Genomic DNA, 40,956 nt, shown 5'->3' on the forward strand with positions numbered 1-40,956 from the left:
GAGCGCGGCACGGACCTTGTACTCGAGGCGCAAGTCGGCAGCGAGCATGTCAGGTACCGTGGTCCCCACATCCAGATCATCGGGACGCATACGTGGCGTGCCTTCGAGCATGAGGATACGGCGCATCAGTGCGTCGGCGTGCTGTGCCTCTTCTTCCATCTCGTGGTTGATACGCTCGTAGAGCTCGGTAAAGCCCCAGTCTTCGTACATGCGCGAATGGATGAAATATTGGTCACGAGCAGCCAGTTCGCCCGTCAGCAACGTGTTGAGGTAATCGATTACGTCGGGGTGACCTTGCATCGCCCTACATCTCCCTGCTTGAAAGTCTGTAGTTTGAACCATGATGACCCGGAGGTCACGGGATCAACGGCAGAAAAGTGAAGATTTTCAGAGAAAAGTGGCTGAAATAACGCAAAAACCGCCCAAATGAGGGCGGTTCTGCTTATCGTTTAGAGTTAGCTAAGCGAGACACCCAGTGCCTTTGCGATTGCTTCTCCATAAGCAGGATCTGCTTTGTAGAAATGCTGCAATTGGCGCTGAACCACATCACTGGAAACGCCACCCATTGCACCGGCGATGTTGTTGGTGAGCAACGCTTTCTGCTCATCGTTCATCAGGCGGAACAGTGCACCTGCGTGGCTGTAGTAATCGGTGTCTTCCCGGTGATCATAACGGTCAGCAGCACCGCTCAATGCCAACGCAGGCTCCGCGTATTGTGGTGCTTGCTTCGGCGCATCTGCGTAGCTGTTCGGCTCGTAGTTGGGCCCCGCGCCACCGTTGCTGCCAAATGCCATCGAACCATCACGCTGGTAGCTGTTCACCTGGTTACGTGGGGCATTCACCGGCAGTTGCTGGTGATTGGTGCCGACGCGGTAACGGTGAGCATCTGCGTATGCGAACACACGACCTTGCAGCATACGGTCTGGCGACAGGCCTACACCCGGCACCATGTTGCTCGGGCCGAACGCAGCCTGCTCCACTTCAGCGAAGTAGTTCTGCGGATTGCGGTTGAGTTCGAGCTCGCCAACTTCGATTAACGGGAACTCCTTCTGCGACCAGGTCTTGGTCACGTCAAAGGGGTTCTCGTAGTGAGCATTAGCCTGGGCCTCGGTCATGATCTGGATGCAGACCCGCCATTTCGGGAAATCACCGCGCTCAATCGCGCCGAACAGATCGCGCTGGGCGTAATCCGGATCGGTACCGGCCAGGCGCGCGGCCTCAGCCGGCGCCAAGTTCTTGATGCCTTGCTTAGTCTTGTAGTGCCACTTCACCCAGTGGCGCTCGCCATTGGCGTTAATCAGGCTGTAGGTGTGACTGCCGAAGCCGTGCATGTGGCGATAGCCATCAGGGATGCCACGGTCCGAAAACAGAATGGTGACCTGGTGCAGTGCCTCCGGAGAGTGCGACCAGAAGTCCCACATCATCTGAGCGCTTTTGAGATTGCTTTGCGGCAGGCGCTTCTGGGTGTGGATGAAGTCCGGAAACTTTAAAGGATCGCGAATGAAGAACACTGGGGTGTTGTTCCCGACGATGTCCCAGTTGCCTTCTTCGGTGTAGAACTTCAAGGCGAAGCCGCGTGGGTCGCGTTCGGTATCAGCCGAACCACGCTCACCACCAACGGTGGAAAAGCGCAAGAAGGTCGGGGTTTGCTTGCCAACAGACTCAAACAACTTGGCGCTGGTGTATTGGGTAATGTCTTGAGTAACCGTGAAGGTACCAAAGGCACCCGAACCTTTCGCGTGCACGCGACGTTCCGGAATGTTTTCACGGTTGAAGTGCGCGAGCTTCTCGATCAGGTGGAAATCGTCGAGCAGCAAGGGACCACGTGGACCGGCGGAACGGGAATTCTGATTGTCCGCAACGGGCGCGCCGCTGGCGGTAGTAAGGATTTTATTCTGGCTCATGCAATCTTCCTCAGGTCGGACTTGGAACTGCCGGCTAGTCGGCTTGGAGGGAGTATTGATCATCGACATGACACCTACAAATTCATTAAATTGTCGGCATCGATAGAAAATAACTACCAACCTCCCCAGAGGCATATTGCCAAGCACAACCCGTGGACGCTTGTACAAATCACGCTTTTATTACGCGCACAAAAAACCGGGCACTAGGCCCGGTTCTTCGTTACAGCTTGTCGTCTTACTCGGCGCTTACAGCTTCGCCGGCAGTAGCACGATCAACCAACTCGACGTACGCCATTGGCGCGTTGTCGCCAGTGCGGAAGCCGCACTTGAGGATGCGCAGGTAGCCACCCTCACGGGTAGCGTAACGCTTGCCCAGGTCGTTGAAGAGCTTACCAACGATAGCTTTCGAACGAGTACGGTCGAAAACCAAACGGCGGTTAGCCAGGCTGTCTGTCTTAGCCAAAGTGATCAGCGGCTCAGCAACGCGACGCAGTTCTTTAGCTTTTGGCAGTGTAGTTTTGATCAGCTCGTGCTCGAACAGCGACACCGCCATGTTTTGAAACATGGCCTTGCGGTGCGAGCTGGTACGGCTCAGGTGACGACCACTTTTACGATGACGCATGGTTCATTCCTTACCAAACTCACGTTCGGTGATTACGACGATCAGGCAGTCGCCTTGTCGTCCTTCTTAAGACTTGCAGGCGGCCAGTTGTCGAGGCGCATGCCGAGGGACAGACCGCGGGAGGCCAGAACGTCCTTGATTTCAGTCAAGGATTTCTTGCCCAGGTTCGGAGTCTTCAACAGTTCTACTTCGGTGCGCTGAATCAGGTCACCGATGTAGTAAATGTTTTCCGCCTTAAGGCAGTTAGCCGAACGTACAGTCAGTTCCAGATCGTCAACCGGGCGAAGCAGGATCGGATCGATCTCGTCTTCCTGCTCGATTACCACTGGTTCGCTGTCACCTTTGAGGTCGACGAACGCAGCCAACTGCTGTTGCAGAATGGTTGCAGCGCGGCGGATAGCCTCTTCAGGATCCAGAGTACCATTGGTTTCCAGATCAATAACCAGCTTGTCCAGGTTAGTACGCTGCTCGACACGGGCGTTTTCCACCACGTATGCGATACGGCGAACCGGGCTGAACGAAGAGTCAAGCTGCAAGCGACCAATGCTGCGGCTTTCATCTTCATCGCTCTGACGCGAGTCGGCCGGTTCATAACCACGACCACGAGCTACAGTGAGCTTCATGTTCAGGGCGCCGTTAGACGCCAGGTTAGCGATTACGTGATCGGGATTAACGATCTCGACATCATGATCCAGCTGAATATCGGCAGCGGTAACCACCCCCGAACCCTTCTTCGACAAGGTCAGCGTAACTTCGTCACGGCCGTGCAGCTTGATAGCCAGACCTTTAAGGTTCAACAGGATTTCAATTACGTCTTCCTGTACACCTTCGATGGCGCTGTACTCGTGGAGCACACCGTCAATCTCGGCCTCGACTACTGCACAGCCGGGCATTGAGGACAACAGGATGCGGCGCAGCGCGTTGCCCAGGGTGTGGCCAAAACCACGCTCGAGAGGCTCGAGCGTGATCTTGGCGCGGGTTGGACTGACAACCTGCACATCAATGTGGCGGGGTGTCAGGAACTCATTTACCGAAATCTGCATGGATGCACCTATTTTCTAGCCCTTACTTGGAGTAGAGCTCGACAATCAGGCTTTCGTTGATGTCGGCGGACAGATCACTGCGAGCAGGAACGTTCTTGAAAACGCCCGACTTCTTCTCAGTGTCTACTTCTACCCATTCTACGCGGCCACGTTGGGCACACAGATCGAGAGCTTGGACAATGCGAAGTTGGTTTTTTGCTTTCTCGCGAATCGCGACCACGTCACCAGCACGAACCTGGTAGGACGGGACGTTAACGGTTTGGCCGTTTACGCTGACGGATTTGTGCGATACCAGCTGACGGGATTCGGCGCGAGTCGAACCAAAGCCCATACGGTATACAACGTTGTCCAGACGGCATTCGAGCAGTTGCAGCAGGTTTTCACCGGTTGCACCTTTCTTGCCAGCAGCTTCTTTGTAGTAGCCGCTGAATTGACGCTCGAGAACGCCGTAGATACGACGGACCTTCTGCTTTTCACGCAGTTGGGTGCCGTAATCGGACTGGCGACCGCGGCGTTGGCCGTGGATACCAGGTGCTGCTTCAATGTTGCACTTCGATTCGATCGCACGCACGCCGCTCTTCAAGAAGAGATCGGTGCCTTCACGACGAGCGAGTTTGCATTTTGGACCAATGTAACGAGCCATTCTTTACAATCTCCTGGATTACACGCGGCGCTTCTTCGGCGGACGGCACCCGTTGTGCGGGATTGGCGTCACGTCGGTGATGCTGGCGATCTTATAGCCACAGCCGTTCAAAGCACGGACAGCAGACTCACGACCTGGACCTGGACCTTTGACGTTAACGTCAAGGTTTTTCAGGCCGTATTCCAGCGCAGCTTGACCAGCACGTTCAGCAGCTACTTGAGCAGCAAACGGGGTGGACTTGCGGGAACCGCGGAAACCCGAACCACCGGAGGTAGCCCAAGAAAGCGCGTTACCTTGACGGTCGGTGATGGTCACGATTGTGTTGTTAAAAGAAGCATGGATGTGGGCGATGCCATCAACCACTGTCTTTTTAACTTTTTTACGAGGACGAGCAGCAGGTTTAGCCATGATAATTTTCCTGTCGATTCGCGTGGGCGATTACTTGCGGATCGGCTTACGCGGACCTTTACGGGTACGCGCGTTAGTCTTGGTACGCTGACCGCGTACTGGAAGACCACGACGATGACGCAGACCACGGTAGCAACCGAGGTCCATCAAACGCTTGATTTTCATGTTGATTTCGCGACGCAGGTCACCTTCAGTGGTGAACTTCGCCACTTCGCCACGCAACAGCTCAATCTGCTCGTCGCTCAGATCTTTGATCTTTGCGGCTGGGTTTACCCCAGTGTCTGCGCAAATTTTCTGCGCAGTAGTGCGACCAACACCATAGATGTAGGTCAGCGAGATAACAGTGTGCTTGTTATCTGGAATGTTAACGCCTGCAATACGGGCCATTCAGTGGGACTCCAATTGACAGCTACCTACGCCCCGGAAGCCAAGAAATAGGGCGCGAGATAATATCGCTGTAATAACAAATAATCAACCCGGCAGCGCACTAGCTGCCGGGCTTCAAGCGGATCACACTCAGCCTTGGCGCTGTTTGTGACGCGGTTCCGCGCTGCAAATTACTCGAACAACACCTTCGCGGCGAATAATCTTGCAGTTACGGCACAGCTTTTTCACCGATGCACGAACTTTCATCACCAACTCCTCGAACCTTATGGGGTACTCAGCGCAACATGCCGCTGCCGTAGCCCTTCAGGTTGGCTTTCTTCATCAGGGATTCGTACTGGTGCGAAACGAGGTGCGATTGTACTTGGGACATGAAGTCCATCACAACCACGACCACGATCAGCAACGAGGTCCCGCCAAGGTAGAACGGAACGTTTGCTGCAACCACCAGAAACTGGGGAAGCAAGCACACGGCCGTCATATATAGAGCACCGAACAGGGTCAAACGGGTCAGAACGCCATCAATGTAGCGTGCAGACTGCTCACCTGGACGGATGCCCGGAATAAAGGCACCGGACTTCTTCAGGTTTTCCGCTACGTCTTTCGGATTGAACATCAACGCCGTATAGAAGAAGCAGAAGAAAATAATCCCTGCACTAAACAGCAGAATATTCAACGGCTGACCAGGAGCGATCGACTGAGAGAGGTCCTGCAGCCAGCCCATATTTTCAGACTGACCAAACCAGGTACCCAACGAAGCCGGAAACAGCAAAATGCTGCTCGCGAAAATTGCCGGAATAACACCGGCCATATTCACTTTCAGCGGCAAGTGGCTGGTCTGCGCAGCAAAAACCTTACGGCCCTGCTGACGCTTGGCGTAGTGAACAGCAATACGACGCTGGCCACGCTCAATGAACACCACAAAACCGATAATCGCTACTGCCAGCAAACCGATGGCAACCAAAGCGAAAATGTTGATATCACCCTGACGTGCAGACTCGAAAGACTGCCCAATTGCTCTCGGAAGACCGGCGACGATACCTGCGAAAATCAACATCGAGATACCGTTACCAACACCACGCTCAGTAATCTGCTCACCCAGCCACATCATGAACATCGCACCAGCCACAAACGTGGATACCGCGACGAAATGGAAGCCAAAGTCACCAGTGAACGCAACACCCTGCCCGGCCAGGCCAACGGACATGCCGATAGCTTGAACCAAGGCGAGGATGACAGTGCCGTAGCGGGTGTACTGGCTAATCTTGCGACGGCCAGCTTCACCTTCCTTCTTCAACTGCTCCAGCTGCGGGCTGACGGCGGTCATCAGTTGCATGATGATCGATGCCGAAATATACGGCATGATCCCCAGTGCAAAGATGCTCATCCGTTCCAGCGCGCCGCCGGAAAACATGTTGAACAAGCTAAGAATGGTCCCCTCATTCTGTCGAAACAGGTCTGCGAGTCGGTCCGGGTTGATACCTGGAACCGGGATGTGTGCGCCTATTCGGTAGACGATAATCGCCAGGAACAGAAAACGCAGACGAGCCCAGAGTTCAGACATACCGCCTTTGCCGAGCGCTGAGAGAGCACCTTGCTTAGCCATTTATTCCTCGAACTTGCCGCCAGCTGCTTCGATAGCCGAACGCGCACCTTTGGTGGCGCCGATTCCCTTGCCGATAGTGACAGCGCGAGTCACTTCACCGGACAGCATGATTTTCACACGCTGTACGTTGACGTTGATCACGTTGGCATCTTTCAGGGTCTGCACAGTAACGATGTCGCCTTCCACTTTGGCCAGCTCGGACAAACGCACTTCTGCGCGGTCCATGGCTTTCAGGGATACGAAACCGAACTTAGGCAGGCGACGATGCAGCGGCTGTTGACCGCCTTCAAAGCCTGGAGCGATGGTGCCACCGGAGCGGGAGGTTTGACCTTTGTGGCCACGGCCACCAGTCTTACCCAAACCGCTACCGATACCACGGCCCGGACGATGCTTTTCGCGACGGGAACCCGGCGCTGGACTCAGATCATTGAGTTTCATCGATTAACCCTCTACACGCAGCATGTAGTAAGCCTTGTTGATCATCCCGCGATTCTCGGGAGTATCCTGGACTTCTACAGTGTGACCGATGCGACGCAGACCCAAACCTTTAACGCACAGTTTGTGGTTAGGGATGCGGCCGGTCATGCTTTTGATCAGCGTTACTTTAACGGTAGCCATGATCAGAAGATCTCCTTGACAGTCAGACCACGCTTCGCAGCGATGGACTCAGGAGATTGCATAGCTTTCAAACCTTTGAAAGTGGCGTGAACCACGTTTACCGGGTTAGTCGAGCCGTAGCACTTGGCCAGAACGTTCTGAACGCCAGCAACTTCGAGGACAGCACGCATAGCGCCGCCAGCGATGATACCGGTACCTTCAGAGGCAGGCTGCATGTACACCTTCGAAGCGCCATGAGCGGACTTCATTGCGTACTGCAGAGTGGTGCCGTTCAGATCAACTTGGATCATGTTGCGACGAGCAGCTTCCATTGCCTTCTGGATCGCGGCAGGCACTTCACGTGACTTGCCACGGCCGAAGCCAACACGCCCTTTACCATCACCAACCACGGTCAACGCGGTGAAAGTGAAGATACGGCCGCCTTTAACGGTTTTGGCTACGCGGTTAACTTGAACCAGCTTCTCAATGTAGCCTTCGTCGCGCTTTTGGTCGTTATTTGACATAACTTAGAACTCCAGCCCAGCTTCACGAGCAGCATCAGCCAGCGCTTTCACGCGACCGTGGTACTTGAAGCCAGAGCGGTCGAAAGCCACTTGCGAGACGCCAGCGGCCTTAGCACGCGTAGCGACCAGCTGGCCAACCTTAGTGGCCGCGTCGATGTTGCCAGTGGCACCATCACGCAGTTCTTTATCCAAAGTCGAGGCGCTTGCCAGGACCTGGTTGCCGTCGGCCGAGATGACCTGGGCGTAGATGTGCTGCGACGAGCGATACACGCAGAGACGCACGACTTCGAGTTCGTGCATTTTCAGGCGTGCTTTGCGAGCGCGACGCAGTCGAGTAACTTTTTTGTCGGTCATTTGCTATGCCCTACTTCTTCTTGGCTTCTTTACGACGGACGACTTCGTCCGCGTAGCGCACACCTTTGCCTTTGTACGGCTCTGGTGGACGGAAGTCGCGGATCTCAGCGGCCACCTGACCTACCAGCTGCTTATCGATGCCCTTGATCAGGATATCGGTTTGGCTAGGGGTCTCAGCGGTGATGCCTTCCGGCAGTTCGTAATCCACTGGGTGCGAGAAGCCAAGGGCCAGGTTCAAAACCGTGCCTTTTGCTTGCGCTTTGTAACCAACACCGACCAGCTGGAGCTTACGCTCGAAGCCTTGGCTTACGCCTTGGACCATGTTGTTTACCAACGCACGCGTGGTACCGGCCATTGCGCGAGTTTGTTGATCGCCATTGCGAGCAGCGAAACGCAGCTCACCAGCTTCTTCAACGATCTCAACGGACGAATGGATGTTCAGTTCAAGAGTACCCTTGGCACCCTTCACCGAAAGCTGTTGGCCTGCGAATTTTACTTCGACACCGGCTGGCAGCTTAACGGGGTTCTTAGCGACGCGTGACATGCTTATCCCCCCTTAGAACACAGTGCAAAGAACTTCGCCGCCGACACCGGCAGCGCGCGCAGCACGATCCGTCATCACACCTTTGTTGGTGGAGACGATAGACACACCCAGACCGCCACGAACTTTCGGCAGATCTTCGGCGGACTTGTACTGACGCAGGCCTGGACGGCTAACGCGCTTCACTTCCTCGATGACCGAACGGCCTTCGAAGTACTTCAGCTCGATGGACAGCAGTGGCTTGGTTTCGCTGCTGATCTGATAACCCGCAATGTAGCCTTCGTCTTTCAGGACTTTGGCAACAGCTACCTTCAACTTGGAAGATGGCATGCTTACGACGGACTTTTCAGCCATCTGGGCATTACGGATACGAGTTAGCATGTCCGCTAACGGGTCCTGCATACTCATGGGCTAGACGCTCCTAATACAAAAAAATTAGCCTTGCGGCTACATATGTCGCCGAGAATCTCCGAGCATAAAAAACACGGGCTCAGGCGAGCCGCGTATTTTAAACACACTCCAGAAATGAAACAAGCCCCAAAAGGGGCTTGTTCCAGATTCAAGGTCACCGGCGGTCAGTATCTTGCGATACCGACCACCTGGACGCTGAAAGTACTTACCAGCTGGCTTTAACCAGACCTGGTACGTCACCACGCATTGCCGCTTCACGCAGTTTGTTACGGCCGAGGCCGAACTTGCGGTAAACGCCGTGTGGACGACCGGTCAGGCGGCAGCGGTTACGCATGCGCGAAGCGCTTGCGTCACGTGGCTGCTTCTGCAGAGCAACTGTAGCTTCCCAACGCGCTTCTGGACTTGCGTTCAGATCAACGATGATTGCTTTCAGTGCTGCACGCTTCTTGGCGTACTTGGCAACCGTGAGCTGACGCTTCAGCTCGCGGTTTTTCATGCTCATCTTGGCCATGGTCCTACTCCAATCAGTTGCGGAACGGGAATTTGAAAGCACGCAACAGGGCGCGACCTTCATCATCGTTCTTGGCAGTGGTGGTCAGGGTGATGTCCAGACCGCGGAGAGCATCGATCTTGTCGTAGTCGATTTCCGGGAAGATGATCTGCTCTTTCACGCCCATGCTGTAGTTACCACGACCATCGAAGGACTTGGCATTCAGGCCGCGGAAGTCGCGAACCCGAGGCAGGGAGATCGACAGCAGACGATCCAGGAATTCGTACATACGCTCACGGCGCAGAGTCACTTTGACGCCGATCGGCCAACCTTCACGGACTTTAAAGCCAGCGATGGATTTCCGAGCGTAAGTCACAACGACTTTTTGACCGGTGATCTTTTCTAGGTCAGCAACGGCGTGTTCGATGACTTTTTTGTCGCCGACCGCTTCGCCCAGACCCATGTTCAGGGTAATTTTGGTAACGCGTGGAACTTCCATCACGTTCGAAAGCTTAAGTTCTTCCTTAAGTTTCGGTGCGATTTCTTTCCAGTAAATCTCTTTTAGTCGTGCCATGGTCTTCTACCTAGCAGTGTTCAAGCATCAACCGCTTTTTGGGTCGACTTGAAGACACGAATTTTCTTGCCATCTTCTACTTTGAAACCAACGCGGTCAGCCTTGTTGGTTTCGCCGTTGAAAATGGCGACGTTAGAAGCGTCCAGTGGAGCTTCTTTTTCGACGATACCGCCTTGTACGCCCGACATCGGGTTAGGCTTGGTATGACGCTTAACCAGGTTCAGACCACCGATAACCAGACGGTTATTAGCGAGAACCTTAAGCACCTTACCGCGCTTACCTTTGTCTTTGCCGGCGATCACGATGATCTCGTCGTCACGACGAATCTTTTGCATGTCGGATCTCCTTACAGCACTTCTGGGGCGAGCGAGACGATCTTCATGAACTTCTCAGTACGAAGTTCACGGGTCACTGGCCCAAAGATACGGGTGCCGATCGGCTCTTGCTTGTTGTTCAGAAGAACAGCAGCGTTGCCATCAAAGCGGATAATGGAGCCATCAGCACGACGTACGCCGTGACGAGTGCGGACTACAACAGCAGTCATCACTTGGCCTTTCTTCACCTTACCGCGAGGAATTGCTTCCTTCACGGTAACTTTGATGATGTCACCGATACCAGCGTAACGACGATGGGAGCCACCCAGCACCTTGATGCACATAACACGGCGAGCGCCGCTGTTATCGGCCACATCGAGCATGGATTGAGTCTGAATCATATAATTTCTCCGACCCCTAGTCCTTAGACTTCCACAGCGCGTTCGAGAACATCAACCAATGCCCAAGACTTGGTCTTGGCCAGCGGACGAGTTTCACGAATAGTGACTTTGTCGCCGATGTGGCACTGGTTGGTTTCGTCGTGCGCGTGCAGCTTAGTCGAACGCTTAACATATTTACCGTAGATCGGGTGCTTAACGCGACGCTCGATCAGTACGGTGATGGTTTTGTCCATCTTGTCGCTGACAACACGGCCAGTCAGCGTACGGACAGTCTTTTCGGCTTCAGCCATGATCACTTACCTGCCTGCTGGTTGAGCACAGTCTTCACGCGAGCGATGTCACGCTTAACTTGCGAGAGCAGATGAGACTGCCCCAACTGGCCAGTTGCTTTCTGCATACGCAGATTGAACTGGTCGCGCAGCAAGCCGAGCAATTGCTCGTTCAGCTGCTGTGCGGATTTTTCACGAAGTTCATTCGCTTTCATCACATCACCGTCCGTTTAACAAAGGCGGTGGCGAGCGGCAGCTTTGCAGCAGCCAGGGCAAAAGCCTCACGCGCCAGCTCTTCAGTAACACCCTCGATTTCATACAGGACTTTGCCTGGCTGAATCTGGGCAACCCAGTACTCCACGTTACCCTTACCTTTACCCATACGAACTTCGAGGGGCTTTTTGGAGATAGGCTTGTCCGGGAATACACGGATCCAGATCTTGCCGCCACGTTTAACGTGACGGGTCAGAGCACGACGCGCTGACTCGATCTGACGAGCGGTGAGACGACCACGAGCTACAGACTTCAGCGCGAACTCGCCGAAGCTGACTTTGCTACCGCGCTGAGCCAGACCACGGTTGTGGCCTGTCATCTGCTTGCGGAACTTCGTACGCTTAGGTTGCAACATTTGGCGTACCCCTTACTTAGCAGCTTTTTTACGAGGCGCTGGTGCTTGTGGTTTCAGTTCTTCTTGGCGACCACCAATTACTTCGCCTTTGAAGATCCAAACCTTTACACCGATCACACCGTAAGTGGTGTGAGCTTCGTAGTTGGCATAGTCGATGTCGGCACGCAGGGTGTGCAGTGGCACACGACCTTCGCGATACCATTCAGTACGTGCGATTTCAGCACCGCCGAGACGACCGCTCACTTGGATTTTGATGCCTTTGGCACCAATGCGCATGGCGTTCTGTACAGCGCGCTTCATAGCGCGACGGAACATTACGCGACGCTCCAGCTGCTGAGCTACGCTCTGCGCAACCAGCATACCGTCGAGCTCCGGCTTGCGGATCTCTTCGATATTGATGTGCACAGGCACACCCATTTGCTTGGTCAGGTCCTGACGCAGTTTCTCAACATCTTCACCTTTCTTCCCGATAACGATACCTGGACGAGCGGTGTGGATGGTGATACGTGCAGTTTGCGCCGGACGATGGATATCGATACGGCTTACGGACGCGCTTTTTAGTTTGTCTTGGAGATACTCACGCACCTTCAGATCAGCGAACAAATAGTCCGCATAAGTCCGACCGTCTGCGTACCAGACGGAGGTGTGCTCCTTGACGATTCCCAGGCGAATGCCAATGGGATGTACTTTCTGACCCATCTCTTCGACTCCGTTACTTGTCAGCAACCTTGACAGTGATATGGCAAGACCGCTTGACGATGCGATCAGCACGGCCTTTGGCACGTGGCATGATGCGCTTCAGCGAACGCCCTTCGTTGACGAAAACGGTGCTGACCTTCAGGTCATCAACGTCTGCGCCTTCGTTATGCTCGGCGTTGGCTACGGCCGACTCCAGCACTTTCTTCATGATCTCGGCGGCTTTCTTACTGCTGAAAGCCAACAGGTTGAGCGCTTCGCCCACCTTCTTCCCGCGGATCTGGTCGGCGACCAAGCGGGCTTTCTGGGCGGAGATTCGAGCGCCCGACAACTTAGCGGCTACTTCCATTTCCTAACCCCTTAACGCTTGGCTTTCTTGTCTGCCACGTGCCCACGATAAGTGCGGGTACCGGCAAACTCGCCTAGTTTGTGGCCGACCATGTCTTCGTTCACGAGAACTGGGACGTGCAAGCGACCGTTGTGTACAGCGATGGTCAAACCGACCATTTGTGGCAGGATCATCGAACGACGCGACCAGGTCTTAACTGGTTTGCGATCGTTCTTTTCCGCCGCCACTTCGATCTTCTTCAGTAGGTGAAGATCAATAAAAGGACCTTTTTTCAGAGAACGTGGCACTGTCGTATCCCTCTATTTACTTGCGACGACGGACGATCATTTTGTCGGTACGCTTATTACCACGAGTCTTCGCGCCCTTAGTCGGGAAGCCCCATGGCGATACCGGATGACGACCACCAGAGGTACGACCTTCACCACCACCGTGTGGGTGGTCAACCGGGTTCATGGCAACACCACGAACGGTTGGGCGAACGCCACGCCAGCGTTTGGCACCAGCTTTACCCAGCGAACGAAGGCTGTGCTCGGAGTTCGAGACTTCACCCAAGGTCGCGCGGCATTCAGCCAGCACTTTACGCATCTCACCAGAACGCAGACGCAGGGTCACGTAGACACCTTCACGAGCGATCAGCTGAGCCGAAGCACCAGCGGAACGAGCGATTTGCGCGCCTTTACCTGGCTTCAATTCGATGCCGTGTACGGTGCTACCAACTGGAATGTTGCGCAGTTGCAGAGCGTTGCCCGGCTTGATCGGCGCCAAGGCACCTGCGATCAGCTGGTCGCCAGCGCTCACGCCTTTAGGGGCGATGATGTAGCGACGCTCGCCATCTGCGTACAGCAGCAGAGCGATGTGAGCAGTACGGTTTGGATCGTATTCAATACGCTCGACAGTGGCGGAGATGCCATCTTTGTCGTTGCGACGGAAATCGACCAGACGATAATGCTGCTTATGGCCACCACCGATGTGACGGGTGGTAATACGACCATTGTTGTTACGACCACCAGTCTTCGATTTTTTCTCGAGCAGCGGTGCGTGAGGAGCGCCTTTATGCAGCTCCTGGTTGACCACCTTGACCACAAAACGGCGGCCAGGGGAAGTCGGTTTGCATTTAACGATTGCCATGATGCACCCCTTCCTTACTCAGCACTGCTGCTGAAATCGAGATCTTGGCCTGGCTGAAGGGAGATAACTGCCTTCTTCCAGTCATTACGCTTGCCCAGACCGCGAGCAGTGCGCTTGCTCTTACCCAGAACATTCAGGGTAGTAACACGCTCTACTTTCACGCTGAACAGGCTTTCGACGGCCTTCTTGATTTCCAGCTTGGTTGCGTCAGTTGCAACCTTGAAAACGAACTGGCCTTTCTTGTCAGCCAGAACCGTAGCCTTTTCGGAAACGTGCGGGCCAAGCAGAACTTTAAATACGCGTTCCTGGTTCATCCCAGCAGCTCCTCGAATTTCTTCACGGCCGACACGGTGATCAACACCTTGTCGTATGCGATCAGACTAACTGGATCGGAACCTTGCACGTCACGTACATCAACGTGTGGCAGGTTGCGAGCAGCCAGGTACAGGTTCTGATCAACAGCTTCAGACACGATCAAAACGTCGGTCAGGCTCATGTCGTTCAGTTTGCCCAGCAGGTCTTTAGTTTTTGGACTTTCAACAGCGAAGTCCTGAACCACAACCAGACGATCGGTACGCACGAGTTCAGCAAGGATGGAGCGCAGTGCTGCGCGATACATCTTCTTGTTGAGCTTCTGCGAGTGATCCTGTGGACGAGCTGCGAAAGTGGTACCACCGCCACGCCAGATTGGGCTACGGATAGTACCGGCACGAGCACGGCCAGTACCTTTCTGACGCCAAGGGCGCTTACCGCCACCACGAACGTCGGAACGGGTCTTTTGCTGCTTGCTACCTTGACGGCCGCCGGCCATGTAGGCCACGACTGCTTGGTGAACGAGCGTCTCGTTGAATTCGCCGCCAAATGTCAGTTCGGAAACTTCGATCGCTTGAGCGTCATTTACATTTAATTGCATGTCAGCTTCCCCTTAACCGCGAGCCTTGGCCGCTGGACGTACAACCAGGTTGCCGCCAGTAGCGCCAGGAACAGCACCCTTGACCAACAACAGATTGCGTTCAGCGTCGACGCGCACTACTTCGAGGGACTGCACGGTCACGCGCTCAGCGCCCATATGACCGGACATTTTTTTGCCCTTGAATACACGACCAGGAGTCTGGCACTGGCCAATAGAGCCCGGGACGCGGTGGGAGACGGAGTTACCGTGAGTGTTGTCTTGGCCACGGAAATTCCAACGCTTGATCGTACCCTGGAAGCCTTTACCTTTGGACTGACCGGTTACATCAACCAGTTGACCAGCGGCGAAGATTTCAGCGTTGATCAGATCGCCAGCCTGGTAGTCGCCGTCTTCAAGACGGAACTCCATAACAGTGCGACCAGCTGCAACGTTTGCTTTAGCGAAGTGACCTGCTTGAGCAGCAGTCACACGCGAAGCACGACGCTCGCCGACAGTGACTTGCACTGCACGATAGCCATCGGTCTCTTCAGTTTTGAACTGGGTGACGCGATTCGGCTCGATCTCAATGACCGTAACCGGAATGGAGACACCTTCTTCGGTGAAAATACGGGTCATACCGCATTTACGACCGACTACACCAATAGTCATGTTGTAAACCTCATGAGTGTACGGGGCTTTCACCCGCTATGGCCGCCCATTTCAGAGCGTTACACGACTAAGACCCAAGTCTTAGCCGAGGCTGATCTGTACTTCCACACCGGCCGCCAGATCGAGCTTCATAAGTGCATCAACGGTTTTATCCGTTGGCTGGACGATGTCCAGTACGCGCTTATGAGTACGGATCTCGTACTGGTCACGCGCGTCTTTGTTGACGTGCGGGGAGACCAGAACGGTGAACCGCTCTTTACGGGTAGGCAGTGGAATTGGACCACGCACTTGAGCACCAGTACGTTTCGCGGTTTCCACGATTTCCTGGGTGGATTGGTCGATCAGGCGATGGTCAAAAGCCTTCAACCTGATACGGATTTGCTGATTTTGCATTGGATTTCAGACTCCGGCTGCTATTCCCAGCGAGCGCAATACGCCCGTTAAAAGGAGGCGCAATTCTATAGACGCTCCAGATGGGTGTCAACCCAATAAAAAAGGCCCCCGCTAAGCGGGGGCCTTCTCAAAACATCGAAGCTATCTCAGAAGAGATAATTACTCGATGATTTTAGCTACAACGCCAGCACCAACGGTACGGCCGCCTTCGCGAATAGCGAAACGCAGACCGTCTTCCATTGCGATGGTTTTGATCAGGGTAACAACCATTTTGATGTTGTCGCCCGGCATTACCATCTCAACGCCTTCCGGCAGTTCGCAGTTACCAGTCACGTCAGTAGTACGGAAGTAGAACTGTGGACGGTAGCCTTTGAAGAACGGAGTGTGACGACCGCCTTCTTCTTTGCTCAGCACGTACACTTCAGCTTCGAACTTGGTGTGCGGCTTAACCGAACCTGGCTTAACCAGAACCTGGCCACGCTCAACGTCGTCACGCTTGGTACCACGCAGCAGAACGCCGCAGTTCTCGCCAGCACGACCTTCGTCGAGCAGTTTACGGAACATTTCAACACCGGTGCAGGTGGTGACGGTAGTGTCACGCAGACCAACGATTTCCAGTGGATCTTGAACCTTAACGATACCGCGCTCGATACGACCAGTCACAACAGTACCGCGACCGGAGATCGAGAATACGTCTTCGATTGGCATCAGGAACGGCTTGTCGATAACACGGACTGGATCTGGGATGTAGCTGTCCAGAGTCTCAACCAGTTTACGAACGGACGTGGTGCCCATTTCGTTATCGTCTTTGCCTTCCAGAGCCATACGAGCAGAACCGATGATGATCGGAGTGTCGTCACCTGGGAAGTCGTAAGTGCTCAGCAGGTCGCGCACTTCCATCTCAACCAGTTCCAGCAGTTCAGCGTCGTCTACCAGGTCAGCCTTGTTCAGGTAAACCACGATGTACGGAACGCCTACCTGGCGGGACAGCAGGATGTGCTCACGGGTCTGTGGCATCGGACCATCAGCGGCCGAGCAAACCAGGATAGCGCCGTCCATTTGAGCAGCACCGGTGATCATGTTCTTCACATAGTCAGCGTGACCTGGGCAGTCAACGTGAGCGTAGTGACGGATCAGCGAGTTGTATTCAACGTGCGCGGTGTTGATGGTGATACCACGAGCTTTCTCTTCTGGTGCGCTGTCGATTTTATCGAAATCAACGATTGCAGAACCGAAAACTTCGGAGCAAACGCGAGTCAGAGCAGCAGTCAGAGTGGTTTTACCGTGGTCAACGTGACCGATGGTGCCAACGTTGACGTGCGGTAGGGAACGATCAAATTTTTCTTTAGCCACGACAATTAACTCCTTGCCTAAAGGACTGAATCAGCCTTGTTTTTTGGATACAGTTTCAGCGATGTGCGCCGGAGCTGTGTTGTATTTTTTGAATTCCATAGAGTAGCTTGCGCGACCCTGAGACATGGAGCGAACGTCGGTCGCATAACCGAACATCTCACCCAACGGAACCTCGGCGCGAATCACTTTGCCGGAAACCGTCTCTTCCATACCCAAGATCATGCCGCGACGACGGTTAAGGTCGCCCATGACATCACCCATATAGTCTTCAGGTGTAACAACTTCTACCGCCATGATTGGCTCAAGCAACTCACCACCGCCCTTCTGGGCCAGTTGCTTGGTTGCCATGGAAGCAGCCACCTTAAACGCCATCTCGTTGGAGTCGACGTCGTGGTAAGAACCGTCAAAAACGGTTGCTTTCAGGCCGATCAGCGGATAGCCGGCAACAACACCGTTCTTCATCTGCTCTTCGATACCCTTCTGGATAGCAGGGATGTATTCCTTAGGAACAACACCACCTACTACTTCGTTCACGAATTGCAGACCTTCCTGACCTTCGTCAGCAGGAGCAAAACGGATCCAGCAGTGACCGAACTGACCACGACCGCCGGACTGACGAACGAACTTGCCTTCGATTTCACAGTTCTTCGTGATGCGCTCACGATAGGAAACCTGAGGCTTACCGATGTTGGCTTCGACGTTGAACTCACGGCGCATCCGGTCAACCAGGATGTCCAGGTGAAGCTCGCCCATGCCGGAGATGATCGTTTGACCAGTCTCTTCATCAGTCTTGACGCGGAAAGATGGATCTTCCTGAGCAAGCTTGCCCAGAGCGATACCCATTTTTTCCTGGTCATCCTTGGTCTTAGGCTCTACGGCTACCGAAATAACCGGCTCCGGGAAGTCCATGCGAACCAGGATGATTGGCTTGTCAGCGTTGCACAAGGTTTCACCGGTGGTGACGTCCTTCATGCCGATCAAGGCCGCGATGTCACCAGCGCGTACTTCCTTGATCTCTTCGCGGGCGTTTGCGTGCATTTGCACCATACGACCCACGCGCTCTTTCTTGCCTTTAACCGAGTTGATCACGCCGTCGCCGGAGTTCAACACGCCCGAGTAAACGCGGACGAAGGTCAAGGTACCCACGAATGGGTCAGTGGCAATTTTAAATGCCAGAGCGGAGAACGGTTCTGCGTCGTCTGCATGACGCTCCAGCTCGATAGTCTCGTCATCCGGGTCAGTACCCTTGATGGCAGGAATATCAACTGGTGCCGGCAGGTAGTCGATCACAGCATCGAGAACCAGGGGAACACCCTTGTTCTTGAACGAGGAACCGCAAACAGCCAAGACGATCTCACCAGCGATAGTACGCTGACGCAGAGCGGCCTTGATTTCCACGTTGGTGAGTTCTTCACCTTCGAGGTACTTGTTCATCAGCTCTTCGTTGGCTTCGGCCGCAGCTTCAACCATGTTGTTGCGCCATTCGTCAGCCAGTTCCTGCAGTTCAGCAGGGATAGGCTTGCGAACAGGAACCATACCTTTGTCAGCGTCGTTCCAGTAAACAGCTTCCATGGTCAGCAGATCGATCTGGCCTTGGAAATTGTCTTCGGAACCGATAGCCAACTGGATTGGCACCGGGGTGTGACCCAGACGCTGCTTGATCTGACCGATCACGCGCAGGAAGTTCGCACCAGCACGGTCCATCTTGTTTACGTAAACAAGACGTGGAACGCCGTATTTGTTGGCTTGACGCCATACGGTTTCCGACTGAGGCTCAACGCCCGAGGTACCGCAGAACACAACGACAGCGCCGTCGAGTACGCGCAGGGAACGTTCAACTTCAATGGTGAAGTCTACGTGGCCCGGGGTATCGATTACGTTGAAGCGGTGCTCATCTTTGTACTGCTTCTCGGAACCTTTCCAGAAGGCGGTAATAGCAGCAGAAGTAATGGTAATACCACGCTCCTGCTCCTGAACCATCCAGTCTGTGGTCGCGGCGCCGTCATGCACCTCGCCCATCTTGTGACTTTTGCCGGTGTAAAACAGTACGCGCTCGGTGGTGGTGGTTTTACCAGCATCCACGTGAGCAACGATACCGATGTTACGGTAACGGCTAATCGGAGTAGTACGAGCCATAAAGCCCTCGCAAAATTAGTGAAGCTAAGATTAGAAGCGGTAGTGCGAGAAAGCTTTGTTAGCTTCAGCCATACGGTGCACGTCTTCACGCTTCTTAACAGCAGCACCTTTACCTTCAGCAGCGTCCAACAGTTCGCCAGCCAAACGCAGGGCCATAGACTTCTCGCCGCGCTTACGGGCGAAGTCTACCAACCAGCGCATTGCCAGAGCGTTACGACGGGACGGACGAACTTCAACCGGAACCTGGTAAGTAGCACCGCCTACACGGCGCGACTTCACTTCGACCAGCGGAGCGATGGCGTCGAGAGCTTTCTCGAAGATTTCCAGGGGGTCGCTGTTCTTGCGTTCTTTAACCTTTTCCAGCGCGCCATAAACGATACGCTCGGCAACGGCTTTCTTGCCGCTTTCCATCACGTGGTTCATGAACTTGGCCAGAATTTGGCTTCCGTATTTTGGATCGTCAAGCACTTCGCGCTTGGCTGCTACGCGTCTTCTTGGCATGGATAAGCCCTCAAACGGTCTTCAGGTTCGCTCGGAATTAGCGCCCTTTCGGGACGGCTCCGACCTTACTCTTATCGACTCAGAAAATAAGATGATTCAGTTTTACAAAAAGCCGCTACTACTTAGGCTTCTTGGTACCGTACTTCGAACGACCCTGGTTACGACCTTTAACGCCGGAAGTATCCAAGGAGCCGCGTACGGTGTGGTAACGAACACCTGGCAAGTCTTTTACACGACCGCCGCGGATCAGTACCACGCTGTGCTCTTGCAGGTTGTGACCTTCACCACCGATGTACGAGGAAACCTCGAAACCGTTGGTCAGGCGCACACGGCATACTTTACGCAGTGCCGAGTTAGGTTTTTTCGGCGTAGTGGTATACACGCGAGTGCATACGCCACGACGTTGCGGGCAGTTCTGCAGCGCAGGCACGTCGGATTTCTCGACGATACGCTTACGCGGCTGACGTACCAGCTGGTTGATAGTTGCCATCTACTAGCTCCACTGTTGTCTTGCGACGCTATTGTCTTGCAAGAAAAGCAAAATGGCAGGAACGAATTCCCGCCAAATTTAGGGGTACAAGAGTCTAAAGAGGATCTTGTCCCCAGTCAAGGCAAGGCCCCGACATCCCCGCTCATCGAACCGGGGCAAAACTGCCTCGATCCGACGAATGGGGGCTGCCAGGGCCCAGACTTATTAATCGCAGAACTCAGTTACCGCTAGAGTTCAGCGCTTCGGTCAGTGCAGCTTCCACTTCACTGGCGCTCACGCGCAGCGGCTTGTCAGCATCACGGCGGCGCTTGCGCTCGCTGTGGTAAGCCAAACCGGTACCGGCCGGGATCAAACGACCCACAACCACGTTTTCTTTCAGGCCGCGCAGGTAATCGCGCTTGCCGGTTACCGCTGCTTCGGTCAGTACGCGAGTGGTCTCCTGGAAGGAGGCCGCCGAGATGAACGACTCAGTGGACAACGACGCCTTGGTGATACCCAGCAACACACGAGTGAACTTGGAAACGAATTTCTCGTCGCCAGCCAGACGCTCGTTCTCTACCAGTACGTGAGTCAGTTCCATCTGGTCGCCCTTGATGAAACTGGAATCGCCGGATTCAGCGATTTCAACTTTACGCAGCATCTGACGCAGGATGGTCTCGATGTGCTTATCGTTGATCTTCACGCCTTGCAGGCGATAAACGTCCTGGATCTCGTTAACGATGTACTTGGCCAGCGCACTCACACCCAGCAGACGCAGGATGTCGTGTGGATCGCTCGGGCCGTCGGAGATAACTTCGCCGCGGTTTACCTGTTCGCCTTCGAAGACGTTCAGGTGACGCCACTTCGGAATCAGCTCTTCATACGGATCGCTACCGTCGTTCGGGGTAATAACCAGACGGCGCTTGCCTTTGGTTTCTTTACCGAACGCGATGGTGCCGCTGACTTCAGCCAGAATCGACGCTTCTTTCGGACGACGAGCTTCGAACAAGTCGGCAACACGCGGCAGACCACCGGTGATGTCACGGGTTTTCGAAGTTTCTTGCGGGATACGCGCGATAACATCACCGATCGCGATCTTCGCACCATCCGCTACACCGACCAGGGCGTTGGCTGGCAGGAAGTACTGAGCGATTACGTCAGTGCCTGGCAGCAACAGATCCTTGCCGTTGTCATCGACCATCTTAACGGCAGGACGGATGTCTTTACCGGCAGCTGGACGATCTTTCGCGTCGAGTACTTCAATGTTGGTCATACCGGTCAATTCGTCAGTCTGACGCTTGATCGTGATGCCTTCTTCCATGCCCACGTAGGTCACGGTACCTTTCATTTCGGTAACGATTGGGTGAGTGTGCGGATCCCACTTGGCCACGATTGCGCCAGCGTCGACCTTGTCACCTTCTTTAACCGAAATCACAGCACCGTACGGCAGCTTGTAACGCTCACGCTCACGACCGTAGTCATCAGCGATTGCCAGCTCACCGGAACGGGACACAGCAACCAGGCAGCCATCCACTCGCTCAACGTGTTTCAGGTTGTGCAGACGGACAGTACCGCCATTCTTCACCTGAACGCTGTCAGCTGCGGAGGTCCGGCTTGCCGCACCACCGATGTGGAACGTACGCATGGTCAGCTGGGTACCCGGCTCACCGATGGACTGGGCAGCGATAACGCCGACCGCTTCACCGATATTCACCTGGTGACCACGAGCCAAGTCACGGCCGTAGCACTTGGCGCAGATGCCGTAGCGGGTTTCGCAGCTGATCGGCGAGCGAACGATCACTTCGTCGATGCTGTTGAGTTCGATGAACTCGACCCACTTTTCATCCACCAGGGTACCAGCAGGAACGATAACTTCCTCGGTACCCGGCTTGAATACGTCACGGGCAATGACTCGGCCCAATACGCGCTCACCCAACGGTTCTACAACGTCGCCGCCTTCGATGTGCGGAGTCATCAGCAGACCGTGTTCGGTACCGCAGTCAACTTCAGTCACAACCAAGTCTTGCGCAACGTCTACCAGACGACGAGTCAGGTAACCGGAGTTAGCGGTTTTCAACGCGGTATCCGCCAGACCTTTACGAGCACCGTGAGTCGAGATGAAGTACTGAAGTACGCTCAAACCTTCACGGAAGTTCGCAGTAATCGGCGTTTCAATGATGGAACCGTCCGGCTTGGCCATCAGGCCACGCATACCGGCGAGCTGACGGATCTGCGCAGCAGAACCCCGTGCGCCCGAGTCGGCCATCATGTACATCGAGTTGAACGACTCTTGATCGACTTCTACGCCATGACGGTCGATAACCTTCTCTTTCGAGAGGTTAGCCATCATCGCCTTCGACACTTCGTCGTTGGCCTTGGACCAAAGGTCGATCACTTTGTTGTACTTCTCGCCCTGTGTTACCAGGCCCGAGGCGTACTGGCTTTCGATCTCTTTCACTTCATCGGTTGCAGCCGCGATGATGCGAGCTTTTTCATCAGGGATAACGAAGTCGTTAACACCGATGGAAACGCCGGAGATGGTCGAATACGCAAAACCGGTGTACATCAACTGGTCAGCGAAGATCACGGTCTCTTTCAAACCAACCACGCGGTAGCACTGGTTGATCAGCTTGGAGATCGCCTTTTTCTTCATCGGCAGGTTGACGACGTCGTACGACAGACCTTTTGGCACAACTTGATACAACAGCGCACGGCCGACAGTGGTGTCGACGATACGAGTGCCGCTCACGCTGCCACCGTCACGGTCGTTTACGGTTTCGTTGATCCGCACTTTAACCTTGGCATGCAGTGCGGCTTCGCCGGCACGGAACACACGGTCAACTTCTTGCAGGTCAGCGAACACACGACCTTCGCCTTTGGCGTTGATCGCTTCACGGGTCATGTAGTACAGACCCAATACAACGTCCTGCGACGGAACGATGATTGGCTCACCGTTGGCTGGCGACAGAATGTTGTTGGTCGACATCATCAACGCACGCGCTTCCAACTGGGCTTCCAGTGTCAGCGGTACGTGCACGGCCATTTGGTCGCCGTCGAAGTCGGCGTTGTACGCAGCACAGACCAGAGGGTGCAGCTGGATAGCCTTACCTTCGATCAATACCGGTTCAAACGCCTGGATACCCAGACGGTGAAGGGTCGGTGCACGGTTGAGGAGAACCGGGTGTTCGCGAATCACTTCTGCGAGAACGTCCCAAACCTCTGGCAGTTCGCGCTCGACCATTTTCTTGGCCGCTTTGATGGTGGTCGCGAGACCGCGCATTTCCAGCTTGCCGAAGATGAATGGTTTGAACAGCTCAAGTGCCATCTTCTTAGGCAGACCGCACTGGTGCAGACGCAGAGTCGGGCCTACGGTAATTACCGAACGACCGGAGTAGTCAACGCGCTTACCGAGCAAGTTCTGACGGAAACGACCTTGCTTACCCTTGATCATGTCAGCCAGGGATTTCAGAGGACGCTTGTTGGAACCGGTAATGGCGCGGCCACGACGACCGTTATCGAGCAAGGCATCGACAGCTTCTTGCAACATACGCTTTTCGTTGCGCACGATGATGTCCGGAGCGGACAGATCGAGCAGGCGCTTCAAGCGGTTGTTACGGTTGATCACGCGGCGGTACAGGTCGTTAAGGTCGGACGTCGCGAAACGACCACCGTCCAACGGTACCAGCGGACGCAGGTCTGGCGGCAGAACCGGCAGAACGGTCAGCACCATCCACTCTGGCAAGTTGCCGGAACCCTGGAAGGCTTCCATCAACTTCAGACGCTTGGACAGCTTCTTGATCTTGGTTTCGGAGTTGGTTTGCGGAATCTCTTCACGCAGACGGCCAATCTCGTGTTCCAGGTCGATAGCGTGCAGCAGCTCACGGACAGCTTCGGCACCCATGCGGGCATCGAAATCGTCGCCGAACTCTTCCAGCGCTTCGAAGTACTGTTCGTCGTTCAGCAGCTGACCTTTTTCAAGGGTGGTCATGCCTGGATCGATAACGACATAGCTCTCGAAGTAGAGAACGCGTTCGATATCACGCAGGGTCATGTCCATCAGCAAGCCGATACGGGACGGCAGCGATTTCAGGAACCAGATGTGGGCAACCGGCGAAGCCAATTCGATGTGAGCCATGCGCTCACGACGAACCTTGGCCAGTGCGACTTCAACGCCGCACTTCTCGCAGATCACACCACGGTGCTTCAAGCGCTTGTACTTACCGCACAGGCACTCGTAATCCTTAACCGGGCCAAAGATCTTGGCGCAGAACAGGCCGTCACGTTCAGGTTTGAACGTACGGTAGTTAATGGTTTCCGGTTTTTTAACTTCACCGAACGACCACGAACGGATCATCTCAGGCGATGCCAATCCAATACGGATGGCGTCGAACTCTTCGACTTGACCCTGGTTTTTCAGCAAATTCAGTAGGTCTTTCAAGGCCTTTCCTCCTGGCGGAGCAGAGAGCGGGCTAAACAGCCCCGCTCTCGATTCGCGTCACGTGTTATTCGGTTTCCAGATCGATATCGATGCCGAGGGAACGAATTTCTTTGATCAACACGTTGAAAGACTCGGGCATGCCCGGCTCCATACGGTGATCGCCGTCCACGATGTTTTTGTACATCTTGGTCCGACCGTTCACATCGTCCGACTTCACTGTGAGCATTTCTTGCAGAGTGTAAGCAGCACCGTATGCTTCCAGTGCCCAGACCTCCATCTCCCCGAAACGCTGACCACCGAACTGAGCCTTACCACCCAGCGGCTGCTGGGTAACCAGGCTGTACGAACCGGTAGAACGAGCGTGCATCTTGTCGTCTACCAAGTGGTTCAGCTTCAGCATGTACATGTAGCCAACAGTAACCGGGCGCTCAAACTTGTTGCCGGTACGGCCGTCGAACAGCTGCATCTGGCCGCTTTCTGGCAGGTCTGCCAGTTTAAGCATGGCCTTGATTTCGCTTTCCTTGGCACCGTCGAACACCGGGGTAGCCATTGGAACGCCGCCGCGCAGGTTCTTCGCCAGATCCAGGATTTCCTGGTCAGTGAAGGTGTCCAGCTCTTCGTTGCGACCGCCAATCTCGTTGTAGATCTCGTGCAGGAACTTCCGCAGGTCCGCGACCTTGCGCTGCTCTTCGATCATACGGTTGATCTTCTCGCCCAGACCTTTGGCCGCAAGGCCCAGGTGGGTTTCAAGGATCTGACCAACGTTCATACGCGAAGGTACGCCCAACGGGTTGAGGACGACGTCGACCGGGGTGCCATTGGCATCGTGCGGCATGTCTTCAACCGGCATGATCACGGAGACCACACCTTTGTTACCGTGACGACCGGCCATCTTGTCGCCCGGCTGGATGCGGCGACGGATTGCCAGGTAAACCTTGACGATTTTCAGCACGCCTGGAGCCAGGTCATCGCCCTGCTGCAGTTTGCGCTTCTTGTCTTCGAACTTGTCGTCCAGCAGACGGCGACGATCAACGATGTAAGCCTGGGCTTTCTCGAGCTGCTCGTTCAGAGCGTCTTCAGCCATGCGCAGTTTGAACCACTGGCCATGCTCGAGACCGTCGAGGATTTCGTCGGTGATGTCCTGACCTTTCTTCAGACCTGCGCCGCCTTCAGCCTTGTGGCCTACCAGGGCGGAACGCAGACGTTCGAAGGTCGCGCCTTCAACGATACGGAACTCTTCGTTCAGGTCCTTGCGGATCTCGTCGAGCTGGGTCTTCTCGATGGACAGTGCACGAGCATCACGCTCAACGCCATCACGGGTGAAGACCTGTACGTCGATCACGGTGCCCTTGGTACCGGTAGGTACGCGCAGGGAGGTGTCTTTAACGTCGCTGGCTTTTTCACCGAAGATGGCACGCAGCAGCTTCTCTTCCGGAGTCAGTTGGGTCTCGCCTTTCGGAGTGACCTTACCGACCAGGATGTCGCCTGCGCCTACTTCAGCACCTACATAAACGATACCGGCTTCGTCCAGCTTGTTCAGTGCAGCTTCACCCACGTTCGGGATGTCTGCAGTGATTTCCTCTGGCCCAAGCTTGGTGTCACGCGCCACACAGGTCAGTTCCTGAATGTGGATCGTGGTGAAGCGATCTTCCTGAACCACACGCTCGGACAGGCAGATGGAGTCTTCGAAGTTGTAACCGTTCCAGGCCATGAACGCGATGCGCATGTTCTGACCCAGTGCCAGCTCACCCATATCGGTGGAAGGACCGTCTGCCATGATGTCACTGCGCTGAACCCGATCACCCTTGCTCACCAGCGGACGCTGGTTGATGCAGGTGTTCTGGTTGGAGCGGGTGTACTTGGTCAGGTTGTAGATGTCTACGCCGGCTTCGCCAGTTTCAACTTCGTCATCGGCAACACGAACCACGATACGACTGGCATCAACGGAGTCGATCACGCCGCCACGACGAGCCACGACGCAAACGCCGGAGTCACGAGCTACGTTACGCTCCATGCCGGTACCTACCAGCGGCTTGTCAGCACGCAGGGTGGGTACAGCTTGACGCTGCATGTTGGAACCCATCAACGCACGGTTGGCGTCATCGTGTTCCAGGAACGGGATCAGCGACGCGGCAACCGAAACTACCTGCTTCGGCGATACGTCCATCAAGGTGACGTCTTCCGGCGCCTTGACAGTGAACTCGTTCAAGTGACGAACAGCGACCAGTTCGTCGATCAGCATTTTCTTGTCGTTCATCGTGGCCGAAGCCTGAGCGATCACGTGATCAGCTTCTTCGATGGCGGACAGGAACACGATCTCGTCGGTGACCAGTGCGTCTTTCACCACGCGGTACGGGCTCTCAAGGAAGCCGTACTGGTTGGTGCGCGCATAGGCAGCCAGGGAGTTGATCAGACCGATGTTCGGACCTTCCGGCGTTTCGATCGGGCAAACACGACCGTAGTGCGTCGGGTGTACGTCACGAACTTCAAAGCCAGCACGCTCACGGGTCAGACCGCCCGGGCCCAGTGCAGAGACACGGCGCTTGTGGGTGATCTCGGAAAGCGGGTTGTTCTGGTCCATGAACTGCGAGAGCTGGCTGGAACCGAAGAACTCTTTCACCGCCGCAGCCACTGGCTTGGCGTTGATCAGGTCTTGCGGCATCAAGCCTTCGCTTTCGGCCATCGACAGACGCTCTTTGACCGCACGCTCAACACGCACCAGGCCAACGCGGAACTGGTTCTCGGCCATTTCGCCTACGCAGCGAACACGACGGTTACCCAGGTGGTCGATGTCATCGACGATGCCTTTGCCGTTACGGATGTCGACCAGAGTCTTCAGGACCGCAACGATGTCTTCTTTGCACAACACGCCCGAACCTTCGATCTCGGTACGACCGATACGACGGTTGAACTTCATCCGGCCGACCGCAGACAGGTCATAGCGCTCAGGGCTGAAGAACAGGTTGTTGAACAGAGTCTCGGCAGCGTCTTTGGTTGGCGGCTCGCCAGGACGCATCATGCGATAGATCTCGACCAGCGCTTCCAATTGGTTGCTGGTGGAGTCGATCTTCAGGGTGTCGGAGATGAACGGACCGCAGTCGATGTCGTTGGTGTACAGGGTCTCGATGCGAACGACCTGAGCCTTGGCGATTTTGGCCAGGATCTCGGTGTTCAGCTCGGTGTTGCACTCAGCCAGGATTTCGCCTGTCGCCGGGTGAACGATGACCTTGGCGGTAGTGCGGCCCAGGACGTAGTCCAGCGGCACTTCCAACTCTTTGAGACCGGCTTTTTCGATCTGGTTGATGTGGCGCGCGGTAATACGGCGGCCGGCTTCAACAATGACCTTGCCCTTTTCATCCTGGATGTCCAGAACGGCAATTTCACCACGCAGACGCGATGCGATCAGCTCCAGCTTGAGGGTTTCATCCTTCAGGCTGAATACGTTGGTGGTGTAGAAGGCGTCCAGCACTTGCTCAGTGGTATAGCCAAGCGCGCGCAGCAGTACCGAAGCCGGCAGCTTACGACGACGGTCGATACGCACAAACACGCAGTCTTTCGGGTCGAACTCGAAGTCCAACCACGAACCACGGTACGGAATGATCCGCGCGGAGTACAGGAGCTTACCGGAGCTGTGCGTCTTGCCGCGGTCGTGGTCAAAGAACACGCCCGGGGAACGGTGCAGTTGGGAAACGATTACACGCTCGGTACCGTTGATAACGAAGGTACCGTTTTCAGTCATCAGTGGGATTTCGCCCATGTAGACTTCTTGCTCTTTGATGTCCTTGATCGCTTTGTTCGACGATTCTTTGTCGAAAATGATCAGGCGGACTTTTACCCGCAAAGGTACGGCGTACGTAACACCGCGCAACACGCATTCTTTGACATCAAATGCCGGTTCGCCCAGGCGATAACCGACGTACTCCAGCGCAGCATTGCCGGAGTAGCTGATGATCGGGAAAACGGATTTGAAGGCCGCATGCAGGCCCACGTCGCGGAACTGATCTTTGGTCGCTCCCGCCTGCAAGAATTCACGATACGAATCCAGCTGGATAGCCAGAAGGTACGGGACATCCATGACGTCCGGCAACTTGCTAAAGTCCTTGCGGATACGTTTTTTCTCAGTATATGAGTAAGCCATCAGCGTTCCCCAGCTTGGTCACCTGCTTGTTTGGCCCTCCCGACGGGAGCAGCCAGAAAATCTTGCAAACCCCATGGTTTGCACCACCGCATCGGGTGGCTACAGCGCGTTCATGGCGGCGACCGAGTCGACAGCCAAGAACGGAAAAAGGCCGGTGGCAAGAGCCACCAGCCATCAGCCTTCAGCTTGACGCGTGGGCTGGAGACGCAAGGTCGATGCTTACTTCAGCTCGACTTTAGCGCCTGCTTCTTCCAGAGTAGCTTTGGCTTTGTCAGCGGCGTCTTTCGACACTGCTTCCAGAACCTGGGCAGGAGCGCCGTCAACTACAGCCTTGGCTTCTTTCAGGCCCAGACCGGTCAGTTCACGTACTGCCTTGATCACGTTTACTTTCTTCTCGCCAGCTTCCAGCAGCATAACGTTGAATTCGGTTTGCTCTTCAGCAGCAACAGCAGCAACAGCTGGGCCAGCGGAAGCAGCGGCAGCGGAAACGCCGAATTTTTCTTCGAAAGCTTTGATCAGCTCAACAACCTGCAGAACCGACATTTCAGCTACGGCGTTGAGGATATCGTCTTGGGAGATAGACATTGCTGTATTTCCTGAATTGGGGGACGGCCTACGCGGCCATCGAAATAAACAAAAATACGCGAGAGAATTTGCTCAGCCTTAGGCTGCGGCAGCTTCTTTTTGCTCGCGAACTGCGGCCAGAGTACGAGCCAACTTGCTGGTAGCGCCTTGAATCACGCTCATCAGCTGAGAAATAGCTTCGTTACGGGTCGGCAGTGTTGCCAGTACGTCGATTTGGTTAGCTGCGAGGAACTTGCCCTCGAACGCAGCTGCCTTGATCTCGAACTTGTCCTGACCCTTGGCGAACTCTTTGAACAAACGGGCAGCAGCGCCAGGATGTTCCTTGGAGAAAGCAATCAGGGTCGGGCCTGTGAACACGTCGTTGAGAACACTGTATTCAGTGTCAGCAACAGCGCGCTTGAGCAGGGTGTTACGTACAACACGTACGTATACGCCAGCTTCACGAGCCTCTTTACGGAGTCCGGTCATAGCGCTTACTGTCACACCACGGGCATCAGCCACGACAGCGGACAGAGCAGCTTTGGCAGCCTCGTTGACTTCAGCGACGATGGCCTTCTTGTCTTCGAGATTAATTGCCACGGGTTTAACTCCTGCTTGTTACCGTTTCATCTGGCCGGAGCCGGATGTCGTTTTGGTGTCTGATTCGGTAAGGAACCGGGAGCACCATCTGCGTAGGCTTGTGGTTTAAGACTTGCGTCGCCTACGGTCTTGGATAGCCCCCGCCAGGCAGGGACCCCAATTTTTTCAATTGGCGCAATCGCTCGCGCCAATCTGTGTCTTATACGTCCAACGAGCCTTGGTCGATGACCAGACCTGGGCCCATAGTGGTGCTCAGGGTAACGCGCTTGACGTAGATACCTTTCGAGGAAGCTGGCTTGATACGCTTCAGATCAGCGATCAGGGCTTCAACGTTTTCCTTCAGCTTGACGGCATCGAAGCCGACTTTGCCAACGGAGGTGTGAATGATGCCGTTTTTGTCGGTGCGATAACGAACCTGACCAGCCTTGGCGTTTTTAACCGCGGTAGCTACGTCTGGGGTTACGGTGCCGACTTTCGGGTTAGGCATCAGGCCACGTGGACCCAGGATCTGACCCAACTGACCTACAACGCGCATTGCATCCGGGGAAGCAATAACTACGTCGTAGTTCAGGTCGCCGCCTTTCATTTCGGCAGCGAGGTCGTCCATGCCAACGCGATCGGCGCCGGCGGCCAGAGCAGCTTCAGCTGCCGGGCCTTGGGTGAAGACAGCTACACGTACAGTCTTGCCAGTACCGTGTGGCAGCACAGTTGCGCTACGAACGACCTGGTCGGATTTACGTGGGTCAACACCCAGGTTTACAGCAACGTCAACGGACTCGCTGAACTTGACAGTCGACAGCTCGGTCAGCAGGGCAGCAGCGTCTACAAAGTTGTAGGCCTTGCCTGCTTCGATTTTGCCGGCGATAGCCTTTTGGCGCTTGGTCAGCTTAGCCATTACACACCCTCCACGTTAAGGCCCATGCTACGAGCAGAACCGGCGATGGTACGCACGGCTGCATCCATATCAGCTGCAGTCAGATCCGCGTTTTTGGTTTTCGCGATTTCTTCCAGCTGAGCACGAGTCACGGTGCCAACCTTAACGGTGTTCGGACGAGCGGAACCGCTAGTCAGACCAGCAGCTTTCTTCAACAAAACCGAAGCCGGGGTCGACTTGGTTTCGAAAGTGAAGCTACGGTCGCTGTATACAGTGATGATCACTGGAGTCGGCAGACCTGGCTCAATACCCTGAGTACGGGCGTTGAAGGCCTTGCAGAATTCCATGATGTTCACGCCGTGCTGACCCAGAGCTGGACCGACGGGTGGGCTAGGGTTGGCCTGAGCGGCCTTCACTTGCAGCTTGATGTAAGCGGTAATCTTCTTGGCCATGAGGCACTCCAATTACGGGTTCGAACGCCTCTAAAGGCTCCCCGGTTACTTGCGCGTTTATCCCAGTGACGACAAAACCCCACAGCCTAGGCTGTGGGGTTGGGATGCTTGCTCAGCTAGACCTTTTCGACCTGGCTGAACTCCAGCTCTACCGGAGTAGAACGACCGAAAATAAGCACTGCCACTTGGATCCGGCTCTTTTCGTAGTTAACTTCTTCGACAGTACCGTTGAAATCAGCAAACGGACCATCTGTGACACGAACAACCTCACCCGGCTCGAAAAGCGTCTTCGGCTTAGGCTTGTCGCTACCATCAGCAACACGACGCAGAATTGCTTCTGCTTCTTTATCGGTGATAGGAGCAGGCTTATCAGCGGTACCGCCGATGAAACCCATGACACGAGGAGTGTCCTTGACCAAGTGCCAAGTACCTTCATTCATGTCCATCTGTACCAGCACGTAGCCAGGGAAGAACTTGCGTTCGCTTTTGCGCTTCTGACCATTCCGCATTTCAACCACTTCTTCAGTGGGAACCAGAATTTCGCCGAAGCCATCTTCCATGCCTGCCAGCTTTACGCGCTCCAGCAAAGAGCGCATAACATGCTTCTCGTAACCCGAGTAAGCATGCACAACGTACCAACGCTTAGCCACGGGACACCCTTAGCCAACAATCAAGGAAACAAGCCAGCCGAGCAGGGAATCAAGCCCCCACAACAGCAACGCCATAACCAGAACAACAGCCACAACAATCAACGTGGTCTGCGTGGTTTCTTGGCGAGTCGGCCAAACGACTTTACGTATTTCGGTGCGAGCTTCCTTTACCAGGACCGCGAAAGACTTGCCTTTGGCAGTCTGCAGGCCTACAAAGGCAGCTACAGCAGCAAGGGCAAGCAAAGCGAGCACACGGTACAGGATCGGCGAAGCAGAATAGTACTGATTGCCAACAACGCCTACGACCACCAAGGCGACTACTGCGAGCCACTTGACCAGATCGAAACGAGAGCTTTGAGCTTCAGCCTTAGGAGTCATCTATGAAGATCCTGTGAAAAGAAAGCCAGATACACCACGTGAATCTGGCAGGTCAGGAGGGAATCGAACCCCCAACCTACGGTTTTGGAGACCGTCGCTCTGCCAATTGAGCTACTGACCTAAAACAAAATCAGGCCGACCATTATGCAGGCCTGAAAAAGACTTTACAACAACCAACCTCTAGAGACTTGAAATCACCTGGCAACACCAGGCACAACACCATCAAGCCGAGATTAACTGTTAAAACAAAGGCAGATATTTTCATATCTGCCTTGTTATATGGAGCTCTTGAGCGGATTTGAACCGCTGACCTCACCCTTACCAAGGGTGTGCTCTACCAACTGAGCTACAAGAGCAAAACACCGTGCACAACCTGCAAACTTGGAGCGGGTAGCGGGAATCGAACCCGCATCATCAGCTTGGAAGGCTGAGGTTCTACCACTAAACTATACCCGCGGAGCTTGCAGCTCACGCTAAAAATGGTGGAGGGGGAAGGATTCGAACCTTCGAAGTCGTAGACGTCAGATTTACAGTCTGATCCCTTTGGCCGCTCGGGAACCCCTCCTAAGCGAGCCGGCATTCTACATCACGCCGACCTTCTGTCAAGCATTTTCTCATTAAAAATATGAGGTTAGCTGCGTTGACCTTCGCTTCGCACTGCTGACCTAAAAGGTCTTCACTGCGAAGCGGGCGCCATTCTATGCAAACTATTCGAGAGTTGCAACGCCTTCGCACAACATTATTTTATGTTTTAACTCATTGAATTCCTTGGCAAGGTTTTCAAAGGGCAGGTCGTCAGCCAGGCGTCGGCTTTCAGGGGCAACGCGGAGCCAGTAGCCGGAAGCATCAGCAGTATTCAGCAATTGGACCTTGACCTTTATATCCAGGCTTGTGAGGCGCTGCTCAACGAGTTGCGCCTGGCGTTGATCCGCAAATCCGCCGATGTACAGGCACGTATTTTGTGCCTCAGGCGCTCTTGCTCGCTCCCTGCGCATTACGGTGTCAGAGGATTCACTCAATAGCCGAATATCCTGCTGCGCCCCCTTGTAGAGACTTAGAGGAGTGACATCTTTAGCGCGCAACGGTGCTTCTTGCTGATGCCAAACGTAGTAGAAGGCGTTGAGAACAAGTAAAAGCAAAAACAGCCAACGCATAATCACCTCAGGACAAAGGGCACGCCATCGCCAAACCGACAAAAACCAGATCAGGAACGAGCCGGGCCTGTGGCACCGCATCCGATACCAGATCAGCATCCCCGCCGGTCAGGAACACAGTGAAGTCATCACCCCAGTAGCTTCGCGCCAGTTCCAACTGAGTCAGGACAAACCCTCTCAACATCAACGTACAGCCGCGCTCTACCGCCTCCACAGTCGTACGACCTGGCGAGAGATACTCCAGCGCCCTTTCAGCAGCCGCGTCGTCGTAACGAATCTTGCGCGTGTGAGTCCGCAACTGACTGCGCATTAGAGGCATGCCGGGACATATAAAGCCGCCCAGATGCTCACCATCCGCCGTAATAAAATCTGCTGTTGCCGCGGTGCCAAAATCGAGCACCAGGCAAGCGCCGCGCGCCAGCTTGAATCCACCAAGCATCGCTAACCAGCGATCAAGACCCAGACGCTCGAAATCTTCGTAGCCGTTACGCACTCCGGCCATTTCTCGTGCGGGAGCAGCGCAGGAAACAGCAACGCCGAAAGTCTCATACAGAGCCGCGACTAGTTTGCTTGTTTCTTCCAAGGCACGAACGCTCACCAATCGGCAGCGTGTCAGCAATAATCCAGGAAGCGCGAGCAGGCTTTCAATCAATGCCAGATCCGAACCCACAACACCCTCCGCCGAGGTACTCGCCCTATCCGAATCAAGCACTCGCCATTTAATAAAGCTATTCCCACAGTCGAGCTCAAGAATCATCACGCAGCCTCAGGCTTAACTCACCACCACTGTATATTTTCTCAACACCATCAACGCTCAGGCGCAATGCTCCCTGACGATCTACACCCAATACAATCCCGTCAACCTGGTTAACGCCGGCAATGAGGGATACTGACCGCCCCTGCCATGCGTGATTTTGCTCCCACTCTTCTTGAAGCGCGACAAAACCGTGTGCCCTGTGTCGATCAAGGTAGTTTTGCAACTGCTGGCCCAATCGCGCCGCCAGAGCGTTGCGATCGACAGGAGAGCCCGTCTCGAGCTGCACCGAAGTCCATAGCTGATCGACCTCGTCAGCTCTCTGCATATTCACGTTTATACCTATTCCGAGAACAACGTGACAGATATCAGCAGGGTCTCCTACCAACTCCAGCAAAATCCCGGCAATCTTCTTCTGCCCCACCAAGACATCATTTGGCCACTTCAGTGCCGCCCCCTGCACACCTGACTCGCGCAAGGCCTGCATGACCGCCAGGCCCACCACCAGGCTTAGGCCCTCCAACTGCCGCAAACCAGCCTCGATGCGCAATACGAGGCTGTAATACACATTCTGTGCAAACGGGCTGACCCACTTTCGCCCCCTTCTGCCTCTTCCCGCCGTCTGCTGCTCCGCAAGCACCAAGAACGGAGCCGCGCATCCAGCATCAACAAGACGCAAGGCTTCGGCATTCGTGGAATCAAGGGAGTCAGAGATATGTACGGGCCACGTCAAGGAAGGCGCATTCCGCGCAATGTCCTCAGCACTCAAGAAAACCAGGGGCGACGCCAATTGATACCCCTTACCACGAACCTTATGGATGGGCAGATTCAATTCAGCCTCGAGGTGCTGGAGCTGCTTCCAGACCGCACTGCGACTAACGCCCAGGGCAGCGCCAAGTGCTTCTCCGGAGTGGAATCGGCCATCTTTCAGAAGCTTTAACAACGTCAGCATGCAGGTATCGCCTCACAATGAGGCACGCATGATAGCCATGCGCACGGTCATTGCATAGAAAGGCCGAGCGTTAGCACTGAAGGCCGCCGAGATGAGCTCTTTGCACTTTTCACCCGCCCAAAACAAAACCCCTGTTCGCGTTAGCAAACAGGGGTTCTGGAATTTAATCTTGACGATGACCTACTCTCACATGGGGAAACCCCACACTACCATCGGCGATGCATCGTTTCACTACTGAGTTCGGGATGGGATCAGGTGGTTCCAATGCTCTATGGTCGTCAAGAAATTCGGGTACTGAGTCGTGGCCAGATGGCCTCGCTTCAGCAAATTGGGTATGTGACAGCTTTCGGTGTTTTCGTGAGATCGAACTTTCGGTTCTATCGTCTTCACACACCGCAATCTGATGCTCGTTAGAGTAGTCAAATTGCTTGGGTGTTATATGGTCAAGCCTCACGGGCAATTAGTATTGGTTAGCTCAACGCCTCACAGCGCTTACACACCCAACCTATCAACGTCGTAGTCTTCGACGGCCCTTCAGGGGACTCAAGGTCCCAGTGAGATCTCATCTTGAGGCTAGTTTCCCGCTTAGATGCTTTCAGCGGTTATCTATTCCGAACATAGCTACCCGGCAATGCCACTGGCGTGACAACCGGAACACCAGAGGTTCGTCCACTCCGGTCCTCTCGTACTAGGAGCAGCCCCTCTCAAATCTCAAACGTCCACGGCAGATAGGGACCGAACTGTCTCACGACGTTCTAAACCCAGCTCGCGTACCACTTTAAATGGCGAACAGCCATACCCTTGGGACCGGCTTCAGCCCCAGGATGTGATGAGCCGACATCGAGGTGCCAAACACCGCCGTCGATATGAACTCTTGGGCGGTATCAGCCTGTTATCCCCGGAGTACCTTTTATCCGTTGAGCGATGGCCCTTCCATACAGAACCACCGGATCACTAAGACCTACTTTCGTACCTGCTCGACGTGTCTGTCTCGCAGTCAAGCGCGCTTTTGCCTTTATACTCTACGACCGATTTCCGACCGGTCTGAGCGCACCTTCGTACTCCTCCGTTACTCTTTAGGAGGAGACCGCCCCAGTCAAACTACCCACCATACACTGTCCTCGATCCGGATAACGGACCTGAGTTAGAACCTCAAAGTTGCCAGGGTGGTATTTCAAGGTTGGCTCCACGCAGACTGGCGTCCACGCTTCAAAGCCTCCCACCTATCCTACACAAGCAAATTCAAAGTCCAGTGCAAAGCTATAGTAAAGGTTCACGGGGTCTTTCCGTCTAGCCGCGGATACACTGCATCTTCACAGCGATTTCAATTTCACTGAGTCTCGGGTGGAGACAGCGCCGCCATCGTTACGCCATTCGTGCAGGTCGGAACTTACCCGACAAGGAATTTCGCTACCTTAGGACCGTTATAGTTACGGCCGCCGTTTACCGGGGCTTCGATCAAGAGCTTCGCGTTAGCTAACCCCATCAATTAACCTTCCGGCACCGGGCAGGCGTCACACCCTATACGTCCACTTTCGTGTTTGCAGAGTGCTGTGTTTTTAATAAACAGTCGCAGCGGCCTGGTATCTTCGACCGGCATGAGCTTACGGAGCAAGTCCTTCACCCTCACCGGCGCACCTTCTCCCGAAGTTACGGTGCCATTTTGCCTAGTTCCTTCACCCGAGTTCTCTCAAGCGCCTTGGTATTCTCTACCCAACCACCTGTGTCGGTTTGGGGTACGGTTCCTGGTTACCTGAAGCTTAGAAGCTTTTCTTGGAAGCATGGCATCAACCACTTCGCTAACTAAAAGTTAGCTCGTCATCAGCTCTCGGCCTTAAGATCCCGGATTTACCTAAGATCTCAGCCTACCACCTTAAACTTGGACAACCAACGCCAAGCTGGCCTAGCCTTCTCCGTCCCTCCATCGCAATAACCAGAAGTACAGGAATATTAACCTGTTTTCCATCGACTACGCTTTTCAGCCTCGCCTTAGGGACCGACTAACCCTGCGTCGATTAACGTTGCGCAGGAAACCTTGGTCTTTCGGCGTGGGTGTTTTTCACACCCATTGTCGTTACTCATGTCAGCATTCGCACTTCTGATACCTCCAGCAAGCTTCTCAACTCACCTTCACAGGCTTACAGAACGCTCCTCTACCGCATCACTTACGTGATACCCGTAGCTTCGGTGTATGGTTTGAGCCCCGTTACATCTTCCGCGCAGGCCGACTCGACTAGTGAGCTATTACGCTTTCTTTAAAGGGTGGCTGCTTCTAAGCCAACCTCCTAGCTGTCTAAGCCTTCCCACATCGTTTCCCACTTAACCATAACTTTGGGACCTTAGCTGACGGTCTGGGTTGTTTCCCTTTTCACGACGGACGTTAGCACCCGCCGTGTGTCTCCCATGCTCGGCACTTGTAGGTATTCGGAGTTTGCATCGGTTTGGTAAGTCGGGATGACCCCCTAGCCGAAACAGTGCTCTACCCCCTACAGTGATACATGAGGCGCTACCTAAATAGCTTTCGAGGAGAACCAGCTATCTCCGAGCTTGATTAGCCTTTCACTCCGATCCACAGGTCATCCGCTAACTTTTCAACGGTAGTCGGTTCGGTCCTCCAGTTAGTGTTACCCAACCTTCAACCTGCCCATGGATAGATCGCCCGGTTTCGGGTCTATTCCCAGCGACTAGACGCCCTATTAAGACTCGCTTTCGCTACGCCTCCCCTATTCGGTTAAGCTCGCCACTGAAAATAAGTCGCTGACCCATTATACAAAAGGTACGCAGTCACCCAACAAAGTGGGCTCCCACTGCTTGTACGCATACGGTTTCAGGATCTATTTCACTCCCCTCTCCGGGGTTCTTTTCGCCTTTCCCTCACGGTACTAGTTCACTATCGGTCAGTCAGTAGTATTTAGCCTTGGAGGATGGTCCCCCCATATTCAGACAAAGTTTCTCGTGCTCCGTCCTACTCGATTTCATGACTAAGAGATTTTCGCGTACAGGGCTATCACCCACTATGGCCGCACTTTCCAGAGCGTTCCGCTAATCTCAAAGCCACTTAAGGGCTAGTCCCCGTTCGCTCGCCACTACTAAGGGAATCTCGGTTGATTTCTTTTCCTCAGGGTACTTAGATGTTTCAGTTCCCCTGGTTCGCTCCATACACCTATGTATTCAGTGTAAGGTAACCATCTTATGATGGCTGGGTTCCCCCATTCAGACATCTCCGGATCAAAGTCTGTTTGCCGACTCCCCGAAGCTTTTCGCAGGCTACCACGTCTTTCATCGCCTCTGACTGCCAAGGCATCCACCGTATGCGCTTCTTCACTTGACCATATAACCCCAAGCAATCTGGTTATACTGTGAAGACAACATTCGCCGAAAATTCGATAATACTCAAAACTGAGTAACTCACAAATTTTACCTTAGCCTGATCCGTTACCAGTGAAAGTAACGTTCAGTCTATCTTTCTATCACATACCCAAATTTTTAAAGAACGATCTAATCAAAGACTAGAAATCAACATTCACCATCATAACGATGGAATGCTCATTTCTAAGCTTTCATAACGTAGAAGCAGTAGTGGTGGAGCCAAACGGGATCGAACCGTTGACCTCCTGCGTGCAAGGCAGGCGCTCTCCCAGCTGAGCTATGGCCCCGTATTTCTACAGGCGTTTCCCACACAAAATTGGTGGGTCTGGGCAGATTCGAACTGCCGACCTCACCCTTATCAGGGGTGCGCTCTAACCAACTGAGCTACAGACCCAATTTCGGGCTGCTTCTTATCGTCTTCTTCAATGAATCAAGCAATTCGTGTGGGAACTTATGGAGCAGCTGATGTCGTCGATTAAGGAGGTGATCCAGCCGCAGGTTCCCCTACGGCTACCTTGTTACGACTTCACCCCAGTCATGAATCACACCGTGGTAACCGTCCTCCCGAAGGTTAGACTAGCTACTTCTGGTGCAACCCACTCCCATGGTGTGACGGGCGGTGTGTACAAGGCCCGGGAACGTATTCACCGCGACATTCTGATTCGCGATTACTAGCGATTCCGACTTCACGCAGTCGAGTTGCAGACTGCGATCCGGACTACGATCGGTTTTCTGGGATTAGCTCCACCTCGCGGCTTGGCAACCCTCTGTACCGACCATTGTAGCACGTGTGTAGCCCAGGCCGTAAGGGCCATGATGACTTGACGTCATCCCCACCTTCCTCCGGTTTGTCACCGGCAGTCTCCTTAGAGTGCCCACCATTATGTGCTGGTAACTAAGGACAAGGGTTGCGCTCGTTACGGGACTTAACCCAACATCTCACGACACGAGCTGACGACAGCCATGCAGCACCTGTCTCAATGTTCCCGAAGGCACCAATCTATCTCTAGAAAGTTCATTGGATGTCAAGGCCTGGTAAGGTTCTTCGCGTTGCTTCGAATTAAACCACATGCTCCACCGCTTGTGCGGGCCCCCGTCAATTCATTTGAGTTTTAACCTTGCGGCCGTACTCCCCAGGCGGTCAACTTAATGCGTTAGCTGCGCCACTAAAAGCTCAAGGCTTCCAACGGCTAGTTGACATCGTTTACGGCGTGGACTACCAGGGTATCTAATCCTGTTTGCTCCCCACGCTTTCGCACCTCAGTGTCAGTATTAGTCCAGGTGGTCGCCTTCGCCACTGGTGTTCCTTCCTATATCTACGCATTTCACCGCTACACAGGAAATTCCACCACCCTCTACCATACTCTAGTCAGTCAGTTTTGAATGCAGTTCCCAGGTTGAGCCCGGGGATTTCACATCCAACTTAACAAACCACCTACGCGCGCTTTACGCCCAGTAATTCCGATTAACGCTTGCACCCTCTGTATTACCGCGGCTGCTGGCACAGAGTTAGCCGGTGCTTATTCTGTCGGTAACGTCAAAACAATCACGTATTAGGTAACTGCCCTTCCTCCCAACTTAAAGTGCTTTACAATCCGAAGACCTTCTTCACACACGCGGCATGGCTGGATCAGGCTTTCGCCCATTGTCCAATATTCCCCACTGCTGCCTCCCGTAGGAGTCTGGACCGTGTCTCAGTTCCAGTGTGACTGATCATCCTCTCAGACCAGTTACGGATCGTCGCCTTGGTGAGCCATTACCTCACCAACTAGCTAATCCGACCTAGGCTCATCTGATAGCGCAAGGCCCGAAGGTCCCCTGCTTTCTCCCGTAGGACGTATGCGGTATTAGCGTCCGTTTCCGAACGTTATCCCCCACTACCAGGCAGATTCCTAGGCATTACTCACCCGTCCGCCGCTCTCAAGAGAAGCAAGCTTCTCTCTACCGCTCGACTTGCATGTGTTAGGCCTGCCGCCAGCGTTCAATCTGAGCCATGATCAAACTCTTCAGTTCAAACATCTTTGGGTTTTTAAGAAACCCTAAACTTGGCTCAGCAATCGTTGGTTACATCTTTGATTTCTCGCGGAGTAACTTGTGATGCTGATAATCTTGTTGACTATCAGTCTGACTCCACAAGCACCCACACGAATTGCTTGATTCAGTTGTTAAAGAGCGGTTGGTTAAGATCTTTCGTCTCAACCGAGGCGCGCATTCTACAGCAGCCTCATTTGCTGTCAAGTGATTATTTTCAGAAGTTTTCGAAGAATTCTTCAACAACTTCAACCACTTGCGCTTCCGATCTCTCGTTAGCGGGAGGCGAATTCTACAGCGTTA

Annotated in this window: 45 protein-coding genes, 6 tRNA genes and 3 rRNA genes (1 of these 54 cut by a window edge); all 54 read right to left on the reverse strand. The window is 54.3% G+C overall.

Annotated features, from left to right (window positions below):
* Positions 1-300 carry the 5' portion of a bacterioferritin gene (gene bfr, locus BFP95_RS01105; protein ID WP_015886133.1) on the reverse strand. 165 nt of this gene lie to the left of the window's left edge, so only the first 300 of its 465 coding nucleotides appear in the window; the start codon lies at positions 298-300; its stop codon lies beyond the left edge, outside the window.
* 155 nt (positions 301-455) lie between these two features.
* Positions 456-1,904: a catalase gene (locus BFP95_RS01110; RefSeq protein WP_065909019.1), complete on the reverse strand. Its 1,449-nt coding sequence runs from the start codon at positions 1,902-1,904 to the stop codon at positions 456-458.
* Positions 1,905-2,139: 235 nt separating this feature from the next.
* Positions 2,140-2,526, reverse strand: coding sequence for a 50S ribosomal protein L17 (rplQ, locus tag BFP95_RS01115; protein ID WP_017135967.1), 387 nt, complete (start codon positions 2,524-2,526; stop codon positions 2,140-2,142).
* A 41-nt stretch (positions 2,527-2,567) separates the two neighbouring features.
* Positions 2,568-3,569, reverse strand: a complete 1,002-nt coding sequence (rpoA, locus tag BFP95_RS01120; RefSeq protein ID WP_003176403.1) for a DNA-directed RNA polymerase subunit alpha — start codon at positions 3,567-3,569, stop codon at positions 2,568-2,570.
* Positions 3,570-3,591: 22 nt separating this feature from the next.
* Complete coding sequence (gene rpsD, locus BFP95_RS01125) at positions 3,592-4,212, reverse strand: 30S ribosomal protein S4 (protein ID WP_003210056.1); 621 nt, start codon at positions 4,210-4,212, stop codon at positions 3,592-3,594.
* A gap of 18 nt (positions 4,213-4,230) precedes the next feature.
* Positions 4,231-4,620, reverse strand: a complete 390-nt coding sequence (rpsK, locus tag BFP95_RS01130) for a 30S ribosomal protein S11 (protein WP_002555466.1) — start codon at positions 4,618-4,620, stop codon at positions 4,231-4,233.
* Positions 4,621-4,650: 30 nt separating this feature from the next.
* Complete coding sequence (gene rpsM, locus BFP95_RS01135; protein WP_003210063.1) at positions 4,651-5,007, reverse strand: 30S ribosomal protein S13; 357 nt, start codon at positions 5,005-5,007, stop codon at positions 4,651-4,653.
* A 129-nt stretch (positions 5,008-5,136) separates the two neighbouring features.
* Positions 5,137-5,253, reverse strand: coding sequence for a 50S ribosomal protein L36 (gene rpmJ / locus BFP95_RS28680; RefSeq protein ID WP_002555468.1), 117 nt, complete (start codon positions 5,251-5,253; stop codon positions 5,137-5,139).
* A 28-nt stretch (positions 5,254-5,281) separates the two neighbouring features.
* Positions 5,282-6,610 (reverse strand): preprotein translocase subunit SecY, encoded by a 1,329-nt coding sequence (gene secY, locus BFP95_RS01140; protein WP_003176406.1) that lies wholly within the window; start codon positions 6,608-6,610, stop codon positions 5,282-5,284.
* Positions 6,611-7,048 carry a 50S ribosomal protein L15 gene (gene rplO / locus BFP95_RS01145; RefSeq protein WP_003176407.1) on the reverse strand — a complete coding sequence of 146 codons (438 nt, stop codon included), beginning with the start codon at positions 7,046-7,048 and terminating at the stop codon, positions 6,611-6,613.
* 3 nt (positions 7,049-7,051) lie between these two features.
* Entirely contained in the window at positions 7,052-7,228 is a 177-nt protein-coding gene (gene rpmD / locus BFP95_RS01150) for a 50S ribosomal protein L30 (RefSeq protein ID WP_003176408.1), read from the reverse strand.
* A 2-nt stretch (positions 7,229-7,230) separates the two neighbouring features.
* Positions 7,231-7,731, reverse strand: coding sequence for a 30S ribosomal protein S5 (rpsE, locus tag BFP95_RS01155; protein WP_003176409.1), 501 nt, complete (start codon positions 7,729-7,731; stop codon positions 7,231-7,233).
* A gap of 3 nt (positions 7,732-7,734) precedes the next feature.
* Complete coding sequence (rplR, locus tag BFP95_RS01160) at positions 7,735-8,085, reverse strand: 50S ribosomal protein L18 (protein WP_003176410.1); 351 nt, start codon at positions 8,083-8,085, stop codon at positions 7,735-7,737.
* 10 nt (positions 8,086-8,095) lie between these two features.
* The gene (rplF, locus tag BFP95_RS01165; RefSeq protein ID WP_003176412.1) at positions 8,096-8,629 is read right to left on the reverse strand and encodes a 50S ribosomal protein L6; all 534 of its coding nucleotides are present in this window, start codon (positions 8,627-8,629) and stop codon (positions 8,096-8,098) included.
* 12 nt (positions 8,630-8,641) lie between these two features.
* Complete coding sequence (gene rpsH / locus BFP95_RS01170; protein ID WP_010566853.1) at positions 8,642-9,034, reverse strand: 30S ribosomal protein S8; 393 nt, start codon at positions 9,032-9,034, stop codon at positions 8,642-8,644.
* Positions 9,035-9,242: 208 nt separating this feature from the next.
* On the reverse strand, positions 9,243-9,548 hold the full coding sequence (gene rpsN, locus BFP95_RS01175; RefSeq protein WP_003176414.1) for a 30S ribosomal protein S14: 306 nt from the start codon (positions 9,546-9,548) through the stop codon (positions 9,243-9,245).
* A 13-nt stretch (positions 9,549-9,561) separates the two neighbouring features.
* Complete coding sequence (gene rplE / locus BFP95_RS01180; protein WP_003176415.1) at positions 9,562-10,101, reverse strand: 50S ribosomal protein L5; 540 nt, start codon at positions 10,099-10,101, stop codon at positions 9,562-9,564.
* A 20-nt stretch (positions 10,102-10,121) separates the two neighbouring features.
* Positions 10,122-10,436 (reverse strand): 50S ribosomal protein L24, encoded by a 315-nt coding sequence (gene rplX, locus BFP95_RS01185; RefSeq protein ID WP_003176416.1) that lies wholly within the window; start codon positions 10,434-10,436, stop codon positions 10,122-10,124.
* Between the two features lie 11 nt (positions 10,437-10,447).
* A complete protein-coding gene (rplN, locus tag BFP95_RS01190) occupies positions 10,448-10,816 on the reverse strand; it encodes a 50S ribosomal protein L14 (protein ID WP_002555479.1) in 369 nt (122 codons plus the stop codon).
* A gap of 23 nt (positions 10,817-10,839) precedes the next feature.
* Entirely contained in the window at positions 10,840-11,106 is a 267-nt protein-coding gene (gene rpsQ, locus BFP95_RS01195) for a 30S ribosomal protein S17 (RefSeq protein WP_003176419.1), read from the reverse strand.
* 2 nt (positions 11,107-11,108) lie between these two features.
* Positions 11,109-11,300, reverse strand: a complete 192-nt coding sequence (rpmC, locus tag BFP95_RS01200) for a 50S ribosomal protein L29 (RefSeq protein ID WP_002555481.1) — start codon at positions 11,298-11,300, stop codon at positions 11,109-11,111.
* Positions 11,300-11,713, reverse strand: a complete 414-nt coding sequence (gene rplP / locus BFP95_RS01205; RefSeq protein ID WP_003232424.1) for a 50S ribosomal protein L16 — start codon at positions 11,711-11,713, stop codon at positions 11,300-11,302. The genes rpmC and rplP overlap by 1 nt, the downstream gene beginning before the upstream one ends.
* A 12-nt stretch (positions 11,714-11,725) precedes the next feature.
* Positions 11,726-12,412, reverse strand: a complete 687-nt coding sequence (gene rpsC, locus BFP95_RS01210; protein ID WP_003176422.1) for a 30S ribosomal protein S3 — start codon at positions 12,410-12,412, stop codon at positions 11,726-11,728.
* A gap of 13 nt (positions 12,413-12,425) precedes the next feature.
* A complete protein-coding gene (gene rplV / locus BFP95_RS01215; protein WP_003103908.1) occupies positions 12,426-12,758 on the reverse strand; it encodes a 50S ribosomal protein L22 in 333 nt (110 codons plus the stop codon).
* Between the two features lie 11 nt (positions 12,759-12,769).
* Positions 12,770-13,045 carry a 30S ribosomal protein S19 gene (rpsS, locus tag BFP95_RS01220; protein WP_003232420.1) on the reverse strand — a complete coding sequence of 92 codons (276 nt, stop codon included), beginning with the start codon at positions 13,043-13,045 and terminating at the stop codon, positions 12,770-12,772.
* A 16-nt stretch (positions 13,046-13,061) separates the two neighbouring features.
* A complete protein-coding gene (gene rplB / locus BFP95_RS01225; RefSeq protein ID WP_003176423.1) occupies positions 13,062-13,886 on the reverse strand; it encodes a 50S ribosomal protein L2 in 825 nt (274 codons plus the stop codon).
* Positions 13,887-13,900: 14 nt separating this feature from the next.
* On the reverse strand, positions 13,901-14,200 hold the full coding sequence (rplW, locus tag BFP95_RS01230) for a 50S ribosomal protein L23 (protein ID WP_002555488.1): 300 nt from the start codon (positions 14,198-14,200) through the stop codon (positions 13,901-13,903).
* Complete coding sequence (gene rplD / locus BFP95_RS01235; protein ID WP_049711296.1) at positions 14,197-14,799, reverse strand: 50S ribosomal protein L4; 603 nt, start codon at positions 14,797-14,799, stop codon at positions 14,197-14,199. Before rplD ends, rplW begins: the two co-directional genes overlap by 4 nt.
* Before the next feature lie 12 nt (positions 14,800-14,811).
* Positions 14,812-15,447 (reverse strand): 50S ribosomal protein L3, encoded by a 636-nt coding sequence (rplC, locus tag BFP95_RS01240; RefSeq protein ID WP_003194649.1) that lies wholly within the window; start codon positions 15,445-15,447, stop codon positions 14,812-14,814.
* Positions 15,448-15,528: 81 nt separating this feature from the next.
* Positions 15,529-15,840: a 30S ribosomal protein S10 gene (rpsJ, locus tag BFP95_RS01245; protein ID WP_003186070.1), complete on the reverse strand. Its 312-nt coding sequence runs from the start codon at positions 15,838-15,840 to the stop codon at positions 15,529-15,531.
* Positions 15,841-15,999: 159 nt separating this feature from the next.
* A complete protein-coding gene (tuf, locus tag BFP95_RS01250; protein WP_003176426.1) occupies positions 16,000-17,193 on the reverse strand; it encodes an elongation factor Tu in 1,194 nt (397 codons plus the stop codon).
* Between the two features lie 30 nt (positions 17,194-17,223).
* Positions 17,224-19,329 carry an elongation factor G gene (gene fusA, locus BFP95_RS01255; RefSeq protein ID WP_065909022.1) on the reverse strand — a complete coding sequence of 702 codons (2,106 nt, stop codon included), beginning with the start codon at positions 19,327-19,329 and terminating at the stop codon, positions 17,224-17,226.
* Between the two features lie 30 nt (positions 19,330-19,359).
* On the reverse strand, positions 19,360-19,830 hold the full coding sequence (gene rpsG / locus BFP95_RS01260) for a 30S ribosomal protein S7 (RefSeq protein ID WP_002555493.1): 471 nt from the start codon (positions 19,828-19,830) through the stop codon (positions 19,360-19,362).
* 118 nt (positions 19,831-19,948) lie between these two features.
* The gene (gene rpsL, locus BFP95_RS01265; protein WP_002555494.1) at positions 19,949-20,320 is read right to left on the reverse strand and encodes a 30S ribosomal protein S12; all 372 of its coding nucleotides are present in this window, start codon (positions 20,318-20,320) and stop codon (positions 19,949-19,951) included.
* A gap of 217 nt (positions 20,321-20,537) precedes the next feature.
* Positions 20,538-24,737 (reverse strand): DNA-directed RNA polymerase subunit beta', encoded by a 4,200-nt coding sequence (rpoC, locus tag BFP95_RS01270; protein WP_049711295.1) that lies wholly within the window; start codon positions 24,735-24,737, stop codon positions 20,538-20,540.
* A 64-nt stretch (positions 24,738-24,801) separates the two neighbouring features.
* Positions 24,802-28,875 carry a DNA-directed RNA polymerase subunit beta gene (rpoB, locus tag BFP95_RS01275; RefSeq protein WP_065872588.1) on the reverse strand — a complete coding sequence of 1,358 codons (4,074 nt, stop codon included), beginning with the start codon at positions 28,873-28,875 and terminating at the stop codon, positions 24,802-24,804.
* A 219-nt stretch (positions 28,876-29,094) separates the two neighbouring features.
* Positions 29,095-29,460 carry a 50S ribosomal protein L7/L12 gene (gene rplL, locus BFP95_RS01280; protein WP_003176432.1) on the reverse strand — a complete coding sequence of 122 codons (366 nt, stop codon included), beginning with the start codon at positions 29,458-29,460 and terminating at the stop codon, positions 29,095-29,097.
* Positions 29,461-29,538: 78 nt separating this feature from the next.
* Complete coding sequence (rplJ, locus tag BFP95_RS01285; RefSeq protein ID WP_003210095.1) at positions 29,539-30,039, reverse strand: 50S ribosomal protein L10; 501 nt, start codon at positions 30,037-30,039, stop codon at positions 29,539-29,541.
* Between the two features lie 199 nt (positions 30,040-30,238).
* Positions 30,239-30,934 (reverse strand): 50S ribosomal protein L1, encoded by a 696-nt coding sequence (gene rplA, locus BFP95_RS01290; protein ID WP_003232403.1) that lies wholly within the window; start codon positions 30,932-30,934, stop codon positions 30,239-30,241.
* On the reverse strand, positions 30,934-31,365 hold the full coding sequence (gene rplK, locus BFP95_RS01295) for a 50S ribosomal protein L11 (RefSeq protein WP_003210097.1): 432 nt from the start codon (positions 31,363-31,365) through the stop codon (positions 30,934-30,936). Before rplK ends, rplA begins: the two co-directional genes overlap by 1 nt.
* A 116-nt stretch (positions 31,366-31,481) precedes the next feature.
* On the reverse strand, positions 31,482-32,015 hold the full coding sequence (nusG, locus tag BFP95_RS01300; protein ID WP_003176436.1) for a transcription termination/antitermination protein NusG: 534 nt from the start codon (positions 32,013-32,015) through the stop codon (positions 31,482-31,484).
* Between the two features lie 9 nt (positions 32,016-32,024).
* A complete protein-coding gene (gene secE, locus BFP95_RS01305; protein WP_003194658.1) occupies positions 32,025-32,393 on the reverse strand; it encodes a preprotein translocase subunit SecE in 369 nt (122 codons plus the stop codon).
* A gap of 45 nt (positions 32,394-32,438) precedes the next feature.
* A tRNA-Trp gene (locus BFP95_RS01310) sits at positions 32,439-32,514 on the reverse strand.
* Positions 32,515-32,673: 159 nt separating this feature from the next.
* Positions 32,674-32,749 (reverse strand) — tRNA-Thr (locus BFP95_RS01315).
* Between the two features lie 26 nt (positions 32,750-32,775).
* Positions 32,776-32,849, reverse strand: a tRNA-Gly gene (locus tag BFP95_RS01320).
* A gap of 24 nt (positions 32,850-32,873) precedes the next feature.
* Positions 32,874-32,958 (reverse strand) — tRNA-Tyr (locus tag BFP95_RS01325).
* A 142-nt stretch (positions 32,959-33,100) separates the two neighbouring features.
* On the reverse strand, positions 33,101-33,547 hold the full coding sequence (locus tag BFP95_RS01330) for a hypothetical protein (RefSeq protein ID WP_065872589.1): 447 nt from the start codon (positions 33,545-33,547) through the stop codon (positions 33,101-33,103).
* A gap of 7 nt (positions 33,548-33,554) precedes the next feature.
* On the reverse strand, positions 33,555-34,304 hold the full coding sequence (locus BFP95_RS01335) for a pantothenate kinase (protein ID WP_065872590.1): 750 nt from the start codon (positions 34,302-34,304) through the stop codon (positions 33,555-33,557).
* Positions 34,294-35,253 carry a bifunctional biotin--[acetyl-CoA-carboxylase] ligase/biotin operon repressor BirA gene (gene birA / locus BFP95_RS01340; RefSeq protein WP_065879560.1) on the reverse strand — a complete coding sequence of 320 codons (960 nt, stop codon included), beginning with the start codon at positions 35,251-35,253 and terminating at the stop codon, positions 34,294-34,296. The genes BFP95_RS01335 and birA overlap by 11 nt, the downstream gene beginning before the upstream one ends.
* A 167-nt stretch (positions 35,254-35,420) precedes the next feature.
* A 5S ribosomal RNA gene (gene rrf, locus BFP95_RS01345) occupies positions 35,421-35,536 on the reverse strand.
* 156 nt (positions 35,537-35,692) lie between these two features.
* Positions 35,693-38,584, reverse strand: a 23S ribosomal RNA gene (locus BFP95_RS01350).
* A 249-nt stretch (positions 38,585-38,833) separates the two neighbouring features.
* Positions 38,834-38,909 (reverse strand) — tRNA-Ala (locus BFP95_RS01355).
* Positions 38,910-38,939: 30 nt separating this feature from the next.
* Positions 38,940-39,016 (reverse strand) — tRNA-Ile (locus BFP95_RS01360).
* Between the two features lie 82 nt (positions 39,017-39,098).
* Positions 39,099-40,635 (reverse strand): 16S ribosomal RNA (locus BFP95_RS01365).
* Together the 16S, 23S and 5S rRNA genes with 2 tRNA genes alongside form the textbook arrangement of a ribosomal RNA operon.
* Positions 40,636-40,956 lie beyond the last annotated feature (321 nt).

It is taken from the genome of Pseudomonas sp. 58 R 12 (assembly GCF_900005865.1).
Taxonomy (GTDB): Bacteria; Pseudomonadota; Gammaproteobacteria; order Pseudomonadales; family Pseudomonadaceae; genus Aquipseudomonas; species Aquipseudomonas tritici.

Excerpts from the sequence above, each read along its gene's own strand:
- BFP95_RS01110 (WP_065909019.1), bottom strand. The coding sequence starts at position 1,904 with ATGAGCCAGAATAAAATCCTTACTACCGCCAGCGGCGCGCCCGTTGCG.
- rplQ (WP_017135967.1), bottom strand. The coding sequence starts at position 2,526 with ATGCGTCATCGTAAAAGTGGTCGTCACCTGAGCCGTACCAGCTCGCAC.
- rpoA (WP_003176403.1), bottom strand. The coding sequence starts at position 3,569 with ATGCAGATTTCGGTAAATGAGTTCCTGACACCCCGCCACATTGATGTG.
- rpsD (WP_003210056.1), bottom strand. The coding sequence starts at position 4,212 with ATGGCTCGTTACATTGGTCCAAAATGCAAACTCGCTCGTCGTGAAGGC.
- rpsK (WP_002555466.1), bottom strand. The coding sequence starts at position 4,620 with ATGGCTAAACCTGCTGCTCGTCCTCGTAAAAAAGTTAAAAAGACAGTG.
- rpsM (WP_003210063.1), bottom strand. The coding sequence starts at position 5,007 with ATGGCCCGTATTGCAGGCGTTAACATTCCAGATAACAAGCACACTGTT.
- rpmJ (WP_002555468.1), bottom strand. The coding sequence starts at position 5,253 with ATGAAAGTTCGTGCATCGGTGAAAAAGCTGTGCCGTAACTGCAAGATT.
- secY (WP_003176406.1), bottom strand. The coding sequence starts at position 6,610 with ATGGCTAAGCAAGGTGCTCTCTCAGCGCTCGGCAAAGGCGGTATGTCT.
- rplO (WP_003176407.1), bottom strand. The coding sequence starts at position 7,048 with ATGAAACTCAATGATCTGAGTCCAGCGCCGGGTTCCCGTCGCGAAAAG.
- rpmD (WP_003176408.1), bottom strand. The coding sequence starts at position 7,228 with ATGGCTACCGTTAAAGTAACGCTGATCAAAAGCATGACCGGCCGCATC.
- rpsE (WP_003176409.1), bottom strand. The coding sequence starts at position 7,731 with ATGTCAAATAACGACCAAAAGCGCGACGAAGGCTACATTGAGAAGCTG.
- rplR (WP_003176410.1), bottom strand. The coding sequence starts at position 8,085 with ATGACCGACAAAAAAGTTACTCGACTGCGTCGCGCTCGCAAAGCACGC.
- rplF (WP_003176412.1), bottom strand. The coding sequence starts at position 8,629 with ATGTCACGCGTCGCTAAGAACCCCGTTAAGCTGCCAGCCGGTGTCGAA.
- rpsH (WP_010566853.1), bottom strand. The coding sequence starts at position 9,034 with ATGAGTATGCAGGACCCGTTAGCGGACATGCTAACTCGTATCCGTAAT.
- rpsN (WP_003176414.1), bottom strand. The coding sequence starts at position 9,548 with ATGGCCAAGATGAGCATGAAAAACCGCGAGCTGAAGCGTCAGCTCACG.
- rplE (WP_003176415.1), bottom strand. The coding sequence starts at position 10,101 with ATGGCACGACTAAAAGAGATTTACTGGAAAGAAATCGCACCGAAACTT.
- rplX (WP_003176416.1), bottom strand. The coding sequence starts at position 10,436 with ATGCAAAAGATTCGTCGTGACGACGAGATCATCGTGATCGCCGGCAAA.
- rplN (WP_002555479.1), bottom strand. The coding sequence starts at position 10,816 with ATGATTCAGACTCAATCCATGCTCGATGTGGCCGATAACAGCGGCGCT.
- rpsQ (WP_003176419.1), bottom strand. The coding sequence starts at position 11,106 with ATGGCTGAAGCCGAAAAGACTGTCCGTACGCTGACTGGCCGTGTTGTC.
- rpmC (WP_002555481.1), bottom strand. The coding sequence starts at position 11,300 with ATGAAAGCGAATGAACTTCGTGAAAAATCCGCACAGCAGCTGAACGAG.
- rplP (WP_003232424.1), bottom strand. The coding sequence starts at position 11,713 with ATGTTGCAACCTAAGCGTACGAAGTTCCGCAAGCAGATGACAGGCCAC.
- rpsC (WP_003176422.1), bottom strand. The coding sequence starts at position 12,412 with ATGGGTCAGAAAGTACATCCCATTGGCATTCGCCTGGGAATCGTCAAG.
- rplV (WP_003103908.1), bottom strand. The coding sequence starts at position 12,758 with ATGGAAGTAGCCGCTAAGTTGTCGGGCGCTCGAATCTCCGCCCAGAAA.
- rplB (WP_003176423.1), bottom strand. The coding sequence starts at position 13,886 with ATGGCAATCGTTAAATGCAAACCGACTTCCCCTGGCCGCCGTTTTGTG.
- rplW (WP_002555488.1), bottom strand. The coding sequence starts at position 14,200 with ATGAACCAGGAACGCGTATTTAAAGTTCTGCTTGGCCCGCACGTTTCC.
- rplD (WP_049711296.1), bottom strand. The coding sequence starts at position 14,799 with ATGCAATTAAATGTAAATGACGCTCAAGCGATCGAAGTTTCCGAACTG.
- rplC (WP_003194649.1), bottom strand. The coding sequence starts at position 15,447 with ATGACTATTGGTGTAGTCGGTCGTAAATGCGGTATGACCCGTATTTTC.
- rpsJ (WP_003186070.1), bottom strand. The coding sequence starts at position 15,840 with ATGCAAAATCAGCAAATCCGTATCAGGTTGAAGGCTTTTGACCATCGC.
- fusA (WP_065909022.1), bottom strand. The coding sequence starts at position 19,329 with ATGGCTCGTACTACTCCGATTAGCCGTTACCGTAACATCGGTATCGTT.
- rpsG (WP_002555493.1), bottom strand. The coding sequence starts at position 19,830 with ATGCCAAGAAGACGCGTAGCAGCCAAGCGCGAAGTGCTTGACGATCCA.
- rpsL (WP_002555494.1), bottom strand. The coding sequence starts at position 20,320 with ATGGCAACTATCAACCAGCTGGTACGTCAGCCGCGTAAGCGTATCGTC.
- rpoB (WP_065872588.1), bottom strand. The coding sequence starts at position 28,875 with ATGGCTTACTCATATACTGAGAAAAAACGTATCCGCAAGGACTTTAGC.
- rplL (WP_003176432.1), bottom strand. The coding sequence starts at position 29,460 with ATGTCTATCTCCCAAGACGATATCCTCAACGCCGTAGCTGAAATGTCG.
- rplA (WP_003232403.1), bottom strand. The coding sequence starts at position 30,934 with ATGGCTAAGCTGACCAAGCGCCAAAAGGCTATCGCCGGCAAAATCGAA.
- rplK (WP_003210097.1), bottom strand. The coding sequence starts at position 31,365 with ATGGCCAAGAAGATTACCGCTTACATCAAGCTGCAAGTGAAGGCCGCT.
- secE (WP_003194658.1), bottom strand. The coding sequence starts at position 32,393 with ATGACTCCTAAGGCTGAAGCTCAAAGCTCTCGTTTCGATCTGGTCAAG.
- BFP95_RS01330 (WP_065872589.1), bottom strand. The coding sequence starts at position 33,547 with ATGCGTTGGCTGTTTTTGCTTTTACTTGTTCTCAACGCCTTCTACTAC.
- BFP95_RS01335 (WP_065872590.1), bottom strand. The coding sequence starts at position 34,304 with ATGATTCTTGAGCTCGACTGTGGGAATAGCTTTATTAAATGGCGAGTG.
- birA (WP_065879560.1), bottom strand. The coding sequence starts at position 35,253 with ATGCTGACGTTGTTAAAGCTTCTGAAAGATGGCCGATTCCACTCCGGA.